Genomic DNA, 44,018 nt, shown 5'->3' on the forward strand with positions numbered 1-44,018 from the left:
GGAAAAAGCAAATAATATCTGGATTTATAAGTCGAAATCAGTGCAAATGAGAAATTCACTGCCTTATAATTAGGATAATAAAATCTATTAAATAAGGGGTAATAAATAAATGAATGATCATACTAAAAATGAAATAAAAAGCTGGACGAAGTCCATTTGTATTGCATTAGGAGTGGCATTTGTCGTTAGATCGTTTATTTTTGCTCCCTATATTGTAGAGGGTGCTTCGATGGAGCCCACATTACATAATAAAGAAAAAATCTTCGTGAATAAATTTACTTTAACGGACAATTTTAAAAGAGGAGAAATTGTCATTATTAAAGGTGAAGAAGAAAATTATGTGAAGAGGATTATTGGTATACCAGGAGATACGATTGAAATGAAAAAGGATCAACTTTTGATTAATGGTGTACATTTCAAGGAATCATATCTATCTCAAAATCGTAAACTAGCTGAACAAATGGGTAGTCTGTTAACAGGTGACTTTGGACCAGAAATTGTACCTAAGAACTATTATTTTGTTATGGGGGATAACAGATTACATAGTATGGATAGTCGGAATGGTTTGGGTTATATCCAAAAAGAAACGATTGTTGGAAAACCTGAATTTGTATTTCTGCCATTCACCCAAATAAGGAATATTAAGTAATGAAAATGTTTAGGTGACATATAAAATGACGTGTGTTTGGCACACGTCATTTTGTTATAGATAATGCCGTAACTGCTCAACCTGTCTTCGACTTGTATCAATGACTTCTTCCGCAAGCTGCCTGCTTTCAGGATCAAGGTCGCCCCTAACAAGTTCCTCAGAATATTGAACTCCATAATGATCTAAGCCTTTCAAAGCGTCCTCAATCATTTCATTTGTATCATTCGGTAGCATGGCCTTGTGCATAAAGCTATGCATCGAGCCTGAGAATCCTTCACCGTCCGCAGGAATGCCGCCTAAATTTTGAATTCTCACGGCCAGTTTCTGTGCATTCAGCTTTACTTCCTGCTGCATGAATTGAAAGACTCGCTTTAATTCTTCATCCTCAACCTTGTGTATATAATGTTCAAAAGACCGTATGCCCATATATGTTCCTCTTAATAAAGTATTTAATTCCTCAATAATGACCTCATTTGACATTCTCACACTTCCTTTCATTCTATTTTGACACGATGGTAGGATATTTTATTCGAGATATGGTCGTAATTCATCCATATTGAATGAAAAAGGAATCTTACGCAATCGATTATGGGATTGCTTCGTCTAATGGGAAAAGGACCAAAGCTTGTCCTTTTGTTTATTTTTTAAAGACGTGTTGTCCAATTACCAGTGTGGTTGCTCTCGAATCGAGCCATCGGCTGGTTGCGGTAGTGGGATTGTAGAAAAATACGGCTCCTGTGGCTAATTGTCTTTTATCAGTAAGAGCAGCTTTTACAGCTTGTATCGATTCTTCATCGGCGGGTTTATCTATTTGACCATTTTTCACAGGTTGAAATTGACCAGGGGCATATATCACATCCTTAATAGTGTCGGGAAATTGAGGGCTTTCGACTCTGTTCAGTACTACACAAGCTACTGCAATTTTCCCCTCTAATGGTTCTGTTTGTGCCTCAGCTCTTACCAATCTTGCTAGTAAATCTATTTCAGCATCTGAGAGATTGGTGTTCACAGGCTCTTTTTGGATGGTTTCCTTGGGTCTAGTAGAGTTAGTAGGAGTATTGATTTTTTGACCTATGTAAATTAGATTTAAGTTTGAAATTTGTGGATTCGCATCCGCTAGTTCTTGTAAGGTTAACTGATGATCTCTTGCTATACTCGACATGGTGTCTCCGGGCTTTACGTCATAAGCAAAAGCAGGAGAAGCAAATAATAGTGAGACAGTCAAAGTAAGTAACGAAATAAGCTTTTTCATAATTTTAGTCCTCCAAGTTGGTTTAATGTATATAAATCTATTACTATGAAGTGAAAAAATAGAATAGTATTACAGTTAAGTTACATGGATAAGACAATTAAAAGTCTATTGATGTGAGGAAATACCAGATTGATAGATTGTGGACTGGAATTCAACAAGATCGTAGGGAGGGAAACGGTTTACGAAGCCAAACTCTCGAGAGGCAAAGCGGTTGTCAAGAAACAAACAAAAACCATGTGAATCTTTTATATTAAAGTTACAAAGGATAATTTTAGTGATCATGTGGCCAAAGCAAATAAGTTTGTTTCCTGTATTTCTATTGTTACTATTGAAATATACCCTTTAAAAAAGAAAGGATTAATGTAAATAATGGGAACTATTAATATACCTGTATCAGTCTTAAATCTCGCCCCAATCCGTGAAGGAAAGAATTCGCAACAAGCGATTGAGGAAATGCTGAATCTTGCTCAAGCAACGGAAGCAATGGGCTACCAGCGCTACTGGATTGCCGAGCACCACAACACTCCGACACTTGTAAGTTCTGCAACACCGATATTAATCAAACATACCTTGGAGCATACCAAAACAATCAAGGTTGGTTCTGGCGGAATTATGCTGCCAAACCATTCGCCGTTGGTCGTAGCGGAACAATTCGGTACAATGGCAACGATTTATCCAAATCGAGTTGAACTTGGACTTGGACGCGCACCTGGAACCGATATGATGACTGCCAGTGCATTGAGACGTTCAAAAAATGATTCAGTTTATACCTTCCCTGAGGATGTTCAGGCATTACTTACCTATTTTGGACCGGAAGAGCACCAAGGATATGTAAGAGCCTATCCAGGTTTAGAAACCAATGTACCAATTTATATTCTGGGTTCTTCCACAGATTCGGCTTATTTAGCGGCAAGCTTAGGTCTGCCATATGTATTTGCTTCACACTTTGCACCTAAATTCATGGGAGAAGCCATTTCGATTTATAGGGAGAGGTTCCAGCCTTCTGAGTATTTGGATAAACCATATATGATGGTATGTCTAAATGTCATTGCAGCAGAAAGCGATGAAGAAGCGAAATACCAACAAACCACCATGCAGCAGTTTTTCCTAAATGTTGTCCGTGGTTCACGTAATCCATTACAGCCGCCAGTTAAAAGTATGGATGGTATTTGGAACCCAATGGAGGAGGAAATGGCGAAGTCTATGTCCAGCGTGACTTTGTTAGGAAGTAAAGAAACAATTCGTCAGCAGCTAACTAGCTTCCAAAACCGTTATGCTGTGGATGAAATCATGGCAGTGTCTTACATTTATGATCCGGAAAAACAAAAACGTTCTTATGAAATATTTAAAGAAGTGGTAGAAGGCAAGTAGTTTCATTACATTCCAAGGTTGATTGTGCCCGAATCTTGGCTGGGCGACTATTTGGGGCACAATCATGAAATAGTGAAAAAATGGCGTTTGAATCTACGTCATTTTTTCACTATTTTTTTGGAAAAAACCATTCATTCACGTCACCATCCATTGTCTCATAGGATACATTAACAAATGCGGGGTGATTTGGGTGAATATTTGGGTGAAAGCAGGTATTTTACTATATCTTTCACTACTGTTTTTCGGGAGTTTCATAGCTATTGGTGTAGTTTGGACAGGAACACTAGACGACAAATTCCCCTTTATTGATGACATCAAAATTTTCTTGTATTATTTCTTCGCTGGATCTATCGGGGGTTCCCTGCGGCATTTGTACATGTTCTGTTCCCACTATATGAAAGATGAATTGAATGACTATCGACTATGGATTATGTACATCTTCTATCCAATATTCGCGACCGGAACAGCGATAGTGGCAGTTACCTTAATTCAAAGTGGAATCTTACTAATCGAATTCGTCGACTTCGAAGATACCCCTTATGCACAAATTAGCTTTGCTTTCTTCGTTGGATTTGGATTCAACCGCTTCGTAAACAAACTAAACGCACTGTCAAAAGACATATTCAAAACCAATCAGCAGCAAACAATAAACACCGAAGAAAATAACGACAATAGCCAGAGTCCTAGTAAATAAGGGCTTCTGGCTGGTTTTGTTTTACGGTGACATTTATGGTGACAGGCACCATTTATACATTTTCACCTATTTATGCAACTTTTTGTGTATATGAAAATAATTTTCTACGTATATGTTTTATTTATTAACATACATATTAACGATTTTCGTAAATAAAGGAGATGGTAACTTTTGTGGAATTATCAAGGGTATCAGAATGGGCCGCTAAATCTATATAGTTACTATGTGGGCTATAATCCCCCGACTTCGGTGAATCCATTTCCAAGGTTTCCGAGTATTCATAGTTCAGCATTCTTAAGTCCCTTTACGTTTGTGGTAGGGGATGTTACCATTCAGGAAAATACTTATGTTGGACCGTTTGTAAGTATCCGAGCTGATGAAGGGACTCCATTTTATATTGGAAGGAATAGTAACCTTCAGGATGGTGTCATTCTTCATGGCATAAAAAATAAATATTTTGAAAAGGACAACAAGAAGTACTCCATTTATATCGGGAACCATGTTTCTTGTGCTCATGGTGCTTTGGTACATGGTCCCTGCCGGGTGGATGACGAAGTTTTTATAGGATTTAAAGCAATTGTTTATAATGCAATCATTGGAGGAGGATGCTTTATTTCTTCTGGTGCGGCGGTTACCAATGGAGTGGTACTTAAACCAAATAGCTTTGTTCCACCTGGCGCAAATGTCGATACACAGGAAAAAGCAAATGTATTAGCCACAGTACCAGGAACAGAAGAGGAATTTGCTAAAGAGGTACAGCGGGTTAATTCAGAATTCCCTTCAGCCTATTCCTTGTATTTCGGAAAAAATAAATGTTCATGCGGTCTAGCTTGTTAGATACAGCAAGGAAAAATGGTTATTCTCTAAAAGTGTTTCCAAGGATGACCTTTGCAATTATCCATAAAAGGGGGAACTGAAATGAACTATCGAATTATCGAATTATCGAAAAAGAAGCCTTTCATCTAGTAGGAATCAAAAGAGAGTTCCTATCATATTCAATGGCGTAAATCCGGAAATTGCAGCGATGTGGCAAAGTTTAGATATGGAGAAAATTAACACGCTTAAGCAACTTTCAAATGTCGAGCCAATTGAACTGCTTAGTGCATCGACGAATTTTTCAGAAGGGAGAATGGAGGGAAAAGGGGAGTTAGATCACTATATCGGTGTGGCAACCACTAAGGAAAGCCCTGCGGATCTAAGCCTTGTGTAACAAAATTGAAATATAATCGCCAAAAAGCCCTCAGTTACACACTGAAGGGCTATTTTTGTCAGAAACCGTTCACAATATAGACATATATTTTCATAATCTTCAAAATACATTTCGACATTAATTGGAAGTTTTCTAGTAAAATTCTAATCCAAGTATACTTTAAAATGCAATTTACAGTGAATTTTGTAGGAATTAGTTTGAAACAGTCGACTTTTTTGATTTTTCAATAAATAATTTGTTTGCTAAAATGAAAATACAATCACAAAAAATATAGAAAATAAGAATTTTATAGATAATAATTAGTAGAATTGTGTAGAAGTATTTTTGGGAGGGCTCCAATTGTAGTAATAAATAGGAGGGCTTTTTATGTATTTCAAAGTTAGTTTTTGGAGAAGATTAACGAAAAAGCAGAAGTTAAGATTACTAAGACAAAAAGCTCACGTGAATTTAATTAGTAAAGATTTTATTGCATAAGAGAATATATCTTAAGCAAGTTTGTAATTAGACTTAGAATAAATATAGATTTAACAAAACACCCCCCAAATGGTCGGTGTTTCTTGTTGTGCCGAATACATCTTGGGCATATATTAGGATTTTAAGGGTTGCTTGACCGCAATACAAAAAACATGTTACTATAAGGTCACTTGATAAACATGTGACCTTTTGATCACATGTTTTTAGTAATCATCTAACCTTGATGAAAGGGTTGTTGGAATGGATGAAGAACTTTCAACCGTATTTAAAGCATTGGGACATCCAATCAGAAGGCAAATACTCGATATCCTTAAGCAATCGCCAAGAACCACTGGTGAACTAGACGAATATTTTCCAGAAGTCACTAGGTATGCGATTATGAAGCACTTAAAGATCTTAGAGGAAGGCAATTTGGTGGTAGTAAGACGTGAAGGTAAGTTTAAACGTAACTTTCTTAACGCGGTACCTCTCCAGGAAATGCATAAACGCTGGGTAGGGAAATATATGCAATCAACGGAGAGCTCCCTCTTAAACTTACGTTCGGCAGTTAAACAAAAAGGAGAAATTGATAAAATGAGTGAATTTCGTATTGAACAGGAAATATTCATTGATGCACCACGTGCAGAGGTTTTTAAAGCGTTAACGGATAATGTGGAGGATTGGTGGGAATTTCGTATCGCTCCAAAAGGAGTAACCTCTCACCTTTCATTGGAACCCGTTCCAGGTGGACAATTTATTGAAAAATGGGACGAAAATGATGGAGCCATTTGGGGAAATGTTTATTTTGTAAACGCTCCTGAAGAAATTCGCCTTTTCGGACATCTCGGCATGCAAGGCGCAGTTAACAGTGCCTATACCTATCGTCTTTTAGAAAAAGAAGGAGGAACGCTGCTTCAGCTTTCTCATACTGCCTCAGGTGTTATTCTTGAACAATGGGAACAAGAGCACTCAAAAGGCTGGGAATATCTTCTTGGAACATTGCTTAAAAATTACGTAGAAAATAAAGTGGAGTAAATTGAGATGGTGGATGTAGTAACAGAAATAATTATTAGCTGTCCTATTTCACAAGTATCAGAATATGCTTCAAACCCTAATAATGCTCCAGAATGGTATGTAAATATCAATTCAGCGGAGTGGAGATCCCCAAAACCACTCTCGATAGGTTCTAAAATTGCATTTAAAGCAAAGTTTCTTGGTCGAGAACTTGCTTATGTGTATGAAATTGTTGAACTCATTCCAAGAAAGAAACTAGTGATGAAAACAGCTCAAGGACCTTTTCCGATGAAGACAATCTATACATGGGAAGAGATGGATGCAAATCAAACGAAAATGACCTTGAGAAATAAAGGGAATCCGACTGGTTTTAGTAAGTTAATCTCTCCTTTCATGACAACAATGATGAGGAAAGCAAATATGAAGGATTTAAAAAAGATTAAAGAAGTCCTTGAAAATAATTTATAAAATACAAAAAACACCGTCCAAAATGAGCGGTGTTTTTCGTATTATCCAATTAATATTTTCTCTTCTGCATATTTAACCTTAGCTTCTTTTCGAGGATTCAATAGAGCAAATGCCATAGTTAAGGGGCCAAGTCTTCCTATAAACATCATGAGGGTTATCAAAACCCTTCCGAATGGGGATAGTTCTGGTGTGAAATTTGCCGACAATCCCACCGTTCCAAAGGCTGAAATGGTTTCAAATAGGAGTTTACTCATATCAGCTTTTTCAGTAAAAGTGAGTAAAAAGAAGATTATAAAGATAAAAAATATAGCTGCTACTACGATTGATAAAGATTTATTCACCAATTCCCATGATATTCTTCTTTTAAACAGGTTTACGTTGTTTCGATTTGTCACGACTGCCCAAAAAGCAAGAATTATTATGGCAAAGGTTGTTACTTTAATTCCTCCACCAGTTGATCCAGAAGATGCTCCTATAAACATGAGGGCCATCATAAAAACTAGAGATGAAAGATTCATGGCCCCAATATCAATCGTATTAAAACCAGCAGTCCTAGTTACGACTCCTTGAAAATAGGAAGCCCAAAGCTTATCTTCAAACGCAAGGTTTCCAATGGTTGCAGAATTACTATATTCGGAAATTAAAATAATAAAAAATCCTACAATGTTTAAAAAGAGGGACATAAGCAGTGCCACTTTAGAGTGCAAGGATAGTTTACGAAAAGATTTCTTAGCCCATAAATCCAGAATAACCGTAAAACCAATACCTCCGGTAATGAAAAGCGAAGTGATGGCGATGTTTACCGTAGGGTCACCAACCCATTTACTTAGATTATCAGGTTCTAGTCCAAAACCAGCATTATTAAATGCGGATATCGAATGGAAGATTCCATAATAAATGGCTTTCCCAAGTGGCATTTCAAAAGACCAGCGAATCGCTAAAGCAGCAGCTCCCAGCAATTCAACGATAAATGTAATAAGAATGATCCGCTTTACTAAGCTGACAACACCCGCAAGAGAAAATACGTTTAAAGAATCTTGCAGCAATAAGCGTTCCTTTAATCCAATTTTTTTTCCTAAAATAATGAACATAAATATACCTGTCGTCATAAAACCCCAGCCGCCAATCTGAATCAAGCTGAGGAGAACAATTTCACCAAACAAAGTAAAGGTTGTTCCTGTATCAACAACAGCCAAACCGGTTACACAAACGGCTGAGGTTGCCTCGAATAAAGCATCAATAAAGTTTAGTCCACGACCCTCTTCATAAGTAGCAATCGGCAGCATAAATAGAAAAGTACCCAATAATATTAGAGCTCCGAAGCCCAATACAAGTATTTGCGCAGGATGCAATTTTACCAAATTCCCTTTTCTTTTATAATATTTCACTTTTTTGGTCTCCCTCTATTATCAATAGTCAAGTCCTGATGTTGATAATAATACCAAAAAGACTACTGAGCTGATAGTAACTTTCGGAGGTACTTTTTACGTGAAAAACAAGTGTCTTTATTTTGGTTACACTTCAGAAATCTTGGTATGATATTTACAATAGATTTAAAAAGTAAAAATGGAGGCAATAAAATGTACAGCTTTAAGAATGATTACAGTGAAGGTGCACATCCAAGAATCTTGAATGCATTAATAGAAACCAACCTTGTACAAGATGAAGGGTACGGGGAGGATCGATATTCGAAGGAAGCAATTGAACTAATAAAGGAGAAAATTGAAAGTAATAATGTAGATATTCATTTCATATCAGGCGGTACCCAAACAAATCTTATTGCGATTTCAGCTTTCCTTAGACCACATGAAGCCGCAATTGCGGTTAGCAGTGGACATATTCTCGGGCATGAAACAGGAGCCATTGAGGCAACTGGTCATAAAATACTTTCTGTTGAGGGGGAAAATGGTAAACTTTCACCATCCGATTTGCAGGTCGTACTTGACGGTCACCCGGATGAGCATATGGTGAAGCCTATGCTAGTATACATATCAAATTCTACTGAGATTGGATCCATTTATTCCAAAAGTGAACTTCAGGATTTACATGATTTCTGCCAACATAATCAACTAATTTTGTATATGGATGGTGCGAGACTTGGTTCGGCATTGTGTTCCGAGGAAAATGATCTAGAATTGAGTGATCTTCCTAAACTAGTAGATGCGTTCTATATTGGCGGAACGAAGAATGGGGCATTGATTGGTGAAGCATTAGTGATTTGTCGTGATACTTTAAAAGAGGATTTTCGTTATCATATTAAGCAAAAAGGCGCACTTCTAGCAAAAGGAAGGCTGATGGGCATACAGTTTCTTGAACTTTTCCGTGATAATTTGTTCTTTGAATTGGCATATCATGCGAATAAGATGGCCGGCTTGATAAGAGATGAGCTCAACAACGCGAATGTCACGTTTTTGACCCACTCACTATCTAATCAACTTTTCCCGATACTGCCGAATTCTATCATCACCGAGCTGCAAAAAAACTATGCTTTTCATATTTGGGAGAAGGTAGATTCTGATTCATCTGCTATTCGAATTGTAACATCGTGGGCAACAAAAGAGGCAGAGGTAAATAGTCTTACAGAGGATTTGAAAAAGTTCTTATAGCTTTGGATAAAAAGGATACAAAAGGTGATAGTCAGCCTGATGTATCTTTTTTTTGTTGAGTAAATCATTTAAAATAAAGTGAGAATTTTATTGACTAAAGGGAAGAATTTTAATGAGCCCAAAGTACCGTTATAATAATATTGGAGGTGTGAATGATGGGTTTTTTAGACAAACTATTTGGGAATCAAACAAAGGAGGAAAAGACGATGACAAATGAAAAAGTGAAAATTGGAATTATATTAGGCAGCACACGTCAAGGGCGCGTTAGTCCTCAAGTAGGGGAATGGGTAAAAGGAATTGCCGACAAACGAACGGACGCCAATTATGAAATTGTCGATATTGCTGATTTTAATTTACCCTTTTTAGGAACTACCGATGGATCAGAACCAGGAATTGGTGCTTGGAATGGGAAACTTGCTGAACTAGATGGATTTGTATTCATCGTTCAAGAATACAATCACAGTATTACAGCTGCTTTAAAAAATGCTCTTGATTTTGCTCGTGAAGCTTGGAACGACAAAGCAGCAGGTATCGTAAGTTACGGTTCTACCGGCGGGGCACGTGCAGCTGAGCATTTACGTGGAATCTGCGGTGAATTGAAAATTGCTGACGTTCGTACGCATCCAACATTGAGCTTATTTACCGACTTTGTGAATGGGTCTGAATTCAAACCACAAGATTTACATCTTAATAATGTAAATGCCATGCTTGGTGAAGTGGAGCAATGGAGTAGAGCATTAAAAACTGTACGATAATACTGAAGTACTAGCGTATTGGTCAAATAAATAATGCAGAGGATTTCATATTTTGAAGTCCGCTTTTTTTGTATGTGAATAAAGGAAATTTTGTTATCAATTTGAAAAAATAACAAAGTTCATTCATACTTGGATATAAATACTTATGAAAAGAAGGGTTCCGTTCCATGCATATGAATGATTTACATAAATGGGTGTCCAAACTTGGACTTTCTCCACATCCTGAAGGTGGGTATTACAAAGAAACTTTTAAGTCAGAAGAACATATTAGTGACAACGAATTATCCGTAAATTACGAGGGTAAACGTAAGCTATATACGAGTATTTATTTTCTTTTAACCTCAGATGATGTGTCCCATTTTCACCGTCTTAAATCAGATGAACTTTGGTACTATCACGGTGGCAGTTCTTTAAGTATTCATATAATTGATGAAACAGGAAAATATCAGGAAATAAAGCTGGGAATGAATCTTGATGCTGGAGAAGTACTACAATTCTTAGTGAAGAAGAATTCTATATTTGGTTCCTCTGTATCAGAAATGGATACATGTTCACTGGTGGGATGTATGGTTTCCCCTGGCTTTGAATTTCAAGACTTTGAACTATTTACACAGGAAGAGCTTTTGCAAATATATCCGCAACATAAAGAAATAATCTTGAAATTAGCCTACCAACAGTTGCCAAGTTCGTCGGAATAAATATCGAGGAGTATAAATGTGGCTTTTAGAAATAGGTTGAATTTATTTAGGATTGATTACATAAAAGTACAAATCGGAATCAAGATGGCGATTCTAAACATGAACTCGCGCATGAAACATCCTCCCTTCCAAATTCATCCTAGTTACATTCAGTATAGGAGAGAAATGTTAAGAGTCAGTTGTTGAATTGTAAATTTTTTGTCAATAATAGATAAATCACCATGCATTAATTTAAAAACTAGCGATCTATTTGACCGAACTCCTTGTAAATTTCCCCATTGACCATGTCAATGGGTTTTTTTATTATTACAATTTCTAGCAGGATATCCCATAGAATCCTTTTCTATATGAAGTAAATAATAACGGTAGATTATTTAAGAAAATGGGTGAAAGTGTAAAATGGGTGAAAAAGCAATGAAGGGTAAACGGAAAGGATTGTCTGCGTGGCAGCTAACGATGATGGCGTTAGGAAGCGTAATAGGGGGTTCTTTTTTCCTCGGATCGTCAGTTGCGATAAATGCAGCAGGTCCCTCGATATTACTGTCGTATATTTTAGCTGGGGGACTTGTATACCTGATCCTTTTCGCCTTGTCTGAGATGACGGTAGGAAATCCAACAGTCGGATCTTTTAGTACTTTTGCAGCACGCGAACTAGGACAGGGAACTGGATTTGTTGTAGGATGGCTATATTGGACAGGTACCATTCTATCGATGTCGAGTGAAGCTACAGCGATATCATTATTAATTCGTGAATGGTACCCAAATGTATCAATTGCCTGGGTAGGTGGTTCGATAATTGTCGCTGTTACACTATTGAATTTACTAGGGGCCGATAAGATAGGTAAGCTTGCAAGCGGCCTATCGGCAGTGAAAATTTTCGCGATTATCTTTTTTATCCTCACTGCTTTGGTGTTAATTTTAGGATTTATGCCAGGGACACCTGCGATTGGTACTGGAGAGTTAGCAAGAGAACCAATAATGCCAGGCGGGATCCAGGGCATTGCCGGAAGTATGCTGCTGGTGGTTTTTGCGTATGCAGGCTTTGAAATCATTGGCTTAGCCGCAACTGAAACGGAAAACCCAACTGAAACAATTCCCGATTCGCTATACGGTGTTTTCACTTGTCGGATTGTATATTTTGTATGCAGCAGTCCTCCTTCCACTTATTCCTACAGCAGACCTTAGCGAAAATGTTAGCCCGATGGTGGCTTCATTAAATAGATGGGGAATTGGCTGGGCGGGGACTGCGCTTAATTTAGTGTTAATTTCAGCGATCCTTTCAGCCATGCTTGCATGTATTTTTGGGCTGGGAAGGATGGTCAGGTCACTTTCTGATGAAGGGCATGCTCCTGCCTGGCTGAAAGACAAACGCGATGTTCCCTATCGTGGAATTTTATTTTCTGGACTTTCTATGTTAATTGGATTGTTTTTTGGGCTTTTGTTTCCTAGAGCTTATCTGGTATTGATTACTTCAGGAGGCTTTGCCTTAATCTTTACCTACGCCATTATCATGGCGAGCCATATTCGTTATCGTAAAAGGGAAGGATGTCCACCTGGAGGCATCTGTCAGATGCCAGGGTTTCCTTTAACCTCATGGGTTGCATTAATAAGCTTAATCATTATTTTATTGTGTATGCCTTTTATTCCAGGTCAAACGGCAGGACTTGTAACAGGTAGTAGTATGGTTGTTGTGTTCTCCCTCATTTATTATGTGATGTATTATCGGAAACGCACGATTGTGAAGGATACAGAAAACGAAGGTCTGTCACCAAGGGATTATCATCCAAGCTTCGCAACAGAGTTATCAGAGGAATTAATAGAAACAGTTGACGAAAGTACCAAGGAAAAATAAACTGAAAGAGGTTTCTTTTCTTTTAAAAATCAGAAAACTTAAGGGTGAAGGCAAAAAGTATGGCACAAAATGAACCTCTTTTAGCATTTGAATTTGCAGACTCGAACGGAAATATAAAACCATTAACATTTCAAAACCCGGTCAGTGTAATTACTGCTTCCAAGGTGGAAGATGTTTTACCTAGTTTCCAGCTTGTTCAAGAAGCTGTTGATAAAGGGTATTACGCTGCCGGATTTCTATCATATGAAAGTGCACCAGCCTTTGATCCAGCATTTAAGGTCAAGAGTGGGGGCTCATTTCCTTTGCTCTGGTTTGGCATTTTTTCAGACCCTGAACATTCTCAACTTAGCAGTTCAGGAGTATTTACCGTATCTGAGTGGAAACCATCCATATCGATGGACGAGTACAATCAAGGAATTACCTCTATAAAAAAATCCATACAGTTTGGTGATACATACCAGACAAATTATACCATTCGTCTCCATTCACAATTTAAAGGGGATGAGCTAGCTTTTTATAATAGGTTAAGTCAGGCGCAAAACTCCAATTATTGTGCTTATATACATACGGGTGAACATAGTATTTTGTGTGCTTCACCAGAATTGTTTTTTCACTTGGATCAAGGGAAAATTACTACTCGTCCTATGAAAGGGACTATAAAAAGAGGAGCATCTTTTGCTGAGGATGCTTCTAACGCAGAATGGCTATATCAATCGGAGAAAAATCGTGCAGAAAATCTTATGATTGTCGATTTGCTGCGGAATGATCTTGGAATGATTGCTCAATCTGGCAGCGTTAACGTTGAAAAAATCTTCGAAATTGAACAGTATCCAACTGTCCATCAAATGACTTCTACGATTTCGGCCAAGGTTTCGGAAACGACAAGCTTTGTTGATATCTTTAAAGCTCTTTTTCCATGTGGATCGATTACAGGAGCACCAAAGATAAGTACCATGAACATCATTTCAGACTTAGAAAATGAACCTCGTGAAGTATATTGCGGGGCAATTGGTTATATTACGCCAAACAAGGAAGCTATTTTTAACGTACCGATTAGAACAGTTCTTATTGATCATCAAACCGGAAGTGCCGTCTATGGTGTAGGTGGAGGAGTAACCTGGGATTCGACATCGGAAGGGGAATACCATGAAATTCTTGCGAAAGCAAAGCTGTTAGAAGAAAAACCGACAGAATTCCAATTATTAGAAAGTTTACTGCTTGAAAATGGAGATTATTTTTTGCTGGAAGAGCATCTCAAACGGTTAGAAAATTCAGCTCGATATTTTGGGTTTCGATATCAAACTGAAAAAATAGAAAGTTCTTTAAAGGAGTTTGGAGAAAATAATCCTACCGGGTTGTTAAAGGTTCGATTACTAATAGCGAAAAATGGGGATTTGACGATAGAAGGTCATATAATCACTCAAAAGAATGCCGTATTCAAGGTAAGCCTAGCGGAAGAACCTGTCGATAAAACAAACCTATTTTTATATCATAAAACAACCAATCGCGAGATTTATGCAAAGTATCAAAAGCAAAAGTCACAAGAAGCATTTGATGTGCTGCTATGGAATCAAGAAGGTGAATTAACTGAATTTACAAATGGCAACATCGTTTTAGAAATTGAAGGTACCTTGTGGACCCCTCCGGTAATGAGCGGTTTATTGCCGGGAACTTTTCGTGATAGATTACTGCAAATAGGGGAAATTCACGAAAAAACACTCACAAAATCAGATTTGAAAAAGGCAACAAGAATCTGGTTTATCAATAGTGTCCGAAAATGGCAAGAGGTTCAATTTATCTAATCAATATTCTGGAATAAACAAGCATTGAAAAACACGTAAAAAGCATGATATTATGTATCAATCAGTGTGTAGCGATAGAGTGGGTTTAAAATGCGTCTTTGTAAAACTGTATTAATTTTTGTTTCACAACTATGTCTGCCATCTGAAATAGATTTTTGGAGATGACAAATATGCATGGAGAAACAAGACTTCCTCATAATGCCAAAGAGGGAATATTATTTATGTTGATTATTTCGATAATTTCCGTAAATATTATAGCGCCAATCATTATAGGATTAGAACGCGGTTTTAGCAAGGAAGTTTATTTTGAAACATTAAAGCTTATTCCGTTTATGTGGGTTATAGTTGTCCTATTAGTAAGATTCGTTGCAGGTCCGCATGTAGGTAAGGTAATGCCTAAATTTGTGGGATAGACTGATGGATTTAATGCCAGAGTATTGTTAAATATTTTGTTAAATGTTACAGTGTTATCTTTATTGTTATCAATCATCGGAACATGGGTTGGCATGAAAGAAGTAAGTATGGAACCCTTTCAAAACTTTCTTCATATCTGGCCAAGAAATTTTGGAATAGCTTTTTGGGTTGAAATGTTGATCGCCCAGCCTATAGCTAGGATTTGCTATGAAAAAATTACATCATAGACAAGCGCGTAAAGCTGTAAATACGTAATACAATAAATTTTAGAATTCATAGATTGTCGATTGGTTTACGTAAAAAATCAATCGGCTTTTTTGCCCTACATTCGATCTCTATCTAATAAATTCTTTCTAAAAGCTTAAGAATATCTTAAGGATTCTATGAAACTTTTCTTGAGTTTTTATATGTATAGTATAAACAGAGAAGTTTTCTTGAAAACCTTATAAGGAGGCTGAGGATTTTGATAGAAAAAGAGGTTTATATTCTTTTAACGAATACAGGTTCTTTATTAACAAAACTAATTAAGCTATATACGAAAAAACCATATAATCATGCTTCAATAGCCTTTGATCATAATTTATCAGAGGTATATAGCTTTGGGAGAAAAACAGCCCGAAACCCATTTATTGGAGGGTTTGTCAAGGAAGATGTTAGGGAAGGATTATTTAAACAAGCAGACTGTGCTCTTTATTCTATTACCGTAACAGAGAGCCAAATCCAAAAGATGAAGTACTACTTACAAGAAATTGAGACACAAAAGAAACATTATCGTTATAATTTTTTAGGATTATTCGGTGTTATGTTTAATAAGCCATTAAAAAGAAACAATGCTTTCTTCTGTTCTCAATTTGTTGCCTTTATACTTAAGGAATCTACTATCATTCAATTTCAAAAGCCTATTTCATTAATAGCACCATATGATTTCCAATGTGTTCCTAATGTTCATTTAGTTTATGAAGGAAAACTAAAGAATTACCAAAATGAGAATATAGCAGAAAAGCATTGTATTCCACTTTCGGAAATAGGTGTATTCTCAAATAGATTGAAATGGCTCAGTTCTTTTGTCTGAGTCATTTTATTTTAATTGTCCATATCCTCATGATACTTGTAGCGTTTTGAAATGATAAAATATAATCATCTAGAGTAAAAGAGGTCATTTCACGGAGAATATTAGGATGGAAATTGAATCGATGGGATCGATGGTATGATCCGGAAAACGGTGGTTTTATTTATGATTTTAATCCTCACGAAAACCTTGAGCATGCGCTGTTAATTGTCGAAAGGTTAAAAAGCTTAGGCTATACATATACGGAAAAAGGGAATTATGAGGTTGCTTTAATGAGGTTTGTGAAGCAGGTAAAACGTTACCTGAAGCCATCACTAATGCAGCATTCTCTCTCGCCGACAATAGCACGATTGCGGATGAATGGTTGTAGAGAAAGTTAATTTTTGCGGAAAATCGTATAAAAGCCCAATGAATCGAGATCATTTCGAGCATTGGGCTTTTTTTATCATCCCTTTATTGCTTCATGCTTAAATCCACTCTGGGTAGCATACACTTCGTACCATTCATATTTTGGAGCTTTAAACCATTCGTATCTAGGTAAATAGACTAAGTATCTGGTATTGCCTTGTGCATCATAGATGGTTTTGAAGATAGTAACATTCCCAAATCCAAAGGTTCTATCCAAATAACCTTCCATTCCGTCTCTTAGGATATTTTTCTTATCTTCCTTTTCTTGCTTATGTAGCTCCATCACACCATCAATAAACATACTCATCAAGACCAACGTAATTAGAATTAGAACGAAAATAAATAATTTTAACAAAAGAACATCCTCCTACCTATTTTTGATGATTCAATATAATTTTACCTTCGTAGGATTGAAGAAGATGTGATAAATATAACAGGTCAGTTTCTAATTCTCTTATTTTTTCAAAAAGGTTAAGGAAATGAAAAAAGTTCAACACAATGATTGTGCTAAACTTGATTTATGTGACTAATCCCCTTTAATAATTTTGAGCGATCTTCCATTTGTGGCGGTTCCTCAAACCATCCGTTTTTAATCTTTAGTTTAATTCCTTCCTGTACATTAGAAATAAACATCTTTGGCTAAGAAGGTTGATTTTACGGAAAGATCCTTCCTCATACTAAAGTACGTACCGAAACTATTTCCTACTAAACCAAATCCATTAAGCAAGTAAATACAGTGCATCATCAGCTTATCAGAAAATGGAGGTACAGTTGATGTTGTTACCGTGCCTCCAGAAGTAGCTGAAAACTGAACATCGCTCTCAAGAAGAATGTCTTGCATAACTTTGATTTGTTCCTTGGCAAGCTCATTTCCTTTTACGAAATATTCCTTAACCTCTTTATTCTTAGCACATTGCGCAAAACCTGTAATTAGCTGTAGTCCAATATTATTTGTCTCAATCTCATGGTGAAGAATCCCAATCTCAATGTCATTTAAAGCTCGTTTATCCCCAAAAGGATTTAAACCATCCAGGTAGCTTTTGTTTTTTATAAATTCATTGGTTTTTGGCATCGTTACTTTTGGCGGTAGAGTAAGTATCCCTCTTTCGAGTAAGTAAAGGGTAGACAATTTATAAATTTTCTGTGTGACTGAGGTTAGTCCCTCATAAATTTGCATAATTTTGTCATTATAAGCCATATTCATATTAATGGTGTACATGCCCATGCTTACTTCTTTTAATATTCGGACAAACATTACATCGAACCCATTATCATATAACTTAGGAGCTTCTAAATTAACATCTTCCTTCGTGTAGCCAATTGGTTTCACCATTCCTTGATCTCTAAATATCTGTTCCATTTGTTGTAAATAGAAATTTTACTCCTGCCACAAACCACCAAGAATATTTGTGGCTTGTTGGTCATCGGACTTTTCGATAAAGTGTTCCAACATTCTCATAATAAGGGTTTTTTCACCATATGTAAGCCACAATGTTCCAATCTCTGAAGCGCTTAAAGGGGTTGTTAATATCAATACCGGTACCTCCTGTTAATGAGTTCAAAATATACAATTATCCTTAATTTACCCAATTTTGTATAAAAATCATTATGTTTGCAAAAAAGTAATTTTAATAAAACATTTTACAAAGACCCTGTCCTTTTTTGCATTTCATCTATATATATAAGGTGAAAGAAATAGGATCCGAAAAAAGGGAGGATATTAGTATGATCAAAATAACGCATGCCGCAGGACATGCACTTGTTACACCAGGGAAGCAATCACCCGATGGATATAAGGAATGGCAGGTTACTAGTGAGATTGTGAAGCTAGTGATGAGGGAGTTAGAAACTTATGAAGGAGTGGCTCAAAAACGGATTGATAATCCAACTGGGAAAAGTGATATTCCGCTAAACAAGCGCTGCGAGCTTGTAAATGGATGGAGTACAAATGTTCATATCGATTATCATCTAAATGCTTACGGGTCTGGTTGGAACAATGCTGGTGGAACCGAAATATATACCTATACGACAAAGCCAAGAGAGGCAGCTGCCCTAGCTGAAAAAATACAAACTAACCTAGTAAAAGCATTAGGGTTTCATAATCGTGGAGTGAAAGCTGCTGATTTCCAAATGGTAAGAGAAACGGAAATGACGGCTATATTAATCGAATTCGCCTTCATGACCAACCAAAACGAAGCTATGAAAATGAGGACTCCTGAATATCAGAAAAGAGCAGCTAAAGCAGTAGTGAATGGGCTTGTTTCGCAGTATGGACTGAAAAAGAAACCAGCTGTTTCATCAACTGATGATGTGGTTTATCGTGTCCAAGTGGGGGCATTTTCAGATATCGATAACGCAAAGAGCTTAGTAGAAGATTTGAAAGCAAAAGGATATCCAGCAATAATGGTTTAACATAAACGCTATTAATATACTAACTATTAGCAGTCATAAAAAAATTTATTTTACATCTCTTATAAAGAGGTGTTATTTTGAGAAAGAAGCTTATTTTTTCTATTATTATATTGGTTCTGTTAGTTTCATTCTATGAAGTGATGGTAAGAGGAAAAACAGTTACCTATATGGGTGAAGATGAGAATTGGCTTATTACGATAAATGCAAAAATAGAAGGACTAAATAGCAGTTATCGAATTGTAGTTAAATATAAAGGTAAAAAAGAGGTCGAAAATCTCAATTTTAATATTCATCCTCATTACGAAAGTGGTTTACCATTATTGAATGAAAATGGATATTATATCTATGATTGTAAGAATGAGTGTACCTACAATGATAAAGAGTCCAAACTGCTTTTATTTATTATTTGGAAGGAAAAGAATCAATCGGTGGAAAACTTGGATTTTATAGATTTGAAAAAAATAAGAAATTAATAGGTCTAAAAGTCTAGTAGGAAGTTATAACATTATATGTAACAGCATATGATTACTGTGCAGGCTATGTTTATTCATAGTATTATAGTGTTATGAATGAATTGGAGGTTTTTGTATGGATTTTATTAGTAGAGTCGCTTCAGAATTGAAAGAATTACTCACGGTTTTCCCGCCGCTTAATCTTCCCGAAGGATTGGAAGCAGCTAGACAAGCTCCTGCCATTCCAATTGAAAAATCTGAAAGCGTTAACATTTCGAAGCGCACTATACCTGGCGGTGATGGCCAAGATATGAAGGTTAAGATTTATGAACCTGTATCGAGAAATGCGGAAAAACTTCCAGCTCTTTTATTTATTCATGGGGGAGGTTACGTATTAGGAGATGCGGATGGCTCTGATGGCGACTGCCAACTCTTTGCTGAAGAAGCACAGTGTGTTGTCGTATCCGTGGATTACCGCCTTGCTCCTGAGCATCCATATCCTGCGCCATTAGAGGACTGTTATGCTGCTTTGGTATGGATGACCAATGCCGCGGATGAGTTAAAGATTGATGTGTCGAGTGTTGCTGTCGCGGGTCAAAGTGCAGGTGGTGGATTGACCGCGGCTTTAAGTTTGTTAGCTCGTGATCGCAAGGGGCCAGCTATCTCTTTCCAAATGCCATTATATCCGATGATTGATGACCGTAATGTGACACCGTCTAGTTACGAAATTACAGACGAACGTGCGATCTGGAATCGTGGAAACAATTTAGCAGGGTGGAGGATGTATTTAGGTGAACATGCAAACGGAGAAATTTCACCATATGCAGCACCTGCTCGTGCGAAAAATCTTTCTAACCTGCCACCTACCTTTACTTGTGTTGGTCAATTAGATCCCTTCCGTGATGAAACCATTGAATACGTAGCTAAATTGGCGCAGGCAGGAGTTGCTGTTGAATTCCACCTTTATCCTGGTGCTTACCATGGTTTTGAACTTTTAAATCCAACTTCAGAAATAGGGAAACAAGCAAGAAATGAATATGTTCAAGCGTTGAAAAAGGCGTTACAGCCTCAACCAGAATCGGTCAGTATCTAAAAATAAATCTAGCGCAATGGATTAGTTAATATTCCACTGCGCTTTTTAATTTACATACAAAACATAGAATAATAAAATAAATGAATGAGTTTTTTATAGAAAGTGAGGATTCTGTTATGATTGTTAAACCAAAAGAATTTACTATCAATGGTTTACGTTATTTTATCAGGTCTGCAATGGAGAAAGATGCGAAGAGCTTATCTGAAGTACGAGTACAGATAGATGGCGAAACAGAAAATTTAGATAGAGAACTAGGCGAGGCTTACATAAATGAAACGGGTTTTAAGAATATGATTAAAGAAGATTCAGAACGGGTCAGCAACTTATTTTTAGTAGCAGAAATTAATGATAGAATTATAGGTTTTTCCAGATGTGAAGGGAACCAATTGAAACGTTCCTCCCATAAAGTAGAGTTTGGTGTTTGTGTATTAAAAGAATATTGGGGATATGGGATAGGAAAAAGGCTTTTAGAAGAATGTGTTCTTTGGGCAGACACCAATGGAATAAAGAAAATGAACTTGAATGTTCTCGAAACGAATGATAAAGCGATAAAGCTGTATCAAATAAATGGGTTTGAAGTGGAAGGGATTTTAAAGTATGACAAACTTTTATCCGACGGAAATTTCTACAATACCGTTTTAATGGGTAGGAGTAATCAGCCGTAATATTTTGTACATAGAGATAGTTTTGAAAAATGTTTAATGTGGATGGTCTATTTTTAGATGAATTGGATGGTTAAGAAAAGTTCAAGTTGCGCTATCATTAATTAGTAAATAGCACTAATAAAAAAGACGAGGTGCAGCATGGAGATATTATCTGTTTTAGTCGTTTTAATCTTAATTGTTGCTGTGGTTTCAACCCTGGCATTAACGGGGAAGCCTGATGAAAACTATAGCGATTCCACAAAAAGGAATACAACCAATTTAACTTTAATATATGTGGTGATTATTTTTATATCATTAGTTTCCCTAGGAATCTACATTTGGATGACTTAGACAATGGTTAAAAGGATCAGAATAAAATCCTGATCCTTATCATTTCTTGGAAACAGCCTTTAGAGCATCCGCAAACCTTCGTATTCCTTCGTTAATATCTACTTCATTTTCCCGTGAAAACGTAAAACGGACAAATCCTTTTTCAGAACCCATGGTTAAACCAGGCACATAAATGACTCCCCGTTTAATGGACTCTTCGAGTAAATGAATTTCATTAAATTCTTGTTTTATCCTGCACCAGATATGAATTCCGCCTTTAGGAATATAAAAATCTACTTGGTCGTTTAGATAAGTTTGAAGGCTATTGACAATTTGATTTCTTCTACTTTCTAAATGAATAACTAAATTCTTAATATGTGATTCGAAGTTCGTCGAATCTAGAAAGTCATTTGCAATCCATTGGGTGTAACTGGCATGTCCAAAATCAACCTGCTGCTTGGCATCTGATAACCTTTCGATTACCGCTTTTGGACCTATAATCCAGCCTATCCTCAAACCTGATGCTAAGATTTTGGTCAGGGAGCTAATATATAAAACATTCCCATAATGATCTAATGATTTAAGGGTATGAATTTTTTCTCCTGTAAAAGAGGTTAGACTGTAAGGATCATCCTCAACAACGGGAATTCCATATTCAGATGATATTTCAATAACCTTTTTGCGTCTTTCTTCAGACATTAATGTACCGGTTGGATTTTGAAAAATAGGGTTTAAAAAAATCATTCGGATTCTATGTTTTTTATACAATGCAGTTATATCATTGGGATCAATTCCATTTTGCTCTCCCATTAAATCATATGTTTTGATTCCTGCTGATTTAAACACTGGTAGATTGTAATGATAGGAAGGATTTTCAATCGCGACAGCGTCCCCAGGTTTTAACAAACATTGTACAACCAGATGCAGCGCTTGTTGTGCACCGGATGTAACTAGTATCGATGATGGGTTCGTTTCAATTCCACGAAACTGCCTAACGTGGTTCGAAAGGGTTTCCCGCAGGATAGCATTACCTTGGGGATGGTCGTATCCTAATGATCCAATAAAGGACCGATTAGAAGTAATCTCTCGTAATGAATGCATCGGAAAGAGATCCTGAGACAATTCACCACTAGCTAAATTTATTAGGCTATGCTCGGCCATTTCTTTGTGTATTCTTTGCGTAACAGGCAAATTTGGTAAAAACGAACCTGCCTCAATATATCGGTTCCAACTTGGGATCCGTTTCTTGGAAAGGCCCCAAATATCTTTACTGATGGTTGTTCCGCTGCCCCTATTTCGATCAATCAGACCATTTGATTCCAATTCATCATAAGCAGCGATCACTGTACTTCTATTTACACCAAGTTCCTTAGCCAAACCTCTTTCGGAAGGTAGAGGTTTATCATGCGGAAAAGTTCCATCACCAATTCCGGTCTCAATATATAAAGCAAGTTGTTTATAAATAGGCATTTTTGAATCTCTATTCGGTTTCCAATCCATGTGATACATCCTTTTAATTGAGGTCTCTACTACCATTGTATACTTTTCCAAAAAATAATTCATTTGTTGAAACCAATTCAAGAATTTATACGATGGAAGTGACTGATGGGGGAGGAAATAATATGGGTATCTGGGCGTTGTGGGAAGCGTAGTGTTTAAAAAGGTAAGCAACTAAAAGTGCTTACCAATTAAAACCTCATCTAGAGAAAGGACTCTATGCTTTAACTCATTATTCCAATCTAAAAATCCGATCACCATTTGATTAGCCTCTGTTATAGTCGCATATCGGAAATGCTCATTCCCATTTATCACAAAAGCTTTTTCCTGTATTACCTCCATCTTCGCAAAGACACATTCTGTGTATTCAAGTGGTAGAAATTCATCTATACCTTCTGCTGGTCTGCCAACCCATTTAAAAAGGAAATCTTTGATTGCAAATTGCTCAATCATCGATAATTTTTTCTTAAATGTCAGCTTATCTACGGTTATTGTATTCAATTTAATCACTCCTTAATTAGTAGGTAAAGTTTATACTTTCAATCTCCTAACATCAACTCTATTACAGTGACAGAATATTTACATTTTGATTGCAGGCATAGTCCAGAATTGATAGGTTTGAAATTTCCGTTGCGATATGTGGAAATATGGGTCATTTTTCATATCAATTTTTCATAAATAACTAAGAAACCTTTAAAAAGGGGGGATGATGTATGCGAGCAAATTACAGAAGATGGTCAGAATATCCTTACCCAGGGGAAGAAAACCCTCCTCAAGGATCCTCAGAACCAAAAGATTGGCCAATGTTTTTTATTTTTAGAGAAAAAGACAATATTTTCTTAGACCCTTTTCGTCAGCGCATTAATTGGAGAATTAAAAATCCTAATGATATTGATTGGGAGAAAGAATTACCAATAGTAGAGGCAACATTAAAATTATTAACGCCAAGTCAAATACAAATTGCAAAATATTGGGGAACAGTGGAGATAACGGAGAGAATTTCTACTATGACCTGTGATTTAGCAGACAAGCATAGGCTGGGATCACCCAATATATCTAGGGTGTTAGGATTTCTTCATGCTTCATTAAATGATGCCTTTGTTATAACCTGGTATTTTAAATACCTTTGGGACGTGGCACGTCCAAACCAATATCGCAACGACATATCTCCTGTTTTGTCAACCCCTCGTTTCCCGTCCTATCCCTCTGCACACGCTACTGTGGCAGGTTGTGCAGAGGTTCTATTAAGTTATTTTTTTCCTGAAGAGGTATCTGAAATAAAGGGAAGAATGGAATTAAGTGCTCAATCTCGTCTATATGCAGGAGTCCATTTTAAAGTAGATAACGATGAAGGATTAGATTTAGGCAGACAAATTGGTGAAGTGGTTGTGAAAGTTTTAAGAGTGCAAAATGTAAAATTGAGGTAAAAGCGATGCTTAAAGCATCGCTTTTTTAGGCATAGTTTAACTTTTTACCTTAGCTTGGGTCGTTTTCATCTAAAGTCAAAACCGTCACATTCGTTGATTCCCCGTTCTCAATTTCCTCCTGAGTGGCATCTTGATTTAATATATCCTCAGTATTAATACCCTCCGCGAGAGTTGGTTCTCCTTTGGAATATGAATCTTTTTTCATATCAGTCACCCCAATCAATACATTTTGCGTTAAAAATAATCGCTAAATTTATTGTTCACAAAAAGGGAAAAAACATTCTTTTATTTGGGTAACTCATTAGTTAGACTCCTGTTTTCCCCCAAAAATCTTATATTTATCTATGATTCTGAATTCCAAATTGGTTACATAATTATAGACTAAAAAGATAGGACAAGGTGATGTTTATTTTTCAGAAATTTATAGCCACTATTATTGGCAGTTTGCTATTAGGAATTGGAGTAAACGGGTTTCTTGTGCCTAATCATTTAATTGATGGTGGAATCCTAGGAATTGCATTAATCCTTCATTATTTCTATCATTTTCAGACAGGAATGACCATGATCGCTTTGAGTGCCCCAATCTGTGTATTGTCAATACTGTGTGAGAAAAGTTATTTTCTTAGCAGTTTGCAGGGATTGTTGGTCTCTTCTTTATTTATTGATTTACTCTCACCTCTTCGTCATCAATTTATCATTTCTCAGCTTGGTAGTGCGTTAATAGGAGGAGTCATCATTGGAACGGGAGTTGGTTTGATGCTGCGGTATAAGTCGAGTACAGGGGGTACGGACTTACTCGCAAAAATCATTTCTGGAAGGTTTTCTTTAAATTTAGCACTTGTCATTATACTAATCGATGGAATTATTGTTTTAGCAGGTTTTAATGTACTGGAAACGGACAGCTTCCTTTATTCTTGTGTCGCTATAACCACTGTTGGGATAACAACTTTTCTGATTGAAAAGAAATATTGAACCAGTGATAAGTCAAAAGGGAACGGCTCATATATATATAATTACTACAGTTCTTTAAATTACTGAAGTTATTCGTTGTGCCTATGGGTTAACGCCTAATCTTGGGACAAACGCGGTACATAGTATGAGATTGTGGTTATTCAAAGGTGTGAGATATTTCTATTTCATTTGTAGGATGATAAAAAACAAACAGGGTGGGGGATTGTATCAAAATGAATGAGCCAAAACAAAACCATGATGCTTTGTTGGAATGGTGTAAAATCGCTGAGTTAAATTGGGAGAGTATGAATCAAAGGAATCCAGAACTTTTTAATCACGAAAGCTTTAAGGATTGGGAAGACTCCTGCCGCCAATTAAAAGCCAAATTACAGGGAAGCATAAACGCGGACCTCGATGATTATGAAACAGCTAAAAATTTATATGAACAATTAGGTTTGTTTTACCGTGAATCCAATGCGTATCAAGACGAGATAGAAATGGAAACTGACCTTCGTTTGGAATGGGAAGAGCAAATACCTGAAGAATGTTTAGAAACAGATGCTCTTCAAGAGGAGAGTGAGCTTGAATCTGAACGAAATATCGCTATGGAGGAACGAGAACAATACCGAGAAGAATTGTTGGAATGGAGTCATAACCTTTATTCAAATTGGAACAGTATGAAACCAAAGTTATCTATCCTTGTTGACAATGAAAGCTTAGAGGAATTAGATAAACTGTGCCGTCAAATAACAGAGCAATTACAGGAAGATATAAAACCTTTATACCCTCATATGAAAACACATGTGTTAAATAGTATTGCTCCTTTTGTAAAATATGGATTGCATGAAGCCAAACATACGTCATTTGCACATGCATTACAGGAAGTGGCTGCAATAACCTATTTAATGGGTAATGGTATGGATCCGCAGACCGCATATTTAACTGTTGAATCTTGGGAAATTAATGAGATGTTTTAAAATTGAATGGTTCAAAGTGAACACCGTTTGTAAACAATATCCAACATCAGGGGCAAATCCATTGGGTTAGCGCCTTTTTTTATGTAAAAAAACAGATGGAAGTCCTGTATAATCAAAAAAGAAGGAATTGTATTATAGAGAGAGAATTTAATATCATTATAGTAATATTGAATTTTTTTAGGAGGATATATGAAATTTGTTTTGATATTTGGTCCGCAGGCTGTTGGGAAAATGACAGTTGGGCAGGAATTAGCTAAAATAACTGGATTGAAGCTTTTTCATAATCACATGACGATTGAAATGGTTACCCCCATTTTTGACTTCGGTACGAAAGAAGGACAAAGATTAGTCAGCTTATTTCGGAAGGAAATATTTGAAACCGCAGCAAAAAGCGATTTGGAAGGCTTGATTTTTACCTATGTCTGGGCGTTTAACCATCCATCTGATTGGAACTATGTCAATGAAGTCTGTAAGATTTTTGAGTCAAGAGGCGGTACTGTTTACTTCGTCGAACTTGAGGCTGACCTGAATGAAAGACTTGAGCGAAATAAAAGTCCACATCGACTTGAGCATAAACCTACAAAAAGAAATATTGAATGGTCTGAAAATAATCTAAAGAAGTCATTGGAAAAATACAGATTAAATTCCTTAGAGGGAGAAATTACCAAAGAGGAATGAGTGCCGAAGAAGTAGCGAAAGTCATTAAAGACAAATTTCAGTTATAAATATCTGGTAAGTTTTAAGAAGAGGAGAACATTATGGAGACTAAATTCATCAAATTAACAAACCCTGACCAAACGCTTGTAGAGGTTTTTAATCGATGGGATAACGATCCCGAATTAATCCCGCTAACACGACCTAACCAAAACAGGGCTGCGTTAGAACGCCGTGACACCATGACCCTGGATGACTTAAAAAAAAGACTGGATCACCATCACACATATCTGATTTATCTTGATGACCTATTGATTGGTGAAATGAACTATATGGTTGATCCGAACCATCTCTACAAGAAAGAGGAAGGAACTGCCTGGATAGGCATTACCATTGGAGAACCGGAAGGACGAGGGAAAGGGATCGGGTACCACGCTATCCATTTCTTAGAAGAGGAGATTAAGAAGGATGGGTTAAATCGTGTAGAATTGGGCGTGTTTGAATTTAATACACAGGCTCGAAATCTGTATGAGAAGCTAGGCTACAAGGAAATCGGCCGAATCGGAAATTTCACCTATTGGGCTGATAAAATGTGGTTCGATATCCGTATGGAGAAGTACCTAGAAGAGAACTAGCTAATAGTCTTAATCGTAACGGCTGCAATTCTTAATTATGGAATGAATCTTTTTTTTAATCAATCATTTTTCTATAAAAGAAGAGGATGCGTAAAATGACGATACTTAGAATACTAGACACTCCAACCTTGTTGCTGGACCACCAAAAGCTGTTAAAGAACATAAGTGACATCGCTGACTTTGCAAAAGAACAGGGTGTCTCTTATCGGCCACATATCAAAACACACAAATCTGTGAAAATAGCACAGCTGCAGACAGAAGCTGGAGCTGTTGGAGTAACAACGGCTAAAATTAGTGAAGCCGAAGTAATGGCTGCAGGCGGGATTAAGGATATATTAATTGCCTATCCGATTTCAAGCCCAGACAAAATTAATAAAGTAATAAAGCTTTTACAAAAAGGAGTTCAACTAAAGGTGTCCGTAGACAATACGGAATCGTTAGGATATCTGCAAAAAGGACTAGAACATACGCCTTATACTTTAGAGGTTTGGATTAAAGTAAATTCTGGGCTCTATCGTTGTGGTGTTGAACCGGGTCAGGAAGCAGTCCAATTAGCAAAAGCTATTATGTCTCATTCTAAGCTAAAGCTGTGCGGGATATTTACCCATGCCGGACATTCTTATGCAGCAAAATCATATGATGAAATCGAAGCAATTGGAAATCAGGAAGGGTTTTCAGTGGTGGATAGTGCAAATGAGTGTGAAAAGGCTGGAATCCAAATTCCAATTCGCAGTGTCGGTTCCACCCCAACATATAAAATTTCAGGCAAAGTACCTGGAGTAACCGAAATTAGACCTGGTAATGCCGTGTTTTTCGATGCCATCCAAGCTGGATTAGGTGTAACAAGCATTGAGAATTGTGCTCTAACACTGCTTGCCTCTGTAGTAGGTATCTATAAAAATCGCATTATAATAGATACAGGCAGTAAGTCTCTTTGTTTAGACAAGGGTGCTCACGGAAATCAAACAGTCAGCGGGTTCGGACATATAATCGGACACCCTGAAGTCCTCATCGACCGATTATCAGAAGAGCATGGCGTAGGGGTTTTATTAAATGAAACAAACTTAAAGTTAAATGATAAAGTACAAATCATACCAAACCATGCCTGCACAGTAGTCAATCAGTTTAATGAATATGTGGTTCATGAAAATGGAAAAGTACTAGATGTGTGGAAAGTGGATGCACGTGGGATGGTAAAGTAAAAGGAACGTTGACTGGTTAAGAATAGAAGAGTTGAAATAGAGACCTCCTTCCTTGAGTGGATGGAGGTTTATTATTTTACTGTTGAGTAAACTTCTTATTGCTATAAAAGTCTAAATTGAAACATGACTTCGTGTTAGATATGATAGAGATAGGGGTAAATCCAATTTCTTAATAAAGCGGTCTTTTTTTTAGGGGGAAAATAATAATTATGATTTATCTACTTGTTTTTTTTGGTGCAATAGTGATTGGCATTACACTCTTTGTAACCATGCACCCAGTGTTTGGAGGAATCCCAAGTAAAATGGACCGAGAGAGGTACCGTCTTTGTAGTCATTATAAGAATGGAAAGTTTATCAATCAAAGCCCTACGGATATGAAGATGAGCATTTCTACCATTCTTTCGTTAATGAAAGACTCAATGACAGGAAGAAAGGACCGAAAACCCTCTAATCCAATTCCAATTTCTCTTGATTGGAAAAAAATAAAAAGTGATCAAGAAAGTTTAACTTGGTTTGGTCATTCAACTTTCCTAATTAGTATAGAGAGTAAAAAGATTTTAATCGACCCGATGTTTGGTCCATCGCCATCACCGGTTTCGTTTATTGGAAGCAAACGCTACAGTGAAGATTTATTGTATATTATTGAGGAGCTTCCTCATATCGACGCGGTTTTGATAACACATGACCATTATGATCATTTAGACTATCCATCTATTATGAGACTTAAGAATAAAGTGGGTACCTTCTTTGTTCCGCTTGGTGTAGGAGCTCACCTAATCAAGTGGGGAGTAGATAAAGATAGAATCACTGAATGTAATTGGTGGGATGAACTTGAATGGCAAGGTGTAACGATTGCTTCCGTACCTTCGCAGCATTTTTCCGGCAGGGGAGTATTGAATCGAGATACAACACTATGGAATGGCTGGGTGATTCTTGGGGAAAATCAGAGTATCTATACCAGTGGAGATGGCGGATATGGACCTCACTTTAAAAAAATTGGTGAAAAATATGGACCATTTGATCTTACTTTAATAGAAGGTGGTCAATATGATGAGCGGTGGTCAGCTATACATATGAGGCCAGAGGAATCTGTTCAAGCTCATCTTGATATTAAAGGCAAAAACATGATGCTGATTCATTGGGGTGCATTTACATTGGCGTATCATAGCTGGACAGATCCAGTAGAACGTGCAATATGTGCAGCAAAAGAAAAAGAAGTTATTCTTATCACACCAAGAATTGGAGAAACGCTTGTTCTGGATGGTAGTCTGCCAGCATCTAATACTTGGTGGAAATACCACAAAGCTTAAAACTCACTTGAGGTAAAGGGTTAGGATGTCAACCAAATTGACATCCTATTTCGGAATTTGTATAGTAGGTGGTGTAGAATATGATTGGAGTGAAACATTTGATTTCAAACTCTGAATTACAACATTTAGATCTGATTGACTTATTAAGTGAACGGCATAGTTTAGTTCGGAAAATTTCAGAAACGTCATGGAATAATCAAAGTGAGATCCATATTTCAAATTCAGAATGGTATATCATGGCAAGGATTTATAAAAGAAAGCCGAACATTTCGTATATTACAAAAAATGTAGAAATCTCTCGTCAGGCGATACATAAGTTTATCAATAAACTTTCTGAAAAAGGGTTAGTACAAGTTGAAAATGTTGAAAACAATAAGAAAGAAAAGTGTATCCAATTAACAGCATTAGGTGAGGAATGCTACGAAAAAAACGAGGCCCTGAAGGCTCAGCTTGAGAATAAAATTGCTGAAAAAATAGGTACTGAGCAAGTAAGTATACTGAAAGAAATATTAAAGCTAGATTGGAATATTTAATAATCTAAAACCCACGCTTTGTGTAGCATAGCGTGGGTTTTTTTAGTTAATTCCCTTAATTAATCTAATAATCATCTCATTTATATCTTCGTATGAACAGTTTAGTGAAATAGCTAATTCTTTAAATAATATATTTTGTGTATTAATTAAGAGTTTACGGTCTTGTTCATTAAGCTTCCTATCATGGAGTTCAACATCGATTTTTTTCCTCATCAATGTATTTATTAGTTTAGCAATCTCTATTCTTTCACCATGCTAATAAAATCGGAATATAAATTTAGACGAAGGTTAGGTTTGTCGTTCCATTCTATTCCTGGATATTTAAAGGATTCAAGTATTTCATGGGCTTCATCTTTATTGAGCAGATCAAGCATGGCTACTCTATCATTATCAATAGGAATACTAATGGTTAAATGATGTTTATTATCCATGGGATGTAAAACATAATAGCTTCTCGTAATCCCCGAAACGTTTTTCTCGCAAATATCACTAATTTTACATATGCCATGAGCGGAATAGATAACCAAATCTCCAATATTATACATTTGTTCACTCCTAAAAAATTGTCAACTAAGTTTATAATAACGTGAAATAAATATTTTGTCAACTTGGTTGACATCGAGAAAGAAAATTTGATATATTTAGCTGGTTCGTTCGTAAGTGGGGGTGTACAACGGAGATTGGATAATGGCTGATAATTGAAATTACGACTATCATTTCAGCACATAGATTAATATAAAAGGAGATTGTTATGAGTACACAAATTCAAGTTAAAAATCCAAAAACAATGGCATTTATTTTAATGTTAGGTGCCTTTGCAGGATTATTCGGTGAAACAGCATTGAACATGGCATTATCAAATATTATGGAACAATTTTCAGTTCCAGCTGCGACTGCACAGTGGCTGACAACAGGGTATTTATTAGTATTAGCAATTTTAGTGCCAATCTCAGCACTATTAATGAAATGGTTTACGACAAGACAATTAGTCATCGGGGGACTTGTTATTTCGTTGTTTGGTGCAATTTTAGCAGCGTTAAATATCAGTTTTAGTATTTTATTACTTGGTCGTGTCGTACAAGCAATTGGAACCGGTCTTTTATTACCGGTTATGTTGAGTGTGATGCTGCTTATTTTCCCAATTCAGAAGCGTGGAGTGGTAATGGGGCTTATGGGGCTTGTTATTACATTAGCTCCAGCCTTAGGACCAACACTTTCAGGAGTCATTATTAGTACATTAAGCTGGCCATATATTTTCTGGTTTAGTGCCATTGCTTATGTTTTACTGATCTTGGTTGCAACAGTTAAAATTGAGAATGTTTCGGAAATTACAAAACCTAAAATCGATGTTTCTTCCATTCTTTTATCAACAATTGGTTTTGGTGGATTAATTTTTGCCTTGAGTACGATGGCTGAAGTAGCTATTTCATCTCCTAAAGTATGGGCACCTTTACTAATAGGTATTATCGCACTACTATCATTTGGTATTCGTCAAAATAATATGGCTCAGCCTATGGTTAATTTACGTGTCTTTAATTATCCAATGTTCACATTAGGAACCTTAACGATGTTTCTTGGTATTTTAATTATTTTATCAACAGGTATTTTACTACCATTATATTTAAAAGGTGCTTTATTATTAAGTGCTGCGATGGCTGGATTATTATTACTTCCTGGTAATGCAGTCAACTTTATTCTTTCACCAATTGTAGGGGCTCTATTTGATAAAATCGGTGCGCGTCGTTTCACCATTATTGGCTTCATATTTGTCTTGATTGGGAATATCATTTTTCTTTCCACTATTTCAAGCCAAACTCCTGTATGGCAAATTGTAGTAGCGTTTATGATTTTATTCTTTGGGTTAACGATGGTCATGATGCCAGCCCAAACAAATGCAATGAATCAATTACCACGTGAGTTATATGGTGATGGATCAGCAGCAATGAATACATTGAATCAAGTAGCTGGGGCAGCTGGTACTGCAATTGCAATCACGGTATTTACAAGTGGTCAAAATAGTTATGTAATGGATTTTCCCAATGCAACTCAGCCTGAAATATTAGCTGCTGGAATTAAATATGCTTTCTACTTTATTACAGGGATTTCAGTAGTTGGATTAATAGTTTCTTTCTTTGTGAAAAAACCAAGCGTAGTAACGGAAAAATCTGCAGCAGCTGTGAAAACAACAGAACCAGTACGCAGTTTGTAAATTTAAAAGAAATCTAATCAAAAAACCATTCAGTTTACTTTTCGAATGGTTTCTTTTTTATGATGAGATTATCTTTTTTGAAATATTATGGATAATGTCTCCTCTGCTTAGCAAACCGATGACCCGGCCCGCTCCATTTACAACAGGGAGTTTTTTGAAATGATGCTGCGATAATAAACGGACTGCCTTATCAAACGCTTCATCAGGTGATACGTAGAGAAGATTTCTTTTGGTCATAATATCTTTTACAGGTGTGTCCAATTTTTCTTGTATAACATCTTCGAGTTCTTCCTCCTCTATTATATAAACAAGACCTGCAAGACCAGCGATACCCAGAGGTTTTGGAGCAAGGTAGCGTAATACATCTCCATCAGATATCATTCCTACCAAATGATCTTTATCATCAACAACAGGTACACCACCAATTCGATTTGAATTGAGTATATCCAGCAATTCCTTGACAGTATTCGAAGGTTTAACAGTAAAAACTTTTGTAATCATGAAATCTCTTACCTGCATTATATGTCCCTCTTTTCATGTTGCAATCGCATACATTCTATATTTAACAATAGCTTAACACAAATAAAACTGTGTTCTCTAATAAAAAAATATGTCGAATTTGAGTCCTAAGGGTGCAGTACAGATATGGAGGGGGAATTGTCAAGTATTCCTATTTTTCTTTTTGAACAGTATAATCGAAGGATGGGAGTTGAGATAAAATGAATGCAAAAGACATAGCTAATATCCGAAAGCAATTTAAATTAAACAATGATCTTATGAAAATTCGAGAAATCTTAAATGTTTATGTTCAGAAAGAGTCCGGTGAGATTTACCACTCAGTCATTTCACCGTTTGAAATGGTAGATCAGGAGTCACAAGAATTATTTTTAATGAATTTCAAAAAGGTTATGACAGGGGCTCTCGATGCCAAACTTTTTGAGCTGAAATTTCATCGGGATGTGGAAGATAGCACCCAAATGATCCTCTTTGATGGTTTGAAGACTGATACCACCGATGATTGGATTGATTATATGCACCAAATCGTTGGGAAAATGTTTGCTCATACGGTTTATGAATTTGATACAGTGGTGACGTTTATCCGGGGAGAATACCGAAAAGCGACGAAAAAACGTGACCTAGAATCAGAAGAAGGCGGGAATGATGAAGTGTATTCAAACGAGTTCATCCTCTGCAGTCTCAATAAAACCGATCAGCCGAAAAAAGCACTGGTTTTTGATTATATTGAAAGAGAATTTAGATCCAATAACGCCTTTGATCCGATTATTAATTTAGCACAACCATTGTCAGGATTTTTGTTCCCTGCTTTCAATGACAATGCTGCTGATGTGAACCATATCCTATATTGTGCAGGAAAAGCGAATCAACCAGATGAGACATTTATTGAGCAGGTACTCAATTGCGAAGAAATCATAACCGCTTTAGAGGAAAAGGATAGTTTTGAACTAATTCTGAATAAAGTCATCGGTGATACAGTAGATTCCCAGGTTATTTCTAACGTCTATGAGGAAATTGACAGGGTGGTCCAGGAGAGTAAAGAAAATGAAGAAAGTGAAGCACCTAAGTTGGATTCTCGGGATATCGAACGGATTTTAACGGTTAGCGGCGTTGAAAATGTAGATACTGCTAAAGTGGAACATGCATTCAAAGCAATCGTAGATGATGAAAAACATGAGCTAAAAGCGAGCAATTTAGTTCCTAAATCGGTAAAAATTGAAACAAAGGTTGCAAATTTATCACTCAGTCCGATGGATTTGAAGCATGTAAAATATATTATGTTCCAAGGAAAACGTTGTTTATTGTTGGAAATCGATGATGATGTTGTCGTTGAAGGATTCAGGCTAGAATCAGAAATACACTAATGTAGTAGGTCAGTCCCCCATGCTTTAACGCATTGGAGGATTGACCTTTTCTAATTTTTATAATCCTTTTGCAAATTTTTAGGAGAAAGATTGTATTCTTTTTTGAAGAGCCTATAAAAACTTGAATAGTCAGGAAAACCGCATTTTAAGGCAATTTTCTCTATCGGGATCTGCTTTTGTTTGATCATCGTTACCGCAAATGATAACCGTTTTAATGATACATACCGGTAAAACGGAAGGTTCATGTGTTTTTTAAAATAATGAGAAAAATAGTATTTATTTAAATGAAAATAGCTCGAAACCTTGTCTAAACTTAGATCGTGTTCTGTTAAATGTGATTCAATGTATTCCAGTATCGACACGAGCCTTTCGTCGTGTTCTTCCTTGTTACTTAGGTTTGGTAAACTACTCGCAGGATTAAATATGACCTGAAGCACTTGAAATAATAGATATTGTAAGGTGAAGGAAAAGTTTTCTTCACCATTTTTTATTCTATGAGTTATTTCATGAAGTAAAGATATGATATCTTGAAAGTTCACTGAATTCAAATGTAACACATAAGAACCTTGGGTCTTTTGAAAAACAATATTCTCATTCATAGACGGGGAAACTGTTACAAAATCTGCCATTAAACGATTATTAATGTTGATGATGATGCGTTCATAGTGATCAATATTCTTAACTATTGCCTGATGAACCGCATTAGGAGGCACCACCACTATATCCCCTCTCTTTAGAGTGTAGGTCTTTCCTTCACAAAAAAAATCACACTCACCTCCTAAAAATACTAGAATCTCCAAACAATCGTGAGTGTGTAAGCGAAATAAAGGATCCAATTGATAAAATCTTTCTGCTGATTCGTTATATTTTTTGAGCAAATTATAGGATTGATTTTTATGGCTAAAATCATGAATTTCAAAAGACTGATTGACTACTGGGATATGTATCGACTGTTTCATTTCTGTCTCCCTCTCATAAAGCAACAATTACAATATTTTTAGCAATAAATGATATTTTTTTATCACTTTTTGTTGTTATTATAACATTGTTAAGGAAATTGAAATAATGATAAATCCAAAATTGAGCACCCTACTAAGAGGGAATTTTTTGTTGAATCAATAGTCATGGATCAAGTATAGGAGGGGTTAAAGTGGAAAATAGCCACAAACAACCTGAATTAGAAGTCAGGGTCAAAAAAATCATTGAAATAGATGGATTGAAATTTAAAGACTTGAATAATAGTGGGAAACTAGAGCCTTACAAAGATTGGCGTTTGAGTCCAAAAGAACGTGCGGAGAATCTAGTCTCATTGATGAATATCGATGAAAAAGTCGGCATGATGCTGATTAATAGCCGTCCGATGGGGCTCTCTCAAAAAGATAAGAGCAAGACAAGCCATGATGGTGTGCTTGATGAAGCGATTATTGAAAAGGGTGAAACTATTTTTGCGCTTTCTAAAGTATATGGAACAACGCATACCATTGAAAACATGCATTTACGCCACTTTATCCTAAGAGACAATTGGAGTCCCTCTCAAATGGCTGAGTGGGTTAATAAAATGAATGAATTATGTGAGGGAACGCGTCTAGGTATTCCTTGTTTAATCGCATCTAATTCAAGAAACGAACATGCGGAAGCTGTGTTTGGCATGAATGATGCATCTGGTATTTTTTCGACCTGGCCAGGAACGTTAGGTCTTGCTGCAGCGGCTAAGGGAGATATGAAAAACGGCGGTGACGCATCACTTATTAGCCAATTTGCCCAAATAGCGCACGATGAGTGGGATGCAACGGGCTTACGCAAGGGATATATGTATATGGCTGATACTGTCACAGATCCTAGATGGCAGCGGATATATGGTACGTTTGGTGAGGACACGGAATTTATTTCGGATGCAATCGGCCGCCTCATTGACGGATTCCAAGGAGAGGAATTAGGAAAACATAGTATTGCTATGACAACCAAGCATTTTCCTGGCGGAGGAGCAAGGGAAAATGGATTTGATCCCCATTATGAAGAGGGTAAATGGAATCTATATCCAACTCCTGGAAGCTTAGAGCAGTATCATCTGCCACCGTTTCGGGCAGCAGTAGAACATGGCACTTCATCCTTTATGCCATATTATTCAATCCCTAGTATCAAGAAAAGTGTGGTGCAAGAATTCGAAGGGCAAGATATTCCTTTTGAAGAAGTTGGCTTTACTTTTAATCATTATTTCTTACAGCATATTCTCAGAGAAAAACTAGGGTTCAAAGGCTATATAAATAGCGATAGTGGTGTCACAAGTAAAATGAGCTGGGGCGTTGAACACTTAAGCGAGGCGGAACGGTTTGCCAAAGCCGTTAATGCCGGGACAGATCTTATTTCTGATTCAAATGATGTTGAAAATCTTAAAAAGGCCATCGAAAATGGCTGGATTAGCGAAAAGCGTATTAATGAAGCAAATGTAAGACTTCTTGCAGAAATGTTTACTTTAGGATTGTTTGATGATCGTACGTATGTTTCACCAGATTATGCTGCTTCAGTGGTTAGTACTCCCGCACATTGGGAAGCTGCTTATGAAGCACATAAAAAATCAGTAACGATTCTGAAGAATTCCAATCAGACATTACCTTTAAAAGCTGAAAACGTAAATGGGAAGAAGGTTTACGTGGAAGTTTTACACAAGGAAACTGAACGAGCTGCTTCTTATACCGAAAAGGCAAGGCAGGAATGCGAAGAACTTGGCCTATTTACACTGGTCAATAATTATGAAGAAGCGGATGTAGCTATTTTGTTCCTTCATCCAAAGTCTGGAGCTTATTTCAATGCAACACCAGGTCTGTTAGAACTTGAATTATGCGAAAATAAAACGTTAACAGCATTAGATGGTACAACCTATCAAGAAACTACGTTAACGGGTATGGATCATCTGAAGGAAGTTTGTGACAGTGTCCATGTTCGCGGAGGAAAAGTTATCATCAGTGTGAATTTCACATTGCCGTGGATTCTTGGAAATGTTGAACCATTAGCAGATGCGTTGATTGCTGGTTACGATACATTCATTAAGCCACAATTTGAGGTAATCGCTGACCAATTCCAACCAGTGGGTGTATTACCGCTAACATTGCCAGCAAGTGATGAAGTCATTGCGGTTGATGAAAATGGTAATTGTATGTCTCCAAATGATGTACCAGGCTATGACAAGGACAAATATATGCCTGAAGGTCTTTCATATGCTTATAAAGATAGTGATGGTAATGTTTATAAACTTGGATATGGCTTAACATATTAATAATATTAATTAAAAAATTTTAGCTAAGGTTTCTTGCCTTAGCTTTTTTATTTGCCTGATTGCTTAGGGATAAATTAAAGGAAAACTTTACCATAAAAAAGAAAGGGAATTAGGACTAACATTCATTTCATATATATGGGAAGGAAGTGTATTTAAGAGGAGGGACAAAATGGCAGCAAATCCCATTGTTGCTCGGTCTTTAGACGAAATTAAATTTTGGTCTAGGATTATGAAAGAACATTCTTTATTTTTAAGTCTTGGATTCACCTTTGAACAGAAACAATTAATTGAGGAAGCCCAGCAGTTTATGGCTTTATTCGAGAGAATTGAGGAGAAGCTATCTAGGTTTACGGTAAATTCGGATTTACGTCAAGTTCAAGCTTTTAATACCGAGGTTTATCAAGCAGCGGCATCAATTTATGGCTATAAAAGGAAGGTATTGGATTTAACACTTCGCTGTCAAATCAGGCATAACAATTTCCCTTTATTAATTGACCATATTAGCAGAGAAGCAGCATATTTTGCTAATCGGTTAAAGGAATTAAATGAAGGTATATTAGCCCCGACACCTGATTCAATTATTGAAGAAAATGTATTTTTCTTAAAGATTATGGCTGACCATGCAAAGTTTATCGGGCACCTTTTAGATCCTTCGGAAAGAAAGTTAGTTGAACAGGCGAGAGAGTTTAGTAATGATTTTGATAAGTTGTTGTTCCAGGCAGTTGATTTAGACTATATGCGACCACAATCTGAAACCAAACCATTACTCGGTCAATTTTTAAACCAAAATAAAGTATCCGTTGCTTCATTAAGGGATTTCAAGAAAACAGCAAGAGATTTAATAGAAGAATGTCGGATTAAGAGCAACATTCACCCACTCTTAGCTGACCATACATTTAGGGAAGCTTCGAGATTCCTAGAAATCATTGATATGTTTGAGGCTAGTCTAAGTAGAGCTTAATAAACTATAAAACCAAACCTCCCACATACAAGGGTGGAAGGTTTGGTTTATTTTCTTAAGTTGTTTTCTTTTATTACCTTTTTGGGTAACGCTTTCATCTGCATTCACTCAAGCCTCTTTGGATATTTTATCTTGGTCTAAAAGGTGGCCAACAAACGAGATTTCTTTTATCGTTACCGAAAGTTCCCCGGTTGGAATTTTTAACGAAATTTTTTCACCGTTATTTTTAAATAGAAGCTGTCTGCCTACTGGAGATAAGAAGGAAATATAACCACGATCCGGATCAGATTGCTCCGGGTAGCAAATGACATAATCCTCAGTTTCGTTATCCTCGTCATACAATACCGTGACCTTTGTCCCAATTAATACCTTCGGGAAAAATGAAATATGATTATTTTTTTGATTTACTTTTAATAAGTCCTCAACTTCTAACACATATAAATTAAAAAAATGTTTTAATCGGTCCTGTATAGGGGTTGATGAGAGATAAAGATTTGTTAGTTCCTTGATGTTTTCATCAATATAAATTAACTGTTGAACGAAGTAGTCTCTACTTTGGTAAGCACTATGGTTCATAGTAGATAACCCCCAGGCTTGGATTCAACTTTTTGCATAACTTCATTAATTTTTTCATTATTAATTCCTCCTAAATAAAAAAAATGAAACCTTCCATACAAGAAAGCAGATAGACCAACGTTAATATTGGCGTAGCTGTTTCTGTACAATAAAGAGGACTATAGCCCCTTTACTGAATGGAAGATATTAGTATTATTTTAACATATATTTACGGAAATATCATGAATACCGATCATTTGTTATTTAGAATTTACTTCAATGGAATTCAATCAAGAAAAAACAGCCTCTGAAATAGAGGCTGTCATTTATTTAATAATCCGCGCTTTACTTTTTAAAGTAACAGCGCCAGGCCTTTTTGAATATGAGTAGTCCAAAAACAATAAAAACTAGGAAGCCAATTAATGCAATAAGGATGTTCAGTATAGTTCCTAGGCTGCCTAAACCAAGTAAAGTAAAGAAGCCAGTTACGACATTCAAAATGGAAAGCAGCAACCAAACTACACCTGTTAAAAACCCAAGGAAAAGTCCCAAAATGCCACAGGAAGAATGACAATTACTCATAGAAATTCACCTCCTGACTATGGATGTTCAAGTTTATAATATGCGAAGGATGGACAGGGTGTTTTAAATAATCATGAAAAGGGGCACAAAATAGGCGTGTGAATTACGGTGACAATTACGGTGACAGGCACCGCCCGTGGACACTGTCAAATTACGGTGACAGGCACCGCCCGTAGACATTGTCCACCTCAGGTGGACAGTACTAGGCTTTCATGATTTACTCATGTTAAATATCTTACTTTGATTTGGGAAACTCTATGATTTATGGAGGGATAATAATGATGAAGACAAATAAAGTAGAGATTGTTAAATTAACTAGTGCAGAGATATCAGCATTATGGGCAACCAATATAAATGTCAGCGTAGTAATTTGTATGATGACCCACTTTTTGGAAACTTGTACGGATCCTGAGATTCTCAAACTGCTTGAAGAAACCAAGCAGTTGGCTGAAAAACATATGAATGAAATAGAACAGGTTTTTGTAAAGGAAAAAATTGTTGTTCCTGAAGCTTTTAAGGCAGAGAAACATGTTGTCCATAAAGCTCCTAAACTTTTTTCTGATATCTATTATATACAGTGTGTCCTGCAAATGAGTAAATTTGGGGTTGCATCCCATACGTTGGGTTTAACTATTTCAGCACGAGAAGATATGCGAATTTTGTATAAAAACCTGATGGATGATGTGTCTCAGCTATATAATCATGTCGTTAGCGTCATGCAGGAAAAAGGAATATATGTGCGAATGCCTTTTATGAATTATCCAAATGAAATTGATTTTATTAACAAAGAAAACTTTTTGACAGGTTGGTTCGGACGAAGACGGTCATTATTAGGAATAGAAGTCACACATTTAATGATTAATGCATTTCAGAATGAAATGGGAATGCAATTGTGCACCGGTTTTTCACAAGTAACTCAAGACGTGGAACTTCGTGAATATTTTCTTCGAGGAAAAAATTTATGCAAACATATCGTAAGCTCCATTTATGATGTAATGGAAGAAAGTGAAGTGCCAGCTGCCATCACATGGGATCAAGGTGTCACCAATTCGACTGTTGCGCCATTTTCTGATCAATTTATGCTGTTTATCATAGGAATCCTTTCAAATCTCGGCATTGCAGCATATGGAGTAGGATTATCATCAACCATGCGTAGAGATATTTCTGCCATGTACGCTAATTTTCTAACAAAAACCGGGGCCTTTGGAGAAGATGGAATGAATTTAATGATTGAAAGAAAATGGATGGAGCAGCCTCCACAATTTGAAGCTGCTAAATGAAATACATTTGCTTAGGAGTACAAAATGAAGATATTATTAACACCACCTGCTCTATTAGTCTTAGATGTTCAAAAAGGTTTTGATGACCCCTTTTGGGGGGACCGTAATAATCCGCAAGCAGAGGATATATTAAAGCTTTTAACTGAGTGGAGAAAACGGGGCTGGGAGGTCATTTATTCACAGCATTTATCGTTATTGCCTAAATCGCCTTTCAATTATCAAAATAGAACAGGTGTTGAATTCAAAGAAATCATTAAACCTTTACCACAAGAGGTTGTTTTTCAAAAGAATATTAATAGTGCGTTCATTGGGACAGAATTAGAATCGTACTTAAGAGATAAACTGATTACTTCCGTTATGATAACAGGGTTATCAACACAACACTGTGTTTCTACGACCACAAGAATGAGTGGTAATTTAGGATTTGAAACGTTTCTTGTAGAAGATGCAACTGCTGCATTCGAAATTACCGACCATAATGGGACTACACATACTCCGGAGGATGTACATAAGTATGAAATTGCAGCTTTACATAAGGAGTTTGCAACGATTGTTGATACCAATGAGGTTTTGGCGCAGATTCAGCAACTAAACCCTAATCCGTAGAATCGTTTATGATAAAAAGAGGAGTAAGAGCAGTGTGCAACTGCTCTTTTTCTTGTGTGATTTAGTATCGGACTGTAAAATAACTATCAATCATACAGATTGAGGGACAATTTAATGAAGAGGTATAAATTAATAGAGAATTACAGGGGTATTCATAAGAAAGGAACTATTTTCTTTCTTATCGCAGAATCAGAGTTTATTGGTGTGAAAGAATTTGTGCTACAAACCTTGAATTTAGACGGCAAAATCATTCTCTCTGAAAAAGAACTGAGGGATTATTTTAGGGAATTATTTTAATTAATTCGGAAAATAAATAATTCTTAGTAAAAATACATTTTTCATATGAAATATTTTTATTTTTGAGCTAAAATTACTTTAGAATCATATATATCGACACTCTATCCAATAAAATTTAGGAGTTGGATGAAGATGTGGTCATTTATTTTCAAAAGGAAAAATAAAGACAGGATAGAAAGTTCGAATGTTATCTCCTTACAAAAAGGTACAAAAGAAACCGAAATTGAAAGAATTTCAACCCTACTTAAGGAAGTGCTTTGCGAAACTTCTAAAGAAATAGTTTTTTTATGTGTTGGAACAGATCGGTCCACAGGTGATGCACTTGGCCCCTTGGTGGGGACCATGCTGAAGGAAAAAAATATTCCTTTTCCAGTCTATGGAACATTAGAACAGCCTGTTCATGCACTAAATATAAAGAAAGTTATCAAGGATATCCATCAAAGATATGAAGAACCTTTTATTTTTGGAATCGACGCTTGTTTAGGTGATGAAGGGAAAATAGGGTCCGTTTTTATAAAAGAGGGAGCCTTTATCCCAGGAAATGCGGTAAATAACGTATTACCAAGTGTGGGTAATTACCACTTGAAGGCAATCGTCAATTATCTGGACCCCATCTCACCGGTACAGTCACTAAATAGCACACGTTTGTATACCGTTAAAACTCTTGCGGAAATAGTAACAGAGATTATCACCAGGGCTGCATTTGAGGTTAGGAACCTTCAAAATGACCAAGTAACTTAATTTTTTTAGTAAGAAGTGTTATCAGAAGATCTTCCTGCTAGGGAAATATTTCAAGTAAATGTTATAATTGGTATTAAGTATACCGAGTAGGAAGAGGGAGGAAATATGGTAAGTAACTGGACGGAGGATAATTTAATCTCGATTCGTGAGAGGGTTTATATCCACATTAAAGATTTGATTTTAGAAGGAGAGTTCAAAGCAGGCGATCGATTGGTGGAAAGGGAGCTGGCAGAAAGACTGAATATTAGTCGGACACCTATTCGTGAAGCATTATTTCGCTTAGAATCGCAAGGGTTTGTGAAAACCGTACCTAGAAAAGGTGTAATTGTTGCAGATATCTCGGAAAAAGAAATCATTGAGGTATTTACAATTCTTGCATCCCTAGAAGTATTGGCAGCAAAATTAGCTGTCCAGAAGTTAGACGACGTAACAAAAAATAAATTTATTGAATGTATTAAAAAAGTGGAAGCTGCCTTGCAAGATAAGAGAGAATCAGATTACGCAGATATACACTTTGAAATAAATCATCTGTTATACAGTGCTGCAAAGAATACTAAACTATATGAGATTCTAAGTGGATTATCGGATTATATAAAAGCATTTGCAAAGCTTGGCCATAAAAAAACCGGAAGAGCAGAACAAGCAATGGAAGAGCATATAAAAATTATGGAAGCCATTGTAAATCAAGAAACAGAAATGGCAGAATTTCTTACAAAAATTCATATTGAAAATGCAAGAAAAGCTTACATTGAATCTGTTAAAAAGGGATAAGGGAATAAACAAATAAAGAAAGAGCTAAGA

The 44,018-nt window shown here is 36.4% G+C and carries 48 protein-coding genes and 4 pseudogenes; 37 read left to right on the forward strand and 15 right to left on the reverse strand.

Annotation, left to right across the window (positions count from 1 at the left end; all coding sequences use genetic code 11):
* The first annotated feature begins 109 nt into the window (after positions 1–109).
* Positions 110–649 carry a signal peptidase I gene (lepB, locus tag CHI06_RS24235; protein WP_095251132.1) on the forward strand — a complete coding sequence of 180 codons (540 nt, stop codon included), beginning with the start codon at positions 110–112 and terminating at the stop codon, positions 647–649.
* A 54-nt stretch (positions 650–703) separates the two neighbouring features.
* On the opposite strand, the gene CHI06_RS24240 is transcribed toward lepB, so the two are convergent.
* Positions 704–1,129: a DUF2383 domain-containing protein gene (locus CHI06_RS24240; RefSeq protein ID WP_095251133.1), complete on the reverse strand. Its 426-nt coding sequence runs from the start codon at positions 1,127–1,129 to the stop codon at positions 704–706.
* Positions 1,130–1,286: 157 nt separating this feature from the next.
* Positions 1,287–1,901: a cell wall hydrolase gene (locus CHI06_RS24245; RefSeq protein WP_095251134.1), complete on the reverse strand. Its 615-nt coding sequence runs from the start codon at positions 1,899–1,901 to the stop codon at positions 1,287–1,289.
* Between the two features lie 369 nt (positions 1,902–2,270).
* Here CHI06_RS24245 and CHI06_RS24250 point away from each other — a divergent pair, with 369 nt between their 5' ends.
* From CHI06_RS24250 to CHI06_RS24275, 6 genes and pseudogenes are all read left to right on the forward strand, one after another.
* The gene (locus tag CHI06_RS24250) at positions 2,271–3,272 is read left to right on the forward strand and encodes an LLM class flavin-dependent oxidoreductase (protein ID WP_095251135.1); all 1,002 of its coding nucleotides are present in this window, start codon (positions 2,271–2,273) and stop codon (positions 3,270–3,272) included.
* 190 nt (positions 3,273–3,462) lie between these two features.
* Complete coding sequence (locus CHI06_RS24255) at positions 3,463–3,966, forward strand: hypothetical protein (protein WP_095251136.1); 504 nt, start codon at positions 3,463–3,465, stop codon at positions 3,964–3,966.
* A gap of 171 nt (positions 3,967–4,137) precedes the next feature.
* Complete coding sequence (locus tag CHI06_RS24260; protein WP_095251137.1) at positions 4,138–4,803, forward strand: carbonate dehydratase; 666 nt, start codon at positions 4,138–4,140, stop codon at positions 4,801–4,803.
* A 5-nt stretch (positions 4,804–4,808) separates the two neighbouring features.
* Positions 4,809–5,167 (forward strand): annotated as a pseudogene (locus tag CHI06_RS24265) (GyrI-like domain-containing protein); the annotation flags it as partial.
* A 723-nt stretch (positions 5,168–5,890) separates the two neighbouring features.
* A complete protein-coding gene (locus CHI06_RS24270) occupies positions 5,891–6,664 on the forward strand; it encodes an SRPBCC domain-containing protein (protein ID WP_095251138.1) in 774 nt (257 codons plus the stop codon).
* A gap of 6 nt (positions 6,665–6,670) precedes the next feature.
* The gene (locus CHI06_RS24275; RefSeq protein ID WP_095251139.1) at positions 6,671–7,111 is read left to right on the forward strand and encodes an SRPBCC family protein; all 441 of its coding nucleotides are present in this window, start codon (positions 6,671–6,673) and stop codon (positions 7,109–7,111) included.
* 41 nt (positions 7,112–7,152) lie between these two features.
* Here the strand turns inward: CHI06_RS24275 and CHI06_RS24280 are convergent, their stop codons facing one another.
* Positions 7,153–8,499: a TrkH family potassium uptake protein gene (locus CHI06_RS24280; protein ID WP_095251140.1), complete on the reverse strand. Its 1,347-nt coding sequence runs from the start codon at positions 8,497–8,499 to the stop codon at positions 7,153–7,155.
* Between the two features lie 192 nt (positions 8,500–8,691).
* Here CHI06_RS24280 and CHI06_RS24285 point away from each other — a divergent pair, with 192 nt between their 5' ends.
* The 8 genes and pseudogenes from CHI06_RS24285 (at position 8,692) to CHI06_RS24320 (ending at position 16,687) form a co-directional block, all read left to right on the forward strand.
* The gene (locus CHI06_RS24285; RefSeq protein WP_095251141.1) at positions 8,692–9,717 is read left to right on the forward strand and encodes a threonine aldolase family protein; all 1,026 of its coding nucleotides are present in this window, start codon (positions 8,692–8,694) and stop codon (positions 9,715–9,717) included.
* Between the two features lie 155 nt (positions 9,718–9,872).
* Entirely contained in the window at positions 9,873–10,472 is a 600-nt protein-coding gene (locus tag CHI06_RS24290; RefSeq protein ID WP_095251142.1) for an NADPH-dependent FMN reductase, read from the forward strand.
* Between the two features lie 167 nt (positions 10,473–10,639).
* On the forward strand, positions 10,640–11,170 hold the full coding sequence (locus tag CHI06_RS24295) for a cupin domain-containing protein (protein WP_095251143.1): 531 nt from the start codon (positions 10,640–10,642) through the stop codon (positions 11,168–11,170).
* 459 nt (positions 11,171–11,629) lie between these two features.
* Positions 11,630–13,022: pseudogene (locus CHI06_RS24300) on the forward strand (amino acid permease).
* A gap of 59 nt (positions 13,023–13,081) precedes the next feature.
* Positions 13,082–14,824: an aminodeoxychorismate synthase component I gene (gene pabB / locus CHI06_RS24305; RefSeq protein ID WP_095251144.1), complete on the forward strand. Its 1,743-nt coding sequence runs from the start codon at positions 13,082–13,084 to the stop codon at positions 14,822–14,824.
* A gap of 170 nt (positions 14,825–14,994) precedes the next feature.
* Positions 14,995–15,493, forward strand: a pseudogene (locus CHI06_RS24310) (hypothetical protein).
* 208 nt (positions 15,494–15,701) lie between these two features.
* On the forward strand, positions 15,702–16,310 hold the full coding sequence (locus CHI06_RS24315) for a hypothetical protein (RefSeq protein WP_095251145.1): 609 nt from the start codon (positions 15,702–15,704) through the stop codon (positions 16,308–16,310).
* 113 nt (positions 16,311–16,423) lie between these two features.
* Entirely contained in the window at positions 16,424–16,687 is a 264-nt protein-coding gene (locus CHI06_RS24320) for a BC1872 family protein (RefSeq protein ID WP_306453844.1), read from the forward strand.
* 65 nt (positions 16,688–16,752) lie between these two features.
* Here the strand turns inward: CHI06_RS24320 and CHI06_RS24325 are convergent, their stop codons facing one another.
* The 3 genes from CHI06_RS24325 to CHI06_RS30785 all read right to left on the reverse strand — a co-directional run bounded on the left by CHI06_RS24325 (position 16,753) and on the right by CHI06_RS30785 (position 18,249).
* Positions 16,753–17,070: a hypothetical protein gene (locus CHI06_RS24325; protein ID WP_095251146.1), complete on the reverse strand. Its 318-nt coding sequence runs from the start codon at positions 17,068–17,070 to the stop codon at positions 16,753–16,755.
* 264 nt (positions 17,071–17,334) lie between these two features.
* Positions 17,335–18,048, reverse strand: coding sequence for a DUF3231 family protein (locus CHI06_RS24330; protein ID WP_257009442.1), 714 nt, complete (start codon positions 18,046–18,048; stop codon positions 17,335–17,337).
* A 45-nt stretch (positions 18,049–18,093) separates the two neighbouring features.
* A complete protein-coding gene (locus CHI06_RS30785; protein ID WP_257009443.1) occupies positions 18,094–18,249 on the reverse strand; it encodes a hypothetical protein in 156 nt (51 codons plus the stop codon).
* 191 nt (positions 18,250–18,440) lie between these two features.
* Between CHI06_RS30785 and CHI06_RS24335 the strand changes: the two genes are divergently transcribed.
* From CHI06_RS24335 to CHI06_RS24355, 5 genes are all read left to right on the forward strand, one after another.
* Positions 18,441–19,127, forward strand: coding sequence for an N-acetylmuramoyl-L-alanine amidase (locus tag CHI06_RS24335; RefSeq protein ID WP_095251147.1), 687 nt, complete (start codon positions 18,441–18,443; stop codon positions 19,125–19,127).
* 77 nt (positions 19,128–19,204) lie between these two features.
* On the forward strand, positions 19,205–19,600 hold the full coding sequence (locus tag CHI06_RS24340; protein ID WP_095251148.1) for a hypothetical protein: 396 nt from the start codon (positions 19,205–19,207) through the stop codon (positions 19,598–19,600).
* 115 nt (positions 19,601–19,715) lie between these two features.
* Complete coding sequence (locus tag CHI06_RS24345; protein WP_095251149.1) at positions 19,716–20,672, forward strand: alpha/beta hydrolase; 957 nt, start codon at positions 19,716–19,718, stop codon at positions 20,670–20,672.
* Positions 20,673–20,788: 116 nt separating this feature from the next.
* On the forward strand, positions 20,789–21,337 hold the full coding sequence (locus tag CHI06_RS24350) for a GNAT family N-acetyltransferase (protein ID WP_095251170.1): 549 nt from the start codon (positions 20,789–20,791) through the stop codon (positions 21,335–21,337).
* Positions 21,338–21,475: 138 nt separating this feature from the next.
* Positions 21,476–21,667: a hypothetical protein gene (locus CHI06_RS24355; RefSeq protein ID WP_095251150.1), complete on the forward strand. Its 192-nt coding sequence runs from the start codon at positions 21,476–21,478 to the stop codon at positions 21,665–21,667.
* 39 nt (positions 21,668–21,706) lie between these two features.
* Here CHI06_RS24355 and pdxR read toward each other — a convergent pair whose 3' ends face one another.
* Positions 21,707–23,146, reverse strand: coding sequence for a MocR-like pyridoxine biosynthesis transcription factor PdxR (pdxR, locus tag CHI06_RS24360; RefSeq protein ID WP_095251151.1), 1,440 nt, complete (start codon positions 23,144–23,146; stop codon positions 21,707–21,709).
* Between the two features lie 171 nt (positions 23,147–23,317).
* Positions 23,318–23,644 carry a hypothetical protein gene (locus CHI06_RS24365; RefSeq protein WP_095251152.1) on the reverse strand — a complete coding sequence of 109 codons (327 nt, stop codon included), beginning with the start codon at positions 23,642–23,644 and terminating at the stop codon, positions 23,318–23,320.
* A 212-nt stretch (positions 23,645–23,856) separates the two neighbouring features.
* Here CHI06_RS24365 and CHI06_RS24370 point away from each other — a divergent pair, with 212 nt between their 5' ends.
* On the forward strand, positions 23,857–24,570 hold the full coding sequence (locus CHI06_RS24370) for a vanadium-dependent haloperoxidase (RefSeq protein WP_095251153.1): 714 nt from the start codon (positions 23,857–23,859) through the stop codon (positions 24,568–24,570).
* Between the two features lie 49 nt (positions 24,571–24,619).
* Here CHI06_RS24370 and CHI06_RS30030 read toward each other — a convergent pair whose 3' ends face one another.
* Positions 24,620–24,775, reverse strand: a complete 156-nt coding sequence (locus CHI06_RS30030; protein ID WP_179292766.1) for a hypothetical protein — start codon at positions 24,773–24,775, stop codon at positions 24,620–24,622.
* Positions 24,776–24,972: 197 nt separating this feature from the next.
* Here CHI06_RS30030 and CHI06_RS24375 point away from each other — a divergent pair, with 197 nt between their 5' ends.
* The 7 genes and pseudogenes from CHI06_RS24375 to CHI06_RS24405 all read left to right on the forward strand — a co-directional run bounded on the left by CHI06_RS24375 (position 24,973) and on the right by CHI06_RS24405 (position 30,832).
* Positions 24,973–25,542: a YitT family protein gene (locus CHI06_RS24375; protein WP_179292767.1), complete on the forward strand. Its 570-nt coding sequence runs from the start codon at positions 24,973–24,975 to the stop codon at positions 25,540–25,542.
* 212 nt (positions 25,543–25,754) lie between these two features.
* Positions 25,755–26,498, forward strand: coding sequence for a hypothetical protein (locus tag CHI06_RS30790; protein ID WP_257009444.1), 744 nt, complete (start codon positions 25,755–25,757; stop codon positions 26,496–26,498).
* Between the two features lie 189 nt (positions 26,499–26,687).
* Positions 26,688–27,223: pseudogene (locus CHI06_RS24385) on the forward strand (shikimate kinase).
* 33 nt (positions 27,224–27,256) lie between these two features.
* Positions 27,257–27,787 carry a GNAT family N-acetyltransferase gene (locus CHI06_RS24390; RefSeq protein WP_095251154.1) on the forward strand — a complete coding sequence of 177 codons (531 nt, stop codon included), beginning with the start codon at positions 27,257–27,259 and terminating at the stop codon, positions 27,785–27,787.
* Between the two features lie 95 nt (positions 27,788–27,882).
* Complete coding sequence (locus tag CHI06_RS24395) at positions 27,883–28,989, forward strand: D-TA family PLP-dependent enzyme (RefSeq protein WP_095251155.1); 1,107 nt, start codon at positions 27,883–27,885, stop codon at positions 28,987–28,989.
* A gap of 209 nt (positions 28,990–29,198) precedes the next feature.
* Positions 29,199–30,299: an MBL fold metallo-hydrolase gene (locus CHI06_RS24400; protein WP_095251156.1), complete on the forward strand. Its 1,101-nt coding sequence runs from the start codon at positions 29,199–29,201 to the stop codon at positions 30,297–30,299.
* A gap of 80 nt (positions 30,300–30,379) precedes the next feature.
* Positions 30,380–30,832, forward strand: coding sequence for a MarR family winged helix-turn-helix transcriptional regulator (locus tag CHI06_RS24405; protein ID WP_095251157.1), 453 nt, complete (start codon positions 30,380–30,382; stop codon positions 30,830–30,832).
* Positions 30,833–30,874: 42 nt separating this feature from the next.
* Here CHI06_RS24405 and CHI06_RS31190 read toward each other — a convergent pair whose 3' ends face one another.
* Both CHI06_RS31190 and CHI06_RS30990 read right to left on the reverse strand, forming a co-directional pair.
* Positions 30,875–31,045: a hypothetical protein gene (locus CHI06_RS31190; RefSeq protein ID WP_373558170.1), complete on the reverse strand. Its 171-nt coding sequence runs from the start codon at positions 31,043–31,045 to the stop codon at positions 30,875–30,877.
* Positions 31,046–31,071: 26 nt separating this feature from the next.
* Positions 31,072–31,377, reverse strand: a complete 306-nt coding sequence (locus tag CHI06_RS30990; protein WP_306453845.1) for a CarD family transcriptional regulator — start codon at positions 31,375–31,377, stop codon at positions 31,072–31,074.
* A 206-nt stretch (positions 31,378–31,583) separates the two neighbouring features.
* Between CHI06_RS30990 and CHI06_RS24415 the strand changes: the two genes are divergently transcribed.
* Entirely contained in the window at positions 31,584–33,041 is a 1,458-nt protein-coding gene (locus CHI06_RS24415) for a DHA2 family efflux MFS transporter permease subunit (RefSeq protein WP_095251158.1), read from the forward strand.
* Positions 33,042–33,098: 57 nt separating this feature from the next.
* Here CHI06_RS24415 and CHI06_RS24420 read toward each other — a convergent pair whose 3' ends face one another.
* Positions 33,099–33,560, reverse strand: a complete 462-nt coding sequence (locus CHI06_RS24420; protein WP_095251159.1) for a CBS domain-containing protein — start codon at positions 33,558–33,560, stop codon at positions 33,099–33,101.
* Between the two features lie 200 nt (positions 33,561–33,760).
* On the opposite strand from CHI06_RS24420, the gene CHI06_RS24425 reads away from it, so the two are divergent.
* Complete coding sequence (locus CHI06_RS24425; protein ID WP_095251160.1) at positions 33,761–34,921, forward strand: DUF4317 domain-containing protein; 1,161 nt, start codon at positions 33,761–33,763, stop codon at positions 34,919–34,921.
* Between the two features lie 50 nt (positions 34,922–34,971).
* On the opposite strand, the gene CHI06_RS24430 is transcribed toward CHI06_RS24425, so the two are convergent.
* Positions 34,972–35,880: a helix-turn-helix domain-containing protein gene (locus tag CHI06_RS24430; protein ID WP_095251161.1), complete on the reverse strand. Its 909-nt coding sequence runs from the start codon at positions 35,878–35,880 to the stop codon at positions 34,972–34,974.
* A gap of 191 nt (positions 35,881–36,071) precedes the next feature.
* On the opposite strand from CHI06_RS24430, the gene CHI06_RS24435 reads away from it, so the two are divergent.
* Both CHI06_RS24435 and CHI06_RS24440 read left to right on the forward strand, forming a co-directional pair.
* On the forward strand, positions 36,072–38,195 hold the full coding sequence (locus CHI06_RS24435) for a glycoside hydrolase family 3 protein (RefSeq protein WP_095251162.1): 2,124 nt from the start codon (positions 36,072–36,074) through the stop codon (positions 38,193–38,195).
* Between the two features lie 169 nt (positions 38,196–38,364).
* Complete coding sequence (locus CHI06_RS24440) at positions 38,365–39,156, forward strand: DUF2935 domain-containing protein (RefSeq protein ID WP_095251163.1); 792 nt, start codon at positions 38,365–38,367, stop codon at positions 39,154–39,156.
* A 108-nt stretch (positions 39,157–39,264) separates the two neighbouring features.
* Here the strand turns inward: CHI06_RS24440 and CHI06_RS24445 are convergent, their stop codons facing one another.
* Positions 39,265–39,732: a GreA/GreB family elongation factor gene (locus CHI06_RS24445; protein WP_095251164.1), complete on the reverse strand. Its 468-nt coding sequence runs from the start codon at positions 39,730–39,732 to the stop codon at positions 39,265–39,267.
* Between the two features lie 324 nt (positions 39,733–40,056).
* Positions 40,057–40,293 carry an ABC transporter gene (locus tag CHI06_RS24450; RefSeq protein ID WP_095251165.1) on the reverse strand — a complete coding sequence of 79 codons (237 nt, stop codon included), beginning with the start codon at positions 40,291–40,293 and terminating at the stop codon, positions 40,057–40,059.
* 278 nt (positions 40,294–40,571) lie between these two features.
* Here CHI06_RS24450 and CHI06_RS24455 point away from each other — a divergent pair, with 278 nt between their 5' ends.
* From CHI06_RS24455 to CHI06_RS24475, 5 genes are all read left to right on the forward strand, one after another.
* The gene (locus CHI06_RS24455; protein WP_257009445.1) at positions 40,572–41,573 is read left to right on the forward strand and encodes a DUF3231 family protein; all 1,002 of its coding nucleotides are present in this window, start codon (positions 40,572–40,574) and stop codon (positions 41,571–41,573) included.
* Between the two features lie 24 nt (positions 41,574–41,597).
* Positions 41,598–42,179, forward strand: a complete 582-nt coding sequence (locus CHI06_RS24460; RefSeq protein WP_095251166.1) for a cysteine hydrolase family protein — start codon at positions 41,598–41,600, stop codon at positions 42,177–42,179.
* A 114-nt stretch (positions 42,180–42,293) separates the two neighbouring features.
* Entirely contained in the window at positions 42,294–42,476 is a 183-nt protein-coding gene (locus CHI06_RS24465) for a hypothetical protein (RefSeq protein WP_095251167.1), read from the forward strand.
* Between the two features lie 132 nt (positions 42,477–42,608).
* Positions 42,609–43,217 (forward strand): spore protease YyaC, encoded by a 609-nt coding sequence (gene yyaC / locus CHI06_RS24470; protein WP_095251168.1) that lies wholly within the window; start codon positions 42,609–42,611, stop codon positions 43,215–43,217.
* Positions 43,218–43,322: 105 nt separating this feature from the next.
* Positions 43,323–43,988 carry a GntR family transcriptional regulator gene (locus CHI06_RS24475; RefSeq protein WP_095251169.1) on the forward strand — a complete coding sequence of 222 codons (666 nt, stop codon included), beginning with the start codon at positions 43,323–43,325 and terminating at the stop codon, positions 43,986–43,988.
* Positions 43,989–44,018: the final 30 nt, after the last annotated feature.

This window comes from Bacillus sp. 7884-1 (assembly GCF_002272245.1).
Lineage (GTDB): Bacteria > Bacillota > Bacilli > Bacillales > Cytobacillaceae > Neobacillus.

What these genes read in the sequence shown, in the direction of transcription:
- lepB (WP_095251132.1), top strand. Translation starts at nt 110, where the DNA reads ATGAATGATCATACTAAAAATGAAATAAAAAGCTGGACGAAGTCCATT.
- CHI06_RS24240 (WP_095251133.1), bottom strand. Translation starts at nt 1,129, where the DNA reads ATGTCAAATGAGGTCATTATTGAGGAATTAAATACTTTATTAAGAGGA.
- CHI06_RS24245 (WP_095251134.1), bottom strand. Translation starts at nt 1,901, where the DNA reads ATGAAAAAGCTTATTTCGTTACTTACTTTGACTGTCTCACTATTATTT.
- CHI06_RS24250 (WP_095251135.1), top strand. Translation starts at nt 2,271, where the DNA reads ATGGGAACTATTAATATACCTGTATCAGTCTTAAATCTCGCCCCAATC.
- CHI06_RS24270 (WP_095251138.1), top strand. Translation starts at nt 5,891, where the DNA reads ATGGATGAAGAACTTTCAACCGTATTTAAAGCATTGGGACATCCAATC.
- CHI06_RS24275 (WP_095251139.1), top strand. Translation starts at nt 6,671, where the DNA reads ATGGTGGATGTAGTAACAGAAATAATTATTAGCTGTCCTATTTCACAA.
- CHI06_RS24285 (WP_095251141.1), top strand. Translation starts at nt 8,692, where the DNA reads ATGTACAGCTTTAAGAATGATTACAGTGAAGGTGCACATCCAAGAATC.
- CHI06_RS24290 (WP_095251142.1), top strand. Translation starts at nt 9,873, where the DNA reads ATGGGTTTTTTAGACAAACTATTTGGGAATCAAACAAAGGAGGAAAAG.
- CHI06_RS24295 (WP_095251143.1), top strand. Translation starts at nt 10,640, where the DNA reads ATGCATATGAATGATTTACATAAATGGGTGTCCAAACTTGGACTTTCT.
- pabB (WP_095251144.1), top strand. Translation starts at nt 13,082, where the DNA reads ATGGCACAAAATGAACCTCTTTTAGCATTTGAATTTGCAGACTCGAAC.
- CHI06_RS24330 (WP_257009442.1), bottom strand. Translation starts at nt 18,048, where the DNA reads ATGGTGAAACCAATTGGCTACACGAAGGAAGATGTTAATTTAGAAGCT.
- CHI06_RS24335 (WP_095251147.1), top strand. Translation starts at nt 18,441, where the DNA reads ATGATCAAAATAACGCATGCCGCAGGACATGCACTTGTTACACCAGGG.
- CHI06_RS24345 (WP_095251149.1), top strand. Translation starts at nt 19,716, where the DNA reads ATGGATTTTATTAGTAGAGTCGCTTCAGAATTGAAAGAATTACTCACG.
- CHI06_RS24350 (WP_095251170.1), top strand. Translation starts at nt 20,789, where the DNA reads ATGATTGTTAAACCAAAAGAATTTACTATCAATGGTTTACGTTATTTT.
- CHI06_RS24355 (WP_095251150.1), top strand. Translation starts at nt 21,476, where the DNA reads ATGGAGATATTATCTGTTTTAGTCGTTTTAATCTTAATTGTTGCTGTG.
- pdxR (WP_095251151.1), bottom strand. Translation starts at nt 23,146, where the DNA reads ATGGATTGGAAACCGAATAGAGATTCAAAAATGCCTATTTATAAACAA.
- CHI06_RS24370 (WP_095251153.1), top strand. Translation starts at nt 23,857, where the DNA reads ATGCGAGCAAATTACAGAAGATGGTCAGAATATCCTTACCCAGGGGAA.
- CHI06_RS30030 (WP_179292766.1), bottom strand. Translation starts at nt 24,775, where the DNA reads ATGAAAAAAGATTCATATTCCAAAGGAGAACCAACTCTCGCGGAGGGT.
- CHI06_RS24375 (WP_179292767.1), top strand. Translation starts at nt 24,973, where the DNA reads ATGTTTATTTTTCAGAAATTTATAGCCACTATTATTGGCAGTTTGCTA.
- CHI06_RS30790 (WP_257009444.1), top strand. Translation starts at nt 25,755, where the DNA reads ATGAATGAGCCAAAACAAAACCATGATGCTTTGTTGGAATGGTGTAAA.
- CHI06_RS24390 (WP_095251154.1), top strand. Translation starts at nt 27,257, where the DNA reads ATGGAGACTAAATTCATCAAATTAACAAACCCTGACCAAACGCTTGTA.
- CHI06_RS24395 (WP_095251155.1), top strand. Translation starts at nt 27,883, where the DNA reads ATGACGATACTTAGAATACTAGACACTCCAACCTTGTTGCTGGACCAC.
- CHI06_RS24400 (WP_095251156.1), top strand. Translation starts at nt 29,199, where the DNA reads ATGATTTATCTACTTGTTTTTTTTGGTGCAATAGTGATTGGCATTACA.
- CHI06_RS24405 (WP_095251157.1), top strand. Translation starts at nt 30,380, where the DNA reads ATGATTGGAGTGAAACATTTGATTTCAAACTCTGAATTACAACATTTA.
- CHI06_RS31190 (WP_373558170.1), bottom strand. Translation starts at nt 31,045, where the DNA reads ATGAGGAAAAAAATCGATGTTGAACTCCATGATAGGAAGCTTAATGAA.
- CHI06_RS30990 (WP_306453845.1), bottom strand. Translation starts at nt 31,377, where the DNA reads ATGTATAATATTGGAGATTTGGTTATCTATTCCGCTCATGGCATATGT.
- CHI06_RS24415 (WP_095251158.1), top strand. Translation starts at nt 31,584, where the DNA reads ATGAGTACACAAATTCAAGTTAAAAATCCAAAAACAATGGCATTTATT.
- CHI06_RS24420 (WP_095251159.1), bottom strand. Translation starts at nt 33,560, where the DNA reads ATGCAGGTAAGAGATTTCATGATTACAAAAGTTTTTACTGTTAAACCT.
- CHI06_RS24425 (WP_095251160.1), top strand. Translation starts at nt 33,761, where the DNA reads ATGAATGCAAAAGACATAGCTAATATCCGAAAGCAATTTAAATTAAAC.
- CHI06_RS24430 (WP_095251161.1), bottom strand. Translation starts at nt 35,880, where the DNA reads ATGAAACAGTCGATACATATCCCAGTAGTCAATCAGTCTTTTGAAATT.
- CHI06_RS24440 (WP_095251163.1), top strand. Translation starts at nt 38,365, where the DNA reads ATGGCAGCAAATCCCATTGTTGCTCGGTCTTTAGACGAAATTAAATTT.
- CHI06_RS24445 (WP_095251164.1), bottom strand. Translation starts at nt 39,732, where the DNA reads ATGAACCATAGTGCTTACCAAAGTAGAGACTACTTCGTTCAACAGTTA.
- CHI06_RS24450 (WP_095251165.1), bottom strand. Translation starts at nt 40,293, where the DNA reads ATGAGTAATTGTCATTCTTCCTGTGGCATTTTGGGACTTTTCCTTGGG.
- CHI06_RS24455 (WP_257009445.1), top strand. Translation starts at nt 40,572, where the DNA reads ATGATGAAGACAAATAAAGTAGAGATTGTTAAATTAACTAGTGCAGAG.
- CHI06_RS24460 (WP_095251166.1), top strand. Translation starts at nt 41,598, where the DNA reads ATGAAGATATTATTAACACCACCTGCTCTATTAGTCTTAGATGTTCAA.
- CHI06_RS24465 (WP_095251167.1), top strand. Translation starts at nt 42,294, where the DNA reads ATGAAGAGGTATAAATTAATAGAGAATTACAGGGGTATTCATAAGAAA.
- yyaC (WP_095251168.1), top strand. Translation starts at nt 42,609, where the DNA reads ATGTGGTCATTTATTTTCAAAAGGAAAAATAAAGACAGGATAGAAAGT.
- CHI06_RS24475 (WP_095251169.1), top strand. Translation starts at nt 43,323, where the DNA reads ATGGTAAGTAACTGGACGGAGGATAATTTAATCTCGATTCGTGAGAGG.